This window comes from Pseudomonas sp. URMO17WK12:I9 (genome assembly GCF_900230165.1).
Classification (GTDB): Bacteria; Pseudomonadota; Gammaproteobacteria; order Pseudomonadales; family Pseudomonadaceae; genus Aquipseudomonas; species Aquipseudomonas fulva.
Genome location: NZ_OCMQ01000006.1, coordinates 171,923 through 229,593, shown reverse-complemented (window position 1 = coordinate 229,593; position 57,671 = coordinate 171,923). Strand labels below are relative to the sequence as shown.

Genomic DNA, 57,671 nt, shown 5'->3' with positions numbered 1-57,671 from the left:
TCCTCGAACAGGCGCCCGAGCCCGTCGTACTGATTGCGTTGCAGGCTGATGGCGTCAGCTGGCTCCAGCTTGCCAGGCGCAAAGCGTTCTATACGCGTGGGTTTATCGAACAGGTTGAGCCACGTAACGGTGATACCGCTGGAGACGAGGTTCCCCTGCTCGTCGAGTACCTCACGCCATTGGGTGATAACAGGGCCTTTGGAAGCAGGGGTACCGACGGGGTCAGTGCGCGTGTACTCGCGCACGCCGTCTGGCCCAACCACGCAGTCCTGCTCGCCCCAGTCGTCGTACTCGAACGTGCTGGTCAGTTCCAGCTGCTGATCGCCGAGCCAGTCGATTTCGGTTTGCGTCTGCATCTGACCCAGTGCGTCGTACCCGGCGCGGTAGGTCTGGCGCAGCGTTTCGCCGAGCAGAGGGTGATCGACGTCCATGCGCTGTTCCTCGACCACCCGGTTCAGGCCGTCCAGATAGGTGATGGTCTTTACGCCCTTGACGTCAAACTGCCACTGTTCGGGCACACCGTTAGCGGAATCTCGCAAGAAATACGTATAGCGTCGAGTGGCTTCGTGGGGTTTGCCCGGCGCTACCGTCTCTTGGGTCACCCGTTGCAACGGGTCGTACTCGTAACGGATTTCGACGTCATTGTCATCGCGGTTGAGCAGCGGCTGGCCGGTGTGCAGCGAATGCTCCAGGGTGGTCTGCTTGACCTCACCGTCGTACCCGGTCAGCGTCTCAAGCGTGTGCAAGACGCTCTGCCGGGTGTAGGTGCTCAGTGGCGTAGAGTAGTCATAATGGGTGACGGTATCGAGGGTCGCTTCGGGTGGATCCTCCGGTCCTGCGGGGTACTGCACGGTTTTTTCCCTCACCCGCCCCATACAGCTGGCTGCCTGATGTTCGTACTCATAACGCGTGCACTCCAGCCAGCGCTCGCCATCGTCCACATCGACCAGCGTTTCGCTTTCGACTTCGAACCACGGCACCGTCAACCTTGGACCGGGCTGCTCGGCGTCGTCAAGCGGCGCATAGGCCACATAGCTGAAACGTTGGCTGAGCACCGGTGCCAAGCCCTGCCCGTCGCTGGCCGGATAGGTGGTCGTGCTTTTGAGGTGCCGCACAAAGCCACTGGGGTCGTGCGGATGCCCTTCTTGCTCCGCCGCCTGGAACCATTCGTTGCGCACCTCGATGCCGTTGGCTTCCTTGCGGGTCAAGACGTTGCCATGGTTATCGTAGGTACTGATAACCGATTCCGAACGCGCGGGTACTTCGCTGCCGACCACCACCCACCGGCGCGTTTCCTCGGTGGGCAACTGGAACGTGGGCGGCTGGCGGTGGAAGCCACCTGCGTTAATGGTGTATCCCGTGGCAGAGGTTTGTTGGCAATTGCCTTGCAGGGTCTTTACTTCAGTCAGCAGATGGTAACGGTTGAAGGTGCGGGTGATGCTACGAATCTCCTGGCCTTCCTGTTTCCAGACCTCCACGCTCTGATACTCGTAGGTATCGCTGTCGGCGAGTTTGTAGAGGTTATCCAAGCCATCGTCGCGCCATGGCAGCGATGTGCCGCCACCTATGAAGTTGTGCGCGCCAGGGTAGCGGTAGTCCACATCCACCAAAGGCTGCCCTGCCCCGGGTTCGATTTGATGCCGGGTGACCCGAGGAAGCGGCGAAGGCCGGCCGCTGCCAGCAGGGAATTGGTGACCGGCATCAGCGTATGAGAGCATTTCCACTGCTCCCGTTGGCGTAGTCACACGGCTCAGACAGAGGTGCCCGTGTGTACGTACGTACATCATATCCCACCGCGCCTGTTCGACCTGCTTGCCCTGCGCTTCGCCCAATACACTGATGCGCTCGACCCGTTGATCATCCTCCTTGAGCTGCATGTCGTAGGTGACCAGGGGCGCTCCGTCTGCACCGACGAACGGGTGCAGCTTCAACACGACGGCATTGGCCGTGCGAGCGGTCTGGAACAGGATACGGCGCTTGCCATCGTTCTGCTGAGTGTCGTCACTGATGGAGTCGAGTACCGGATGCTGGCTGTTGAACAGCCGATACGTGAAAGCCAGGCTCTGGCCCTGGGCCGAGAACAGCCGAGCCGGCAAGAATACCGGAGCCTGGTTACTGCCTTGGCGAGTCAGTATCTCTACCAAGCCCGAGCGGTGCTCAATCCTGAAGGCATCATCACTGTCACGATAGACCTTGAAATTGACCAGTTTCTGCTCTGCCAGCACCATCGGCTGCGCATTCCGGTCGGTGATGCGGTACGTTTCGCCTGTGCCCAAGGCCAGCACCTGGTTATCCGGTGTGTACTGGGATAACTGGAGCGTCCAGCCAGCGCCGTAGCCGGAGTCGATGATATTGAGGGGCGAGAATGACAACGTCGGTGTGAATTCCGGGCCCAGCAACGTATTGGCACCGAGGTCGGGCAGTTCGATCTTCATCGTGTATTGCCCGGTGCGCGGATCGACACCACCCTGGATGAAGCTCATGAAGTTGAAGGCGTTGGAATGGAGTGAGTGCTTGACGGACATGGTGCCCCCCGGCCTTGGCGGTAACAGTGGGTTGGATGCTATGGGAGATTACGAATCTTTACGCAGCTGAGTTGATGCTCCCATGGAGGAACGAAGGAAGAAATCACTTCTATATTAAGTAATTGGACACCCGCTACCACAATACCGCGGACCGGCGTGTCTCGCACTTCAGTCATTTTTACCCACCGGGTGGTCGTCGGATGTTTTATCGTTTCGACGTGGGCAGTCCAATTGTTTTCAAAGGGCGGAAACACAGGCTTCACAGGCACCTCTTTACAATCAACTTGATCATAGAACCGTATCTCCACCGCCGAGGCGACGTTGCTCATGGAAAAATAATCCGAGTTCCTCTTACAACCGTGATCTTCTAATGTATAGGTGTGCATCGAATAACTTGGCGCCGGTATCGGGATGGAACAGGAATTGACAGGTGCCTGGTTTTCATAACGCTCAGCAATCAGCAACCTGCCGTAGTCTTGTGCAGCTACCGCATCGGTCCCATGACTACACGCCTGGAGCAGCGATAGCACTGGCACCATCAAGTACTGGATTTTCATCGTCGACCCCTTTCATTCAAGCGTTATTATGCAAGGTCAATACGGCGCGCTGGGGCGCGTTCAGAACGTGCGGCGAAACGCTGACGTGATCAAAGTAATTACGGTGCTCAGGCTTACTGGTTGACAAGTAACTGAAGCGACGGTAGTGGCTGTTGCCATTTTCGTCACGCAGCAACACGACCAGCGATGGTGTCAACCACCGCTTTACCCAATCCAGGAGAGTGAGCCTGTAAACATCTTCCCGGCGCAAGTTCACCAGCACCAATGACCCAGAGGCATACCACCGTCGATCAACTGGCAGCGCGTCCAACTCAAGATCTTTGCGAATGGATTCCATGACAGTATCAAACTCTACAGTCTCAGGGTAAGGTTCAAGAGAGTCATGGAAAATCAGCCCTGTGTAGCTGAACATCCGGTCATGCTGGCTGGGCCCTTCCCACGTGATCATCGAAATGTTCGGTGTTGTAAGCGGTGACACCCGATTTCCTTCCATACCCAGCACTTCACAGGATACGAATTTGGCGTGCGTGTAGCGGAACGTCCAGTAATCAATGGTCGTCAGGAAGAAATCGAAATCATCTTGCTCATTATCGCCGCCCCCGCCATCGACCCGTTGGCGCGTGAAACTGTAGTCGTTCTCGAGCACCTGCAACTGCGCCGCCGACACTTCGATCCTCGCGTTATGCACGGTGGTGTCGGTGGAATAATGCATCTGTTTGGAATCGGCCTGGAAACCCGCATAGAATTGCCGGGTCTGCCCAGCGCCCGCTCGGCAGTGCAAGTACAGGTAAACAATGCTTTCGCGGTTAGTGACTGCACGCCGGGGCGCGGCAGCCGCCGCGCGCCCGTTCGCCAGGTGAAAGCGATTGGGTCGGGTACTGACCGCCCAGAGTTCAGGATCGCCCAGTTCGATGCCTTCGCGTTCCAGGGCAAGCGTGCTCACGCGCTCAGGCGTGCGTTCGTGGTAAAGCCCCAGCGTTGCCAATTCGGTCACGCTCAAGGGATAGTCCTTACCATTGACCTGAGCTGTCTCGACATAGACTTCCAGTTCCAGCTGCTGGAAGCCATTGTTGAATTGGCGGCCCTGGCGGTTGCCATCCTGGCCGCTCATGACCCTGACCGTGAACTGATTCAGCTCTTTCCAACTGCCTTCCATTTCCAGGTCGCTATGCTGCACAACGCTATGGCCGCTGGCGAACACCACGCCATTACTCACCACCTCACACGTCACCACGCTGGTGCCACTGTGCTGGCCACGGCTGGAGAAGGCGCCAGTCTGGTCAACTTCGCCCTCCCCTGATAACACACGCCAGCGGCGGTCGGCGCCTGGCATGAACTGCACGGGCTCACTCAGTTGCGCAGTTTGCCCATGTTGTACATTCGCCACATGGGCTGGGTACAGGCTCAAAAGCGGCTGGCTATTGACCATCACCAATGCCGCATCGCGAGCTTGTCCGGCGTGCGCCTGCACCTGTTGTACGACCAGTGGCCGTACGCCAGGCCCGCGGTCGGGTACGAACAGCGCACGGTGCTGGTCCTGGTCGGACAACTCACCGTGAAACGGTTCGAGCAACGACCACTGCACCCCTTGTGCATCCTTCTGCCAGCCAGCCAAAGGAATCACCTTCTGTTGGTCTGGCCAGTAACTCGCAGCGTTGGGAAACGTCGCTAGCGACTCGAAACTCACTTGCAGGCGAGCGGAGGCGACGAAGACCTCGCCCGGCTTTGTGCCATCGAGCTCGGCGGTCACCACCACGGTCAGGCTCTGGTAGCCAATGTCCTGGGGGCTGGGCGCACTGTAGCGCCCCTTTGAGTCGATCTGCCCATGCCCTTGCGGCAAGTGGCTGTGCAGGCTTACTGCATGCCAACGGCTAGCGCTTACGGCCCTGCCCTGGCCGTCATGCAAGGTAAAACTCAGCGCCTCGCCCGCCTTGATAACCGCTTCGGCGGGCTCCACCGAATAGGTGGTAACCAGCGGGTCGATATTGCCCAGCACCAGCATGTCGAAGGGCTCATGGCGCTCGGCCTCCACGAAGGCATAGGTGCCAGGAAACAACAGGCTATTGAGTATTTCCAGTTGTTGACCGTCTGCATACCTGGTCAACGAACGGTCCAACAGCAAACTGGCTGAGTAGTTACCATCGGGGATCAGGTAAGGGTAACTGCTGTCGGGGTAGTAACCGTCGGCACTGTTGGCACTCACACGAATGAACACCAGTACCGCGCCATCGCCCTGATTGACAGCCTGACTCAACTTGGCGCCCGGCGCTGCCTGGGTGCGGATGATGAAACGCCGTGGGCTCAGTGGGTGATAGCCTTGAAGATCAACAATCCCCAGATCGAACTGGGTCATGCGTGCAGGCAGGCCATGAAACCAGGTTTCAAGCGCTGTCACCAGTTGCTGGTTGAGCAAGGGCTGATCTTGCAGCAAGCTGCAGCGCAGGCTGCTGCCATGGGCGAGGTCCAGGCTAACCCGGCCATGGCGATCGACCTCGCCTGTGACCAGCATCAGGTCCAGGTCAATCTCCAGGGTATAGCCCATGGCCTCGGTCACGTTGAACGTGTTGATCAAGGCGCCATCGCTCAGCTGCACGGTGGTGCAGCGCCCTGCGATCAGGTTCATGATCAAACGCGCCCGCGAATTGGTCAAAGAAGCGTTGATGAACGACAGTCGCGGTGCACCGAACTCCAGTCCCTCCAGCTCGATGACCGCCGCACGCGCGCCGGTGAACGCCAACTCATCGTTGAAGGGCGGCAGAAAGCTCAGTGTATCCAAGCGCTGCTGATACTGTTGCATCAGCAAGCGGTTAAGCCTGGACCGGCTATAGGCCGCCACTGCACCCCAGCCCAAGGTCGCGGAACCTTTACCCAGCCGCTCAAGCATTTGTCTTTTTGAATAGGCCATGATCTATCCTCGTGGATCTATGTCTGAGTGCGTTGTGGTTTCGGACCCGACCCATACCGCGTCCGGCCAACGCTCATCGAGCACCACGATCAGGTGCCCTTCCAAAAGACCGAAGGGGGAGTCCAGGTCGGCGAACACCAGCAGGAAACGCTCACCATCGTTCGAGCCTGGCTCATAACGGCCACGCTGCACGAAATGGCCCGGTCCGAGGGCCACGCGCCAATTCACGTCGGCCATGGGCTGCCCATTGAACATCGCAGTGAACTGCCGACGCCCGGCAGCCAGTGGCGTACACGTCAGGGTGAGGCTCGATGGTTTTTGCCGGACCAGCACATGCAGTGAGCGCTCCTGCCCGCTGGTCACGTCGCGCACTTGTACCTCGTCCAGCACATAGTGCAGGTCCGCGACCTGGGCACCGGCGATGTAGGTGCGCTTGAACGGCGCCCCTTCCACGACGTCCAAGGTACCGCTGCCTGGACGCGGGTTGATGATTTGCCACTCAAGCTGCTCGCCGGTGGTCCCGGCCGACAACTCCACCTGATCTTCCGACCAACACACCTGGATCAACGGATTGACGGTCAGTGCGTGAGGCAACACGGTGATCAAGCCAACCTGCTGTATTGCGGTGGAGGGTTGAGTGACGGTTATCCTTATCTTCACCCCATTCTCGTCAATCGCATGCCGTGGCGGCGCCGTGTAGACACCGGTGGTCGGGTCGATTCTGCCGGGCTCGCCCCGCTCGCCCGGCAAGACTGCAACGCTCCAACGCACACCGACCTGTGGGGGATAGACGCGAAACACATGGGATGCACCTGCCGCCAAGTGGACATTCTCGTCGATCAAGCGAAAAGCGTCGGCGCCTTGTGCCTTGACGAAGGCCGCCAGTCCATGGGGGTACTCGGCGTGCTCCACGAACAACGACGTGCCCCCGGGCAGCAAGGCGGTTGCCAACAACTGCTCTGGAACATAGGCCGTCAGGTTGCGTGAAAGCCCTTCGAGTATGGCCTGCTTGAGGACCAACCCAGCGGCGTGTTCGATTTGCGCCACCTCAGCTGCCGGCAAGGTAGGCATGCCCGATACTGGGGTGACTTCGCCGATAACACCCAAGGGCCAGTGGAAATAGCCCAGCAATAGCCCACCGGCGTCCTCGGCCGGGGTCGCCAGGCACAGGTCGAAGCGGTGCGACATGGTGAACGCAAAGGTTACTGCCAGCACTTGCGGATACTGCGAGTCATGCCGGGTATAGGAGCACTTCAGCGCGAACTGCGAACGCCACGTCATCTGCACCCCATCGTCGTCGAACAACGCGCCCAAGGGCTCGATTCCGCCCGCCGCCGGCACTTCGAATGCTTCGCAGTTGAACATGAAATCACGTGTGCGCACCTGCCTACGAGCCCCGCGCAGCACACCTGAGGTCGCCCGCATCTCAGTCAATACCTGGCCCGCGTGGGTATAGCTGAACGCGGCAGCATCGAACATCCCAGTCAAGCCATTGGCGTAGGCCGCCCGGTGCAGGACGCGCCTGGACAGCAACACGCAGGCATTGGCTGGCACATCGCCGGGCAGGTCGTCGGGCAGCAGGAACGGAAAATTCGACCGGTCGCTAGGTAAGCTGCCGGTCGGCCCTTGTTCAAGCGATGCGAACAGCACCACTGCCAGCTGGCCATCGGCCTTGCTGTCATGGGTACGCAGAGCAAGCTGGCGCACACCCAGGAAGCGGTTGCCAGGCACACTGGGGAAGTCGAACAGCGTACTGACACGCTTGCTCTCGGGCAGGGCATTGAACAATGCGCGGATGAACGCTGTGCTCTCCTCACTGCCTGCCACCTGATCGCTCAATGCGAAGTGCACCTGCTCGATCTGAGCCAAGTCCACACTCAGGCGTGGGCCGTCGCTGGCAACAGGCAAGCGATACTGCAGGGCCAAGGCATCCAAGGCATCGTGGGCACTGAGCGCAGTCACTTCGCCACGCTCCGTAGCTACCAGCAACCCCCCTTCCATGGCGACTGCCTGGGTCAGGCGCGGCGTCTGCCAGGACGCCTGGCCAGGCACCAGGCTTGCAGGGCCCAGCCAGTACCCGAACAAGTGGTAGGTCAGTTTGGTATTGGCGATCTGCAGAGTCCCAGTCAGGTCATCAATGGCCGTGTGAGTCAACCACCGCTGCACATGGTGGGCCTGCAGCAGACTATTCAGTTGGCCGGCCGAAAAAGCAGTGATGAAGTCCCACCCAGAGAGGTTCGGGTTATCACGCATCCAGGCCAGCAATGCGCCTAATGAATTACCAGACATGAGCGTCTCCTGATTCGGTACGTTAAGTGCAAGCGTTCGCCCAAGCGACCTGTCAACCCGCCACGCCCGTCACCTCGGCGCACAGCGTTCGATAGGCTTGATCGTGATCGAACAAGGGCAAGGCAAGGACGATGACGTTGGTGAAGACCCCAAAGGGTGGAAACTCGAAGCGCCCCTCGACGATCGCGAAACGCTCGGCGCTCGCCGGGTCGGCGTGGTAGAGGTTCTGCTCCATGCGACCTGGGCCGGCCAACACCGTCCAATCCGCCTCGAGATCGCTGGCGTTGAGCTGCAACTGCAACTGGGCCGTACCCTTCGCCAGATCCATGGCTTGCAACACCACCGAAGCGCCACTTCTACTGCGCGTCACGATGCATATCTGACGCGTCTGACCGGTCTCTTTGTCGCACACCTCGATACGTTCAATCAGGTGCTCGGATGTAGAGCTGTCGGGCCTGGCGAAGTAGGTGTTGTGGCTAGCGGTGGTGCTGGCCAAGCGGCCTTCAGGCGTGTCGCCCAGGATCCGCCACTCCAGGTCAGCGCCGCTGGCGCCCGCTGCGCTCAACGGCACTCGGTCCTCGGCGTCACACAACTCAACCAATGGGCTGACGCTCAGCACATTGGTCACCACCGTTATCAAGGCAGAGGCGGCAAACCCTGTCTGCGGATCGGTAGCCGTCACTTTCACGCGGATGAAATCGCCGTCGATTGCGCTGACTGGGGGAGCTTGGAAGAGGCCGTCGATCACCGTACCTGGGCTTGAAGACTGTCCCCAGACAAGTTCTGCGCACCAATTGAGCCCCGGGGTCAATGGCGTAACGGTCAGTGGTTGGGTAGCCCTAGCGGAAATGATCGGCTCCAGGGGCGAGAGCTCGAAGGTAGTTAGGCGGGGTGCGATGCTGCCGAAGCAGGCTATGTCTTTAGGCATTACTACATCGTCCGCTATGATCGCACCGCCGAATTTCGTGCGTAGCGTCTCGCGGGCCGTCTGCTCGACCAGCATATCAGCTTGTAAATTGCGCTGGATTGGGCGTATGACTAACTGGACCAGGCTAGTCAGGGGATCTCGAACGGCTAGGTATGTCACAATTAACATTTCAAGAAAGATCAGTTTCAGCACCAGGTCCCGATTTATCGCTGAAGTGGCGAGCGAGGCCGGGATTTCCGTCCCCTCTTCCGGCGGCTGCGGCTCGGCGGGTCTCGTTAGGCTGAAGTCCAGTAATTCCATCACACCGCTTTCATTCATCTGATAAACAGCCGCTAATTCGGAGGGGTAAGTTACCGGCATATCACCGAACTGGCGGAAGTCATCTTCGTCAAGAAAACCCAGGTCATCTCGTAAACTCAACACTTCGGTGAAGCCGACCGGGTTCAAGACAAACTTAAACTCCATACGCTCACCGATGAAGGAAATACTGAAGTTGTCCTTTAGCACGATTGGGTCGATGGTCAGGCCCCAGTGCACCTCGTAGTTGATACGCTGACCCTCAATCGCAAAAAACGAGGCCCCGTATCGGCTAAACTCCTTCCGCTCGAACGATATGTGCCCCGAAATGGCCCTGACCGACTCCATTTGACCCTGCTCATCGTGTGTCACGGCAAAGACCGAATCGTCACTCAACAGAGGCCGCAGCGCCTGCAGCAAGGTCGCCACCATCAAGCGCTGCTTGTCGAACAACACCGTTGCCGAGTAATTCCCCTCACTCGGGATCAGGTACTTGAAGTCGGACTCATTACCCGGCAGGTTGCCTTCGTGGGAGCCGTGCATACGAACGAATGCCAGTACTGCACCGTCGCCCTGTTCGCCAACCTCGGCGGTGGGCGCAGACTGAGTGCGCAGGCGAAAAGACGCGGGTTCAAGCAGCGGCTCCGACCCTGGTATAATTTGCCCTAATTGCCAAACACGTTGAGCCGGTTCAAGGGCTTGAAACTTTCGCTTGAAGAAATCCGCACTCAATTGCTGGATCTGATTGTGATCAGGAAACGACAACTGGAAGTCATCGCTGCGCTGCAAATCCAGGAACACTGCGCCATCCTCGGCGACATTGCCAGGCACGTCGTTCAAGTCCAACTCAAGACTAAGTTGCGGCCCCACCAAAGGATCGACCCAGTCGATGCGGTAGATGTACCAGTCGCCCCGCCGCTCCAGATTGACCTGATTGCCACCGATCACCGTCATGCGCAAGCGTGCCTTGGAACTGTTCAAATCGGCATTTTCGAATGACAGCCTGGGTCGGTCGAGGATGAAGTTCTGTAAATACACCTTGTAGTTGCCAACCAATGAGGCATCGCCATTAATGGGCGGCAGCATGCCGTTGCCACCGAAGCGGGAGATGTATTCCTGGCTCAGCAGCTGGTTGAGCTTGGCGCGATCCATGACTGCGATGCTGCCCCAGCCTGACAGTCGGTGCTTGACGCGCATCCATTGGACAATGGCGGCCTTCGAGTTGCTCATGGTTGACGCCTCCGCTAATTACACTGGATCAAGCGATCAGTTGGGGTTCCAAGTGAGGAAAAGACTTGTAACTTTCGCCGTCATCGAAGCTGACCTGCACGCTGACGCGCAGTACCCTGTTCAGCTCAAGGCGCTGCAAAAAGACGTTGGGCAGTTCGGCTGTCACATGGCCTTGGTAATATTCCTCGTCGCTGACTGGCTGCGCGTTACGCATCACATGATCCAGCTCGCCCCCCCCGACCTTGGCTACGCCAGCGGCTCTGATGGTCAAGCGCTGCCCTGGCGCCATGAACGGCCACGCATCAAGGCTGAAATGGGCGTCGTCGCCCTGGAGCGCCGATAGGGACAACTTGCCGTCGATCAGTTCATCGCGGTGACCCTGGATCACAGGAAAACGCCTAGTGGCGTAGTCGGCCACTTTCAGGTCGAACGCTGACGATTCATAAGGTGCCTGGTCCGGCAAGTGCAGGCTGTAATACACGTTCAGGCGTTTGCCCAGGTTGGCGGGAATCGCCGCTGCCGGTATATGAAACAGCCGTGGGTCCGCAGGGTCGGCTTGCTTGACGATGACCTTGCCGGTGCTGGCGTGCCCGTCCCAGTGCATCCAGATATCACCGTCATTGGTTTCGGCAGCCAGTGGGACCCTGACCCTGGCGCCCCAGCGAACCTGCTCTGGCGTCACCGTCCCCTGGTTGGCTTCATCTCCGCTCTCCGGTATGACAGTGTCGATCAGTGGCCAAGGCAGGTAGAGCGGCCTGCGCACCATGACCTCAAGCACCTGCGAGTGCCAGGCCGCACCCAAGCGGGCCACCTGATAACTTACCCGAAGCGGCTTTCCGATCAGCTCGTCACTGTACCAACTGCCCTCAACCCGCACTTGAAGCTGGCGGCTGACAACCGTACTGACGTCGGCCCGAAAGCCCCTCAAGCTCAAGTCTGGCCCCTCCAGGTACACCACCAGCTGGTCACCCAGCTGCAGGTCGGCATAGTCGTCGATAAGCAGGGTGAAGCCGCCAATCAATGCCCTCGGGTCCAGGTCGCTGCTGCCGTCATGACCTTCGATCAACGGCTTGGGTAACAGCGGGCTGAGCGGCGGCCCCGACTCTACGATGTCGACTCGCTGAACTGGCGACTCACTGTCACCCCCCGAGGCGTATCGAATGCGGTAGGACAGCTCGGCATGGTCGCCGCCGAATAAGTGCACGACCTCCTGGAGCGGCAAGGTCATGCCTACGACCATGCCAATATCCCGTTCGGTCACCGAGTGAGACTGGCTGTAGGGGGATTGTGGGTCGCCAGCGAAATACGGCACCCATTCAAAGATCAGCGTATCGCCCACCGTCATCGCTTGGTAGGGCGGCACGGCCACGGTCAGGTCCTGGCTGATCAGTTCCAGGTCGATGACCAAGTCATGGGCTTCACGCAGTTGGGCCACTGCCAGGGTTTGCTCTTCAACCGCCGGACGGTCGATGCTGAAGAACACCCGCAATGATTCATTATCGGGACGGGCGTCAACCCCAGGATGGTAGGAATAAAACACATACCCACCCGAGAGCCGCTGGAGACGATCGTTATCGATGGAGAATCGTACCCCTTGCGGCTCGATGGACACGATCCGGAACGTCTGGATCATGTCCAACACTTCGCCGTCCGCCGCGCATCCGCGCCAGTGAGGGGTGACCCAGTCACCGACTTTGAGCGCCGGATCGGTCAGGAAGGTTTCCAGCAGCTCGCCGCCCAAGCTACTCAGCTCCAGGTTGTCGCCGGTGCCCAGTAACGGCACGCTGGGCCGGTCAGGTCGTAGCGTCATGCATTCCCCCACTAGCGCCCGAAGCGCTGAATTGGTCATGTCCTGGCTGTTTTATACGTCCGGCATTGCGCTGGGCGAAACTGGTAGAAATGACAGGTGACGCCCCTCCCCCCCGGCGCCTAGGCTCTGTCCAAGCGAGTGTCTGAACGCCGGATCAGCCGTCCTGCCAGGGGCAACAGGGAGCGAAAATCGTCATGAGCGTTACATCATCCGTTCACTCTAATGCCCTGAATTTCATGAGCTTCATCCAAGGGGGGGTTGACCCACGTACGGGGCAGTACAGCCTGAAGATCGAGCTGCCCGAGCTGGGCGGCAACAACCTGCTTGGCCCAGAATTCAGGCCAACCTTGCAATATTCGCCGCTCAACGTGACCGACTCCGGGCTGGGCATGGGCTGGACGCTGGAGCTGTCGCAGTACACCCCGCACAACCAGGTGCTTTCGCTAAGCACCGGAGAAAGCCTGAAGATCACCGACCGCACCGCCCGCCCAATGCAGCTCGAAGAGCAGCGGATCGACAACTTTCATGTCTACCCCGAGGGGGACGATGGGTTGCGGGTGGTGCACCGCTCCGGCCTGGTGGAGATCCTCACCGAACAAGGCACCCAGCAGGCCTCCATCTACTTGCCGGTGGCACAGTATTCGCCGCTCGGCCACCGTCTGACGTTCAACTATCAGCGTTTTTCCGGGCAACACCCTTTGTTGGAAAGCATTCAGGATGGCGATGGCCGCATGCTGCTGCGCGTGCTGCGTGATCCGACGGGTTACCAGGTCGAACTGCAATTGCAGCCACTGTCCGGCAGCGACGGCAAGGCGCTTGCCAGTTACGTGATTAACCTGGAAGCCGACGACCGCCGGGTAAAGGAGATTGTCATCCCCAGTGACGATCAGGCCCGCTGGACGTTCGGCTATCAAGAGGTGCTTGCCCACCTGTGCATGACCAGCGTGACTCAGCCTACCGGGGCTACTGAACGCCTGTCCTACCTCGATGGAGGGCATCAATTCCCTACCGGTAGCGGTCGCCAGCCGTTGCCCCGCGTTACCCGTCACGTTATCGAGCCGCACTTCGACCAGCCCGCTGCAGACATTCACTACCGCTATCCGACCCCGCGCAACTTCCTCGGCGGCGGTAGCGATATGAGCTGGAGCGACGATGGCCGTGACAACCTTTATCAACGCCTGGACGATTACGACTACAGCTCGGTTGAAATACTCATGGAAGGCGAGAGAGAAGTTCGCCGTATCGAGCGCACCTATAACCGCTTTCACTTGCTCACCCATGAAACGACGCTTCAGGGCGACTGTCTGCAACGGCTGGTCACTGCCTACGGGATGGTCGAAGGTACGTCATTCAAGAGCCAGCCACCGACGTGCCAGTTGCCCGTCAGTGAAGAGCGATTCTGGCAGATGACCAGCGGCGAGCGCCCATGGCGTAGCGAACAGACCGCCACCCAGTACGACAATCACGGCAATGTGCTCATCCATACCTATGCCGATGGCACGGAGCAGAGCAATGAATGGTACTCAGCGGCAGAGCAGGACGGCCACCCGGCTGATCCTGAAGGGTTCGTGCGTCACCTCAAGGCACAAACCCTGCGCCCTTCACCCAAGGGTCAACCGGGAGCAGCCACCCTTACCCGAACCTATCGTTACACGACGCTGCCCGTGTTGGCTGCGTCTGACACCTCGGCAGTATTGCAGCACCCACACCATGTCGTGAGCAGTGAAACCCTGATCGATCAGGCCAGCGCTCAGACGCCTCTTGCGCACCTGCGTAACCAGTGGGTCAATGCCCCGCGTGATCGGGCACTGCACGGTCGCCAATACCTGAAGATCGAGAACCTGCAAGGGCTGGAAACGGTTACCGAGTACCACTATAGCCTCGAGCGCAGTGCAGGCACCGACGAGCCTGTGCTGAACGTTCAGCAGCTGCGTATCGGTTACGACGGCACGCAGGCCATCACCACCGTGCAATATGGCTTGCGCCATGGGCAGGTGATGCAGCAGCGTGACAGCGATGGTCTCGAAACCCGCTACGTCTACGATCGCCTGCAAAGAGTGGTGAAGGAGACCGTGGCTGCCGGGCTGCCGACAGAGGCCTCACGCCATTACCACTACACACTGACGCCGATCAGTGGCGAATCGGCCAGCCAGACGTTCACCGACGAGCACGGCGTTTGCACCAAGACCCTGCTCGATGGCCTGGGCAGGGTGCGCGGCGAGGAACGTGACCATGTGGATGAGGCCATGGCGCCACGGCTATACCCGACGCTCGCAGTAACCTACGACAACCAAGGCCGGCCAGTGACCGAAACCTACATCGACTGGTTGGAGGGCCTGCGCAGCCTGAACCTGCCCCAGCACTACGCCTACGACGACTGGGGTCAACGTTGCTGTACAACCGGGCCAGATGGCGTGCAGCAGCATGAACACCAGGACCCGCTGGGCAACGCCCAGCACCGCGGTCTGATCGTTTATCGCTGGCGCCAGGCCGGCAGTGGGCCCACGGCAATGATCAGCAGCCGCAGCGAGACCTGGATGAACCGCTTCGAAAAACCGGATGTGATCCTGCGCCAGGATGCCGAAGGCTTGACCTTGGCCACACGCAGTTTCACGTACGACGGGCTAGGACGCCTGGTGAGCGAAACCGATGAGCGTAGGCACACCACCAGGTTTACCTACGACATTTTCAACCGGCCCCTGCACCGCATTTTGCCCGACAGCACCTGCGTGGAAACCCGCTATGCGCAGCACTCCACTGCGCAGTTGCCCATCGGCCTCACCGTCAAGCCTGGCAACATCAGACTGCCGGCCGTCCAAGTTGGCGCACAGTCCTTCGACGGCCTTGACCGACTGCAGGGCAGTACCACCGGCTGGCGCAGCGAGCGCTACCACTATGAGGGCAGTGAATCGCGTGCGCGGCGCAAACGCAACGCTGCCGGGCAGAGCATCGACTACGCCTATGACCTGAGCTTGACCACATACCCAATCACAAGCAGCAGCGCGGAGGAAAACGCAGTCTTCGACTATGACCCCATCGGGGCACGACTGACACGCGCCAGCGGTGCCCACGGCTGTTGCGACTACCAATACAACGCCCATGGCCACTTGCTCGAAGAACACTTGCAAGTCAGTGGCCATGCGCCTTTGAAAACTGAGCACCATCCCTCGTTGCAGGGTCGCCCGCAACGCACCGTCGAAGCCAGCGGCCTGGAAACGCTCTATCACTTTCACGACAACGGCCTGCCTCGGGGAATGCAGCAGCACAAGCTCGACGTGAACCTGCAGTATGACTCACTGGCGCGGCTTGAAAAGATCACCAGCAACGACTCGGACAACGGGACCACGGTGGTCACGGTCGTCGAATTTGACGACCAGGACCGCGAGATCAAACGATCCTGGCAACAGAGCGGCCACCCTGAGCGCATCCAGACACAACTGTGGGATCTCGATGGCCTGCTCAAGGAACGTCACCTCTACCAGGGGGCCATTACCCTGCTGAAGGAAACATTCACCTACACCGCCCTTGGCCAATTACTCAACCACCACTGTGCAGGTATCGAACTGCCCCGCGATAGCCAGGGCCGGGCGATCACGCAGCAAACCTTCAGCTACAACAACTACGAAAGCCTCAGCATGGTCACCAGCCAGTTCGCCGATGGATCTGCCCGTGAGCGTGCGCAGTACGTTTATGCCGACGATGACCCTTGCCAGTTGCGCAGCATTGTTTACACCCCTGCACGCAGCAGCCCCCATCCGACCTTCAAGTACGACCGCAACGGCAACATGGTGCTTGACCAGTACGGTTGTACATTGCGCTATGACAGCCAGAACCGTCTGCAGTCGCTTGTGCGGGCCGCCGGCACTGGCCAATACCGGTACGACGCCCATAACCGCCTGCTTGGCAGCACCGACGGCAGTGGGGCCGACAGCGTGCTGGTGTACCAGAACCACCGTTTGACGCTGGCGGTCCGCGGAGCCTTGCGCACTCAATACCTGGATCTGGATGATCAACCCGTCGGCCAACAAACCCTCGATGACGCTAGCCAGACGCTGCTGCTTCACGCGGCGGATAACGCCAGTGTGGTTGCTGAAGGCCAGCACGGTTCGCTACGCAGCATGCGCTACAGCGCCTATGGCGAACGCTACAGCGACACACCGGTGAGCAGCGCCATGGGCTTTAACGGCGAAGCCCTCGACCCACTGAGTGGCCGTTACCTGCTGGGCAGCGGCTACCGCGCCTACGACCCTGAGTTGCGCTGCTTCCTCAGCCCCGATTCGCTCAGCCCATTCGGGGTTGGCGGCCTCAACTGCTACGCCTACGCCCGAGGCAACCCCATCGCGTTCCGTGACCCGACCGGGCATGAAGCGATTGGCTTCAGTGGTCGCCTGCGGCGCCCCGATGAAGACATCACGCCGCAAAGCCAGCCAGAAGAGATCAAGCAGGGAGACGGGGGCTGGCTGAAATGGTTGTGGGTAGGCATTGCCGTTGTCATGACCGCTGTAGCGATTGTGACGTTCGGTAAAGCAACGTTGGCGGCGGTGGCCGCTTGGAAAGGAGCTGCGACCGCTTTAACGGCCACGGCGGTAACGGCCGCCAAAACGGCGGCGGCGTTGGCCATCGGTAAGGCGGTGGCTGCGGGTGTATCAGCCGCACTGGCTGTGGCCGGCACGGCAGCCCAGGTCCACGGCACGATCACGAATAACCAGACAAGCTTTGATGTGGCTCAGTGGCTCGGTATCGCGAGCGTCGTTGTCGGGCTCGCCAGTGCAGGGGCCTTTTATGCTGCGGGCAGGATGATGAGAAGCGCTACCGGCAGTGTGACAACGGGATCGAGGGCGTCGATCTTGGCCGACGATGCCGCTTCGGTTAATGACTGGAGGAGTAACTGGCTGCTCTCCTCACGTAACGAGCAAGGCCAATTACCGCCTAAACCCAATCCTCCTCCAGTGCCTCCAAGACCTGTCGAATTTGCTCAGAAGATAAAGGCGGGTGAACCCAGGATGTTTGCAAAACTAACGCGCACCTTCGGTTGGGTTAAGGCACGCAGGGGAAAACTCGAAATTCGAGCTGGATTAGGAGAATAAAACATGAACGAACAAACACCCCCCACCTCCAAACGCGTACTTGCCGAACAAACCCGCCAGGCCCAGCGCGAAGCCCGGCGCCGGCGCAACGCATCGCTGCTGGCAGAATTGGCGCCGTCCGTGCTGGGTATCGCCGATCCCAGCGACGGCACCCTGCTCAAGAGTGCCGTGGACAACGATCTTGAAGTGCGCATCCCCGCGTGGGTGAACTTGCCTGAAGATGGCGACACTGAAACCGTGTATCTGCAATTATCGACCACAAGCGATGCTGCCTCTGACTTTGGAGACGTAGGCCAGCCCCTGGAAGTGGTTGGCCCCGTCACCTCAGCCGATTTTCCGCTGGTAATGCATGTGCCCTTGGCCAGACTCGTCGAAGGCAGGCTATGGCTGCGTTACCGTATCGTGACCTTCAACGGCGGTCATGCAGTTTCGGCAGTGGTACCGCTGATCTGTGACCGCACCGCACCCCGCAACAGGGTCGATCCCGACGAGAAACTCGACGGCTTGACCGTCGGGCCAGCGTTTATTGACGACGAGTACCTTAAAAACAATCCGTCCGGCATCGTTGCCCAAGTGCCAGAGTATGACACCTACGCGCCTGGAGACACGTACAAGGTGTATTACTTCGAGAGCCCACCTGAAGAGCATGAGGATTACGAAAATCAGGTCGATGAGGGGCCTCTCGATGCGTCAATGCAAGTGGTTATTCCCAAGGACGTGGTAGAACGTGCCGGCGATGGCAAGTATTACCTTGCCTATTACCTGTATGACAAAGCGGGAAACAAGAGCCGAGGCTCGCTGATCACCAGCATCGACGTCGCCCTTGGCCCATTGCCGGCCAACCTGCAAGACCCTTTGGTGCACGCCGCCGACGACGGCGTTGTCGACCTCAAGGACGCCATTGACGGGGTATCGGTCGATATTCCGTATTACGACGGAGCCAAAGCCCACGACGCTATCGCAGTGACCTGGGGTAGCACGCCATTACCACCGGAAACCGTCGGTGCCAAAGCCTTTCCAATCCCTGTTCACGTGCCCAACCCAACCTTGCGCGCTGAATACGGCACAGCCTCAGATGAACTGGCCACCAACGTCAGCTACCAGATCATGCGCGGTGCCGTACCGTTTGGCCCCAAGGCCATCAGTGTGAACGTCGACTTCAGCGTGGTAGGCCCCGAGCGCCCCGACCCCGACCCCACTTGGCCCAGCCCGATCAACCCTAACCTGTTGGCACCCACGGTGCGAGGCGCACGTTCGGCAACGGATAACGTGATCGATCGCAGTGACGCCAATGAAGACGCCACACTGACCATCCCCTTTTACGACAATGCCGAGGACGGGCACGTGCTCGTTGTCTACTGGCATGGCAGGTGTGCAGGGACTCACACCGTGGACACGGCCCGTGATGCACGCGGCATCACCGTTCCTATCGATTGGGGCATCATCTTAGCGGAGGGTAACGACCCTGCGTTGCCGGTGCACTATACCCTGCGCGAATCGCAAGACGCCCTCAACGAGCAAATGTCGCAGACACAGTGGGTGGACGTGGATGCAGTTACCGTGATCCTGCCGCTTCCGCAGTTCCTGGGGGTTAGGGCCGGTTGGCTGAACTGTGATTCATTGCGCGATGTCGCGGGGGTACCGACCAACAACATGGTCCTGAAGGTGGAGATCCCGGACATGTCGGCCTACCTGAAGGCAGGCGACATAATCGAACTGGAGTGGGCACCGTTGATCGGCTCCAAAGATGAAGATGGCGACGACCCGGTACCCAATGCGGAGAAAACCGAACTCGTGGTGCTGGACGAGACGTCAGTCAAAGGCTTCATCTGGGAAATCAAGCCTTATGCCGACCACCTTCTGCCAACCTATGACGCCAACCTTAACGGGGGCCGTACGCGGGCACGGGTGCGCTACGTCAAAGCCGATGACCCTGATTTAGCCTCGGAATGGGCAGTGCATAAGTTAAGCCTGGCCGAAGGCAGCGACTCTTGCGCAATGCCGTAACCTTGAGCTCCCTACGCGGTAGCGCGGCACGGTGCTGCCGCGAAGGGAGCAATGTAGGATTTTGGTCAGAACAGAAAGGAAAATTCCTACATTAGATAGAGAAACATCACTTTTACAATTCACCCTAACGATGCGAGCTCAGTACAGGAAGTCGTAGCAGCCATCTGCAAACAGCCTCTTCACAGGGTGATCCAATGTCCAGTTTCCATGCTTTCAAACCCACACTTTTTACTGTAATGATCCGGGCCACCACCGCACTTCCATTAGTGATTATCGGTAACTCGGCGGTGGCCCAGACTAATGTAGAAGGTCGTACTGATATCCAGTTTGGTACGCCCTTGGATAATTACCGTGTATTCAGTGGTGCCACCCTGAACGCCACGGGCGCGAATCTGTTGTATGTCGATGCCGAGGCAAGCGCGCACGTGTTGCTCAACGATTCGGACGTCACCCCAGGGTCGTCCGCCGTCGCGCTGGCCCTGACTGGTGCGAACGCAACGCTCGAGCGCTCGACCGTTACCGCCAGCAGCCGTGCGCTCACTGGCAGCCAAGGTGCAAGCATCAGTGCCAACGACAGCGTTATTCGCGGTGGGTCACGTGGTGCCAGCCTCAACCAGAGCCACCTTGAGCTAAGGCGCAGCGAAGTGCATGCCAGCGACAACAATGGCGTTGCCGTGGAGCTGTTCGACGGCAGCGTGTCGGCCAGTGACAGCAGCCTGATCAGTGGCGGTCGCGATGGTATCCTGGTGCGTGATGGCTCAGGCCAGACCGACGCCAAGGCCACCATCGTGCTGGACAACAGCCGTGTCGAGGGCCTGGATGGGTCGGCCATCGCGGTCGGCCGTGGCGCCGGTCGCGCTGCTTCTGCGCAAATCGATGTGCTCAACGGCAGCACCCTCAGCGCCAGCAACGGCGTGTTGGTGAATGTGGCCGATGCTGCAACGGCGAGCCTGCGCGTGAGTGACAGCCAGCTGCTTGGCGATATCGTGGTTGCCGAAGGCGGCACTGCCAACGTGATGCTGGAGAACGCCGCAACCCTGACCGGCCGCCTGGAAAACGTAGCGCAGGTGGCCATCGACAGCGGCGCCGAGTGGGCCATGGTCGGCAATGCCGCCGTCGAGCAGCTGACCATGAACGGCGGCCGCGTAAGCTTCGGCAACATCGGTGAATTCCACACGCTGACCCTAGGCTCACTGTCGGGCAACGGCACATTCGTGATGGACGCCGACTTCGCCAGCGGCCAGCATGATTTCCTCGACATCACTGGCAATGCCACGGGCGATCATTCGCTGCTGGTTCGCAGCAGCGGGACCGATCTGCAAGCCGATGCCAGCCTGCACATGGTGCATGCAGACAGCGGCGATGCGCGCTTCTCACTGGAAGGCGGCCCGGTCGATGTCGGTACCTATTCCTATGATTTGGTCCCTAAAGGCAGCGGCAACGACTGGTACCTGGACAAGAGCACCCGCACCATCAGCCCCGGCACCCAGTCAGTGCTGGCCTTGTTCAACACAGCACCGACCATTTGGTATGGCGAAATGAGTACCTTGCGTGGCCGCATGGGCGAAGTGCGCCGCGATGCCGGGCAGGCTGGGGGCTGGGTGCGCACCTTCGGCAACAAGTACAACGTCGCCGGTGCCGAAGGCCTGGCTTACCAGCAAACCCAGCAAGGTCTGTCCTTCGGTGCCGACGCTCCTTTGCCGGTCGGCGACGGTAACTGGCTGGCCGGGATCACGGCCGGTTACAGCCAATCGGACCTGAGCCTGGCGCGCGGTACCCAAGCCAAGGTCGACAGCTACCATCTCGGTGTCTACAGCACTTGGCTGGAACCTGAGAGCGGGTACTACATCGATGCCGTAGCGCGACTCAATCAATTCAAGAACCAGTCCGATGTGCGCTTGAGCGATGGCACCAAGACCAAGGGCAGCTACGACAACCTCGGTGTCGGCGCAGCGTTGGAGATAGGCCGCCACATCAGCCTCGATGAAGGCTGGTTCGTTGAGCCCCATGCCCAATTGGCCGGCTTGATCGTGCAGGGCAAGGACTACACCCTGGACAATGGCATGCGCGCCGAAGGTGGGCGCACGCATTCCCTGCAAACCAAGCTCGGTGCCACCGTCGGGCGCAAACTGGAAGTGGGGGACGGGCGAATGATCCAGCCCTATGTAAGGGTTGCCGCCGTGCATGAGTTCGCCAATGACAACCACGTCAAGGTCAATGGTAACGGCTTCAACAACGACCTCTCTGGCTCTCGCGGGGAAGTGGGCACCGGCATCGCGGTAGCCTGGGCCGATAAATGGCGTGCTCATGCCGACTTCGAATACGCCCATGGCAGCAAGCTTGAACAGCCCTGGGGCGTGAACCTGGGGGTACGCTACAACTGGTGAGTTTACGAAGGGAGAGCCGTTGAGGTTCTCCTTTTTTTGCTTTGGCGCATCACGCGATCATGGAGAACAGGCTATGCCAACCTCAAAGCATTCGACCCAAAACACCTCGGCCGCGCTTGCAAACCGCTTCGAGCAGGTAGCGTTCTATGTACCGCCTGTCGTCCCCGACCTGCTGCCCAATGAGCCAGATTCCCTGCTCAATCTGTTGCCGTTCAAAGCCGTGTTCTTGCCATTGCGGGTCGAGTTCGCCCAGTGGGGCAATTCGGACCCTACCGAAGAAGACCCGGAAACACTAACCCTGTACTGGAACGGCCGTGAAGTCCGCACCCTGATCTGGACGGCACCGGTACAGCCCGATGAACTGTTCATCGAGGTGCCGGTGGGGTTTCTGAGCGAAGGCCAGCACCGGCTGCACTACCAGGTCAAGCTGTTCAACGGCATGCGCAGCGACTCAGAAGCCCTTGAGATCAACATCGACAAGACGCCCCCGTTGCTCGCCGATGACGATGAGCTGATTTTTCCGCCGGACGTGATAAGCAATGGCGTCACCGACCGCTACCTCAAAGAACACGGCGAACTGACGGCGCAAGTACCGCCCTATTTAGGCGCCGATGTGGGCGATACCGTGAGCTGGTACTGGAGTGACAGCCCCGTCGGCAAGCAACTGGTCGACCGCCTCACCCTGACCAAGGCCGAAGTGGGCATGCCCTTGCACGTCAAGATACCGGCCGACTTCATCTTACAGCTCAGCGACGGCCTGCGTTTTGCCCGTTATGAGGTCCAGGACCGCGCAGGCACCGCCCTTCAACGCTCGTTGGCCGTGGCGTTGCACGCGGCGGTCACGCCACCGCCCCGGCAGCTACCCCCACCGTTCGTGCGCCAGGCCAGTGGCTCCGATTATTTCAGCGATTTGCTGCCAGCTGATGCCGTGGCAGGAGCGACGTTGACGATACCGGCCAGCGCCTCACTCGAACCGGATGATCAAGTGACCGTATTCTGGGGCGAGCCAGGCGCCCCGGGTGCTTATCAGACCGACACACCGATAAGCCCAGGCTCAAGGGAGTACACCGTACCTGCCAAGTACATTGCCATGAACCTGAACAGCCGCATTCCCCTGCACTATCAGGTCAAGGCGTACGATGGCCAGCTTCACGACTCAGCGCCGCACCAGGTCAGCATTGGCCGCCTGCACGGGCTACCCCTGATACACAGCGACGCGATTCGGGACAACCAACTGAACCTGGCGAAACTGGGTGCCCAAGCGGCGTTTTCGCTACCTGGGTGGCAGTTCATGGACGCGGGGCAATTCATCACGGTATACATCGAAGGGGTCAAGCGCGGAGCGATCGACCAGAAAATCACGCTGCCGGTGGTCACCGACATGGCAGTGCCTGGTGCAGTGACGGAACTCGCGGTGGGGTCGGTTACCAAGAGCGCGCTGCAGGCGTTGGAAGTGGACTATCAGTTCTACGTACGGGTCAAGGTCAGCTTTGACGATAAACGCACGTGGGTTGAGTTTCCGATGATCACGCCAACGTTGATCGATCAACCCTGAGCTGGCGGGTGGCGCGAGCGCTGGTATTGTTATCCAGAAGCGATCAATCGCCTTCAGGGTGAGGTGAGCGTACCGCGGGATCTATCTCGCTCGATTGCCGTGGGCCACAAACGAAAAAAGACGCCGAAGCGTCTTTTTTGGTGATCTACACAAGCCCAAAGGACGCTGTAGATCTTTATGTGGAGCGGGAAACGAGACTCGAACTCGCGACCCCGACCTTGGCAAGGTCGTGCTCTACCAACTGAGCTATTCCCGCAAAGTGAAGCTTTACAACCCTTGGCGTGAAGCGCCGATACGACCTTCACCACCACTGCACCGCATAGACGCCACAGTATTCAAACTGGAGCGGGAAACGAGACTCGAACTCGCGACCCCGACCTTGGCAAGGTCGTGCTCTACCAACTGAGCTATTCCCGCAATGGCGTCCCCTAGGGGACTCGAACCCCTGTTACCGCCGTGAAAGGGCGGTGTCCTAGGCCACTAGACGAAGGGGACACACAACACTTTTCAGTGCACCAGTACATGAACCTCACGATCCAGACTGGATTTTCTTTTCCTGCCGCGCCGCGAGGCACTGCCGGAGAAACTGGAGCGGGAAACGAGACTCGAACTCGCGACCCCGACCTTGGCAAGGTCGTGCTCTACCAACTGAGCTATTCCCGCAATATGGCGTCCCCTAGGGGACTCGAACCCCTGTTACCGCCGTGAAAGGGCGGTGTCCTAGGCCACTAGACGAAGGGGACACGCTGCTGGCATTGCTGCCTGCTTTCACTCCCTGCTGCGTTCTGCTGTGTGCTTTACGCTGCAAGTGGCGCGCATTCTATGGAGGGATGGATAGGCCGTCAACCCTTTTGTAGAAATTTATTTAAATCAATGACTTCCCGCCCTGCCGCCCCAGCTTGCGCAGGCGCTAAACGAAGCCCGAGCTGAATTTCTGACGTCAGCGCAGCGTAAATGTGCCAGCATTCAGCCACTGGGCATGCGGCCGATAATGAACACAGGCTGTCAGGGTTTACGCAACCTCGCCCCTACACTCAATGATGCAATCCATTTCATGAGGCATTCACGGTGACACCACTTCTGATCACCCTGCTCGTCGTGGCGGGTATCGCACTGCTGATTCTGATTGGCTACCTCAATAACGTGGTCGAGAACGGCAAGCTCGAGCGCGCTCGATTGAAGATAGAACTGGCCGATCGCCTGCGTCGCTGTGGCGAAATCAGTGAAACCTTCCCCGGCCAGTACATGACCCCTGGGCTGAAATTGCTGCTGACCCGGCTGGAGCTGAACGTCAACCAGCGTCAGCTTGCCCTGGACAAGCACAATGCCGACATCAAGGCGCGCATCGCCGAAGTTGAAGCGCTGATCGCCAAAGGCGAGCAGATACCGGTCAACAACCCACCCAACCCGATCCTGACCGAAGCCAAGGCCAAGGACGTGCGGTTTCTGCTCGAAGCCTTGCACAACCAGATCACCCGCGCCGCGCAAGAAGGCTTTCTACCTGCTCTGGAAGCCAAGCACTGGCTCAAGGAAATCCGCCACATCCTGGTATTGCTGCACATCGAGTTCTTCAACAACCTCGGCCAACAGGCCTTGCAGAACGAGCAGCCCGGCCAGGCTCGCCTGGCGTTCGAACGGGGCGTGCAGTACCTGCGCAAGCAACCGGAGCCCAAGGTCTACGAAGAGCAGCTGACGTATCTTGAAAAACTGCTGGCGCGGGTGAATGCCCAAGTGCTGGATCAGCTGGCGCCGACCGAGGACGAAGATAACGAGCTGACCGAAGGCTTGAAAACCGACGACGAAGAGACCTGGAAGAAGAAGGCGATGTACGACTAAACCGGGTGCTCGTACCGGCGGCGCAGGCGCGCCGTCGATACGTGCTCAAGGGCGATCAGCAGTCAGTCAGTTCCAGAAAAATCGCCACCAGCTGCTCAAGCCCTGCCTGATCGGCTTCACTGAAACGCCCGATCGTGGGGCTGTCCAGATCCAGCACGCCCACCAGCCTGCCCGCCTTGATCAGTGGAATCACCAGCTCGCTGTTGGACGCGCTGTCGCAGGCAATGTGCCCGGCAAAGGCGTGCACGTCTTCTACCCGCTGGGTTTGGCGCGTGGCTGCTGCGGTGCCGCACACCCCTTTGCCAAAGGGAATGCGCACGCAGGCCACCTGGCCCTGGAACGGGCCGAGCACCAGCTGTTCATCGCGATTGATGTAAAACCCCGCCCAGTTCAGGTCTTCGATCTGGTGATAGACAAAAGCCGAGAATTGCGCGGCGTTGGCGGTGAAGTCACGCTCGTCGGCGAACAGCGCCTGTACTTGCGCCGCCAGCAAGGCGTAGCCGTCCAGGCCAGCACCACTGGCATTGAGATCGATCATCGGGTTTGCTCCAGCAATTGCAGCCCGACCCAATAGCGGGCGAACTGATAGGCACATCGGCCATTACGATTGCCGCGGCCGGTAGCCCAGCGCACGGCGAGTATGTCCAGGGCTTCGTCACGCTGCCAGCGCAGCCCGGCCGGGCGCGCGAGCTGGGCGATCCAGTGCTCGACCACATCGAGGAAGTGCTCCTGGCTGAACGGGTAGAAGGACAGCCACAACCCAAAGCGGTCGGACAAGGCGATCTTGTCTTCCACGGCCTCATTGGGGTGCAACTCGCCATCGACCATCTGCCAGTTTTCGTTGTCGCTCTGTTTTTCTGGTACCAGGTGGCGGCGGTTGGATGTGGCGTACAACAGGACGTTATCCGGGGCCTGCTCAAGCGAGCCATCGAGCACGCTCTTGAGTACCCGGTAGTCGCCCTCCCCCGCCTCGAACGACAGGTCGTCGCAGAACAGGATGAAGCGCTGCGGCAATTTCTGCAGTTGCTCCACCACCCGCGGCAGGTCGGCCAAATGGTCGCGCTCGATCTCGATCAAGCGCAGCCCCGCTGCGGCGTGCTCGGCCAGCAGCGCACGCACCAGCGAGGACTTGCCTGTGCCCCGCGAGCCCCACAGCAACGCGTGGTTGGCAGGCAGGCCACTGATGAACTGATGGGTGTTGCGGCCAAGCTGGTCACGCTGCTGGTCGACACCGATCAGGTCGCTCAGGCGGATATCCAGGCTGACCTCAAGCGGCATCAGGTAGCCACTGCGGCCATCGCGCTGCCACCGGGCAGCCAGGGTCGCGGACCAGTCTATCTCGGGACGCGCTGCCGGCAGCAGCGGCTCGAGACGGGCCAGCACCGTTTCGGCGCGGTCCAGAAAAGTAATCAAGCGGGCGTCCATGACGACTCCTACACAGTCGAATTCGGGTTGGCGGGTGGCCCGTTATCCTAGAACCGCCTCGTACAGTCACGACGGCACGTAGCACCGTACCATGGCGTACAAGGCGATTGAGCAATCAAACGGCCAGCCCAGGCGCTCAGCCTGATCAGGGCTGAAAATGTGCCAGACCCGCCAGCAGCCGCGATCGATCGGCTATGCTTGCGCAGCGCAAGGAATGTGGAACCGGCTCGGGACTCATGGATATCAAGTTCACCAATCGCCTGTCATACAAGCAAGCCCGGTTGACAGTCCTGGTTGGCTTCATCCTGGGAACATTGCTCAGTCTTGTCCAGATCGGCATCGATTATGCCAGCGAAGACGCCTCGATCAACCGCGAAGTGCGTGCGCTGCTGCAAATCAGCCACAACCCGGCCTCGCGCATCGCCTACAACATCGACTCGGAGCTGGCACTGGAACTGACCCGGGGGCTGCTGGAGTCGCCTGCCATCGTGCGCGCGCGGTTGATCGACAACAACGAGACGGTGCTGGCAGACGTGGAACGGCCGCGACTCGAAGACCGTTACAGGCCGATCAGCGACTTTCTGTTCGGCGATCACCGTCAACTGCGCGACCCCTTGTTTCTCACCCACATGCCCGACGAGTACCTGGGCACGCTGTACCTGGACGTGGACACCTACCCCTTCGGCCGGCGCTTTCTCGACCGCGCCGGCCTCACCCTGCTCAACGGCTTTGCCCGCAGCCTGGTGCTGACAGGCCTGTTGCTGGCCCTGTTCTACATGATGCTGACCAAGCCGTTGGTCACGGTGATCGGTGCGCTGAGCGGCGGCGATGCGCGCAAGCCCCTGCAGGGACGACTGCAATGCCCGCCCGGTCATGAGCACGATGAAATCGGCGTGCTGGTGAAAGTGGCCAACCAGCAGTTCGTCAGCATGTCCACCGAGATCGAGCAGCGCCGTACGGCCGAGAATCGGCTCACCCAGTACCTCAACGAGCTGGAAAACATCGTTGCGGCCCGTACCGATGAACTCAAGGCGAGCAACGACAACCTCAGCCTGACCAACCAAGAGCTTGAGCAAGCCCGGCGTCGGGCGCTGGACATGGCCCATGCACGGGCTGCGTTCCTGGCCAACATGAGCCACGAGATCCGTACGCCCCTCAATGGGATGCTCGGCATGATCGCCCTGGCGCTGGACAACCCGCTGCCAGGTGAGCAGCGCCAGCAGCTGACCATTGCACACGACTCCGGGAAAGTCCTGGTCGAACTGCTCAACGATATCCTCGATCTGTCGAAATTCGATGCAGGCCAGCTCGAGCTAGAACGAATCCCCTTCGACATGGCGACCCTGGTCGAGGACACCGCTAGCCTGCTGTCGCAGAACGTGGCCCAGGGGGTCGAACTGACTTGCCTGATTGCCCATGACTTTCCGGCAAGCGTATTGGGCGACCCTACGCGGGTGCGCCAGATCGTCGGCAACCTGTTGTCCAACGCGTTGAAATTCACCCGCTTCGGACGGGTGGACGTCAGGCTTGAGCCGATGATCGGCGGCGTGCGCCTGGAAGTCCGGGATACCGGCATCGGCATCCCGGAAGAAGCGCAAGCGCGTATCTTCCAGCCCTTCACCCAGGCTGGCGCAGGCATCACGCGTCAGTACGGCGGTACCGGCCTGGGACTGGCCCTGACCCGTAACCTGTGCAAGGCCATGCATGGTCATCTGCATATTCGGTCCCAGCCCGGTTTTGGCAGCCGTTTCACTGCAGAACTACCCCTCAACGCCTGCGCCAAGGCCGATACACCCGAGCCTTTGCACGCCAGCGTGGCTGCCCTGACCGCAGCGGGCAGCGGCCTGCATGAGCTGATGCTTGGCCTGTTACCGGCCTTGGGCCTGGCGTATGCACGGCACGACGGCATTGACACCGTAGCAGGCGCAACCGACCTGCTGATACTCGACGATGTGCAGGCGCTGCCCGAGGTGCGCAGGGTTTCGCAGGTACCCATCCTGCTCGTCACTGCCTACGGCAACTTCCTGCCCAGCGAACAGGCCTTGGCCATGGCCCCCCTGCATCAGCTCGCACGCCCGCTGACCCGTGGGGCGCTGTACCAGACGCTGCATCGGGTATTGCAAGGACACGATGCCGAGCACCCACTGGCAACCCCACCCCCCGCTACAGCCAAAGGCCGGGCGCGCATCCTGCTGGTGGAGGACAACCCCGTCAATCAGCTGGTGGCCAAAGGCATGCTGGCCAAGCTGGGGTGCCAGGTGGAATTGGCCACGCAAGGAGTCGAAGCCCTGGCACGGCTAGAAGAGGAAGCCTTCGACCTGGTGCTGATGGACTGCAACATGCCGGTGATGGATGGCTACGAGGCCACCCGGCGCATCCGTGAGCGCGGCCATTGGCCAGGGCTGCCCATTGTCGCGCTCACCGCCAATGCAATGCCCGAGGAGCGCGACCGCTGCCGAGCCGCCGGTATGGACGATTACCTGGCCAAGCCGTTCCGGCGCGAGGACCTGCTGGCCGTGGTCGATCGCTGGGTGCCGGTCAGCGGCTGAGCAGACGCTCGATGTCCGCCTCCAAGGCCTGCGGCTTGGTGGTCGGTGCATAACGCACCACCTGGCCGCTGACCGGGTCGAGCAGGAACTTGGTGAAATTCCACTTGATCTTCTGGCTACCCAGAATGCCAGGCGCCCGCTGCTTGAGTTCGGCAAACAAGGGGTGGGTGCCTGGGCCGTTGACCTCCACCTTGCGAAACAGCGCAAAGCTCACGCCGAAATTGCGCTGGCAGAACTGCGCGATGTCACGCGCCTCGCCAGGCTCCTGCTTGCCGAACTGGTTGCAGGGAAAGCCCAGCACCACCAGCCCGCGATCACGGTACCTCTGCCACAGCTGTTCCAACCCGGCGTATTGCGGCGTGAAGCCGCACTGGCTGGCGGTGTTGACCACCAGCACGGCCTTGCCTGGGAAGTCGCCCAGCTTCTTGTGTTCGCCTGCAAGGGTGACACAGGGAATATCCAGCAGCGATGCGGCCATGTTCGAGCTCCGGTCAGTCACGAGGGCGCAAGTCGATGCACACCGAGTTGATGCAGTAGCGCAGCCCGGTCGGTGGTGGCCCGTCGGGGAACACGTGGCCAAGGTGAGCGTCGCAGCGGGCACAGGTCACCTCGGTGCGGATCATGCCGTGGGAGGTGTCGCGGATCTCGATCATCGCGCTATCCTCGATGGGGGCGTAGAAGCTTGGCCAACCACAGCCCGAATCGAACTTGGTCTGGGCATCGAACAATGCCAGACCGCAGCAGATGCAGTGATAGATGCCGTCGCGGCGCTCGCTATTGTACTTGCCGCTGAACGGCCGCTCGGTGCCTTTCAGACGGCACACCTGGTATTGCTCGGGGTCGAGCATCGACCGCCACTGTTCCAGGGTTTTCTCGATCTTTTGCATGGGGCTCCCTCGGCAGGCTCAATTTCACCCTGCGCCGTCTTTTCCGGGGCGCGGGTGGCACGTATATTAGTTGGCTTCGTGTGCAAGGCGTTCAGTCTCGCACCCGCTTTGTGCCCTTACAAACCTTTCGGCCGGGCATAGCGCGTTTTCTCAATCGGGATTCCATCATGCAGTTCAGCAAATCGAACAAGCTCGCCAATGTTTGCTACGACATTCGCGGCCCTGTGCTCAAGCACGCCAAGCGTCTGGAAGAGGAAGGCCACCGCATCCTCAAGCTGAACATCGGCAACCCAGCGCCGTTCGGTTTCGAGGCGCCCGATGAAATTCTGCAGGACGTGATCCGCAACCTCCCTACCGCGCAGGGCTACAGCGATTCCAAAGGCCTGTTCAGCGCACGCAAGGCGGTGATGCAGTACTGCCAGCAAAAGGGCATCGAAGGCGTCGGCATCGAAGATATCTACCTGGGCAACGGCGTGTCCGAGTTGATCGTCATGTCGATGCAGGCCCTGCTCAACAACGGTGACGAGGTGCTCATCCCCGCCCCCGACTACCCCCTGTGGACGGCAGCCGTAAGCCTGGCCGGTGGCAAACCGGTGCACTACCTGTGCGACGAGCAGGCCGACTGGTTCCCGGACCTGGAGGACATCAAGGCCAAGATCACCCCCAACACCAAGGCACTGGTCATCATCAACCCCAACAACCCAACGGGCGCGGTGTATTCCACAGCGCTGTTGCGGGGCATGCTGGAGCTCGCTCGCCAGCACAACCTGGTGGTGTTCTCCGACGAAATCTACGACAAGATTCTTTATGACGAAGCGGTGCACATCAGCACGGCCTCCCTGGCACCGGACCTGCTGTGCCTGACCTTCAACGGCCTGTCCAAATCCTACCGCGTGGCAGGCTTTCGCTCCGGCTGGTTGATCATTTCCGGGCCCAAGCATCATGCCCTGAGTTACATCGAAGGCATCGACATGCTGGCCAACATGCGCCTGTGCGCCAACGTGCCGGCCCAGCATGCCATTCAGACCGCACTGGGCGGCTACCAGAGCATCAACGACCTGGTGCTGCCACCAGGGCGCTTGCTGGAGCAGCGCAACCGCACCTTCGAGCTGCTCAACGACATCCCCGGGGTGAGCTGCGTCAAGCCCATGGGCGCGCTGTATGCGTTCCCGAGGATCGACCCGAAGGTCTGCCCGATCCTCAACGACGAGAAATTCGCCTTGGACCTGCTGCTGTCCGAGAAACTGCTCATCGTCCAGGGCACTGCGTTCAACTGGCCTTGGCCGGACCATTTCCGCGTAGTGACGCTGCCCCGCGTAGATGACCTGGAAGCGGCCATCGGGCGGATCGGCAATTTCCTCAGGACCTATTCGCAGTAAGCACACGCGCCGCTGGCGCTCACAGAGGGCCGACACTCTGGTTGCAGCTGTGAGCGCTGGCAGGGCCGCCTCAGGAAAAGGACGGCCCTGCGCGCGCCGTAGCATGTTTCTTACATCCTGCAATGCTCTATCCCACAGCCGGCTTCCCCTCCTCTGCCATACTGCGGCTTACACAGTTTGAAATAGTCCGTCGATTGAATCCCGGCGGCAGGCCCCTTATATACCCCGCAGTAAGCGACAATTCATCCGTCAGGAGAACGTAACAACCATGATGCGCATTCTGTTGTTTGTGGCCACCAACCTTGCGGTGGTGCTGGTTGCAAGCATTACCCTGAGCCTGTTCGGTTTCAACGGGTTCATGGCTGCCAACGGGGTCGACCTGGACCTTGGCAGCCTGCTCGTGTTCTGTGCGGTGTTCGGTTTTGCCGGCTCGCTGGTTTCGCTGTTCATCTCCAAGTGGATGGCGAAGATGAGCACCGGTACCCAGATCATCAGCCAGCCGCGTACCCGGCACGAGCAGTGGCTGCTGCAAACGGTCGAGGAGCTGTCCCGCGAGGCTGGCATCAAGATGCCGGAAGTGGGTATTTTCCCGGCCTATGAAGCCAACGCCTTTGCCACCGGCTGGAACCGTAACGATGCACTGGTGGCGGTCTCTCAAGGCCTGCTGGAGCGTTTTTCGCCCGATGAAGTGCGCGCCGTGCTGGCGCACGAGATCGGCCACGTTGCCAACGGCGACATGGTCACCCTGGCGCTGGTCCAGGGCGTGGTGAACACCTTCGTGATGTTCTTCGCCCGGATCATCGGCAACTTCGTCGACAAGGTCATCTTCAAGAACGAGGAAGGCCAAGGTATCGCCTATTACGTCGCGACCATCGTGGCAGAACTGATACTGGGCATCCTGGCCAGCATCATCGTCATGTGGTTCTCGCGCCGCCGCGAGTATCGCGCAGACGAAGCCGGCGCTCGCCTGGCCGGCACCTCGGCCATGATCGGCGCCTTGCAGCGCCTGCGTGTGGAACAGGGTTTGCCGGTTCACATGCCCGACACGCTCAAGGCCTTCGGCATCAATGGGGGCCTCAAGCAGGGCCTGGCCGGCCTGCTGATGAGCCACCCGCCACTGGAAGACCGCATCGACGCCCTGCGCCGCCGCGGTTGATCCACCCCACCCTGCAAAAAGGCGACTTCGGTCGCCTTTTTTTATGAGCGCCTGTTAATCACAAGGCGGGGTGCAGACCTCAACGGCTGACCCGATAGACCCTCTCCCACAAGCTCGACGCCCCCGCCTGCACGAACTTCGGGCTCTGCTCGATCATCTGCACCGCTTCGAGCTCATCCACTTGCCAGCCGGTGAACCCCTGCCGCAACGCGTCGTCGCTCACCGAAAACGGCGGCCCGGGCACCAGCGCCTGGTCATAGTCCAAGGTCACCACCAGCCCCTTGGTACCGGCAGGCAACAAGCCCGACAGCGCTCGGACATACCGCTCCCGCATCGCCGAAGGCAACGCGATCAGGGCCGCTCGGTCGTAGAGCGCAATACAATCACCCACGTCGCCGCTCGTCAGCGCGAAGAAATCGCCGCACCAAAGCTCAATAGGCCCATGACGCCAGATTTCGAATGCGCCTGTGTGCGAGACCTGTGCCTGGAGCCCCTGCTCACGGAAGAAGTCTTCCACTGCCCGACGAGACAACTCGACACCCATCACTCGGTGCCCCTGCCCGGCCAGCCACAGTACGTCCAGGCTCTTGCCGCACAAGGGCACCAGGACCTTGCTGTTGGCTGCCAGATGCAAGCCAGGCCAATAGGCCTGCAGGTAGGGGTTCACCTGGGCTTGATGAAAGCCAATCTGGTTGTCGGCCCACCGCTGCTGCCAGAATGCCGGTTCCATGTTTCCTCCCGATTATTCGATGGTTCCCAGCCATAACTTGATTTGGATTCGATCAAGCCTTGGCCGAAGATGCGAGCATCTTAACCCTCAGGACCCTGCCATGCTGCCTAGCTTGTTCATCTCCCACGGCTCACCCATGTTGGCATTGCAGCCCGGCGCCAGCGGGCCTGCACTGGCGCAGTTGGCTCAACAGCTGCCTACGCCACGTGCGATTGTCGTGGTATCGGCCCATTGGGAAAGCCGCGACCTGGCAGTGACGAGCGGCGCGAGGCCGGCGACCTGGCATGACTTTGCTGGCTTTCCTGCGGCGCTGTATGCGGTGCAGTACCCAGCACCGGGCGATCCGCACCTGGCGCAACGTATCTGTGATCGTTTGCAGGCGGCCGGGCTGCCAGCTGACCCAGACACCGAGCGCCCCTTCGATCATGGCGCCTGGGTGCCCTTATCGCTGATGTATCCGCAGGCACAGGTCCCGCTGGTGCAGGTGTCCTTGCCCAGCCATTTGGGCCCCACGGGGCAGCTACGCATTGGCCAGGCCCTGGCCGGGCTGCGCGAAGAAGGTGTCCTGCTGATTGGCTCTGGCAGTATCACGCACAATCTTGGTGAACTGGACTGGCAGGCTGGGCCGGACAGGATGGCGCCGTGGGCGCTGGCCTTCAGAAACTGGATGGTAGAGACGTTGCAGGCCAACGACTGCCAGGCCTTGCTCGACTACAGGGCGCAGGCGCCGTTTGCCGTGCGCAATCACCCCAGCGATGAGCATCTGCTGCCGCTGTTCTTTGCCCTAGGCGCGGGTGGGGCTTTTGACGTGGTGCACCAGGGCTTCACCTTGGGCGCGCTGGGGATGGATATCTACCGATTCGGTTAGGTCGCGCCTGATGGCTTGCAAAAAAAATCCCCGACCTAGGCCGGGGATGTTTTATTGCTTGAGGATCAATCTTCGCGGTAGCGACGCAGCTTGAGCTGCTTGCCAGCGACGCGAGTGTCCTTGAGCTTGGTCAGCAGCTTCTCGAGGCCGTCTTCCGGCAGCTCGACCAGGCTGAAGCTATCACGCACCTGGATGCGACCAATGGCATCACGCGCCAGGCCACCTTCGTTGAGGATCGCGCCCAGCAGGTTCTTGGCAGCGATACCGTCACGTGCGCCCAGGGCAGTACGGCAGCGTACGCGGCCTTCTGCCAACGGCAGTGGCGCACGACGCTCGCGGTCGCCACGGTCCGGGCGCTCGCCACGTTCGGTGCGCTCGCCACGCGGGGCGAAGCTTGGCACCAGGGGCTGTTCGCGTTCTACCGCTGCCAGGTCCAGGGCTTGGCCATTGGTGGCCTTGCGCAGCAGGGCAGAAGCCAGCGCGCGAGCGCTGCAGCCCAGGTCGGCGGTCAGGCGGTCGAACAGCTCGCCGTGGGTGGCTTCGGCTTCGGCAACCAGCGGCGCCAGGCTATTGGTCAGCTTCTTGATACGGGCATCGAGCACCGCCTGGCCGTTGGGCAGGCGCGCTTCGGCGACTTTCTGACCCGTCACGCGCTCGATCACCTGCAGCATGCGGCGCTCACGCGGCGTCACCAGCAGCAGTGCGCGACCTTCGCGACCCGCACGGCCGGTACGGCCAATACGGTGCACATAGGACTCGGGATCGTACGGCATGTCGACGTTGAACACGTGGGTGATGCGCGGCACGTCCAGGCCACGGGCAGCGACGTCAGTGGCGACGACGATGTCCAGGCGGCCATCCTTGAGCGAGTCGATCACGCGCTCACGCTGGTTCTGGGCGATGTCGCCGTTCAGCGCAGCAGCCTTGTACCCCTTGGCTTCCAACGCGGCAGCCAGGTCCAGGGTAGCCTGCTTGGTGCGCACGAAGGCGATCAGCGCGTCGAACTCTTCGACTTCCAGCAGACGCAGCACGGCCGGGATCTTCTGGTCGGCATGCACCATCAGGTGAGCCTGATCGATCGCGGTGACGGTCTGGGTCTTGCTCTGGATCTTGACGTGCTTGGGCTCACGCAGGTGACGTTCGGCGATCGAGCGGATCGACGACGGCAGGGTCGCGGAGAACAGTACGGTCTGACGCGTGGCCGGGATGGCATCGAAGATCACTTCGAGGTCGTCCATGAAGCCCAGCTTGAGCATCTCGTCGGCTTCGTCCAGTACCAGGTACTGCACGGTCGACAGGACCTTCTCGTCACGACGCAAGTGGTCGCACAGACGGCCTGGGGTGGCGACGACGATTTGCGCGCCGTTGCGAATGGCGCGCAGCTGCGGGCCCATCGGGGCACCACCGTAGACGGCCACGACGTTCACGCCCGGCATCTGCTTGGCGTAGGTTTCGAAAGCGGTTGCAACTTGCAGCGCCAACTCACGGGTTGGTGCCAGGATCAGGGCTTGCGGCTCGCGCTTGCTCACATCGATCTTGTTGAGGATCGGCAGAGCGAAGGCAGCGGTCTTGCCGGTGCCTGTCTGCGCCTGGCCGATCATGTCGTGACCGGCGAGGATGATCGGGATCGATTGCTGCTGAATGGCCGACGGCTCTTCATAGCCGGTGGCCACGACAGCGGCAACAATGTTCGGATTGAGATCGAGAGCGGCGAAGCCGGCGATTTCCTGGGTCATGGGTCTGCCTCTAGAGTGCATCCGCAAAGACCCATGCTCCAAAGCTGCACAAGCCATGAAAGACCGACAGGTCACCCAGGCAGCTTTGGCGGCGGGGATTTGCGAAAACGATTGAAAAAGATACTTGGGAAGGTCCGCCTAGCGGACGTGCAGCCGAAGCTGGACTCGGAGGATTTGCACCGCCTGATTTTTGAGGCCCGCTAAAAGACCGGCGCGTACTATACCTGAAATCGAACGGGGCGGGAGGAATTTTTTCAGGCCGCGGGGTTTGAGGGCGCTGTCGTTGGGCAGCGGCTGAAACGATACATCTTTTACACCTGCAGGGGCGTTGTTTTGGTTATCGCCAAGTGACTGGAACGCTGCGGTCAAACCACGAAGCCCTCTGTATGGCGCGCGGGGCCGCGCAACGGCCCCCTGTAATTTCATCCCATCCCTGCGGCTCAACTGGCCGGCCGAATGTCCTTGATCAACCCGTCCAGGCTATACCCCAGGCGTGGCGCCAGGGCCTCTGCCCGCGCCCGCAGCCCCGCCATGTCGAGGGTCTGCTCCAGGTCGGCTGGCACCAGCACGATCACGTTGCCCTCCTTGACCGGTAATTCCCAGTAATGGCGGTGGTACAACCCGCGCAGCAATGCCGCCCCAAGCGGCTTGCCCTCGTCAGTGGCCCACTGGTTGATCACCAGCCAACCACCGGGGTTGAGGCGTTGCTGGCAGCCCTCCAGAAAATTCCAAGCCAAATGCCCGACGCCAGGCCCATGGTCGGTATAAAGGTCGACGAACAACAAGTCGGTCGTTTCCGCAGTCGGCAGCAATTCGACCGCATCGCCGATGCGCACATATAACCGCGGGTCATCATCCAGGCCAAGGTGCTCCATGGCCAGGCGTGGCACATCCGGGCGCAGCTCGATGGCCTCGATGTCTTCGAGGGGCAGAAACTTCATGCAAGCCTGGGTCAGGGTTCCGGCGCCCAGCCCCAGGAACAGCGCACTTTCCGGCTGTTCATGGCAAAGCGCCCCTACCAGCATGGCGCGGGTGTAATCGTACTCCAGCCAGCTGGGGTCCGCCGTGAACACGCAGCTCTGCTCGATGGCGTCGCCGAATTCGAGGAAACGGTAATCATCCACCTCGTACACGCTGATGACGCCAAAGGCATCCTCCACGCGTGCCAGCAACCGCTCCTGCCGTTGCGCCACCATGTGCAAATCACCCCCGCAAAAGCTGCATTGTCCGTCAACACCCGTGCTGCAACAAGCACGGTGCCAGCTGTTACCATGGCTGCCAGCCTGCAACCTACATGACCGAGCCTGAAATGACCCAAACGTGGAGCCCTGACAGCTGGCGTGCCCTGCCGATCCAGCAACAACCCGTCTACCCTGACGCTGCGCACCTGCACAAGGTCGAGCAAACCCTGGCCAGTTACCCGCCGTTGGTGTTCGCTGGCGAAGCCCGCGAGTTGCGGCGTCAGTTCGCCGAGGTGACCGAAGGCCGGGCGTTTCTCTTGCAAGGTGGCGACTGTGCCGAGAGCTTCGCGGAATTTTCCGCGGCCAAGATTCGCGACACCTTCAAGGTGCTGCTGCAAATGGCCATTGTCATGACCTTTGCCGCCGGCTGTCCTGTGGTCAAGGTAGGGCGCATGGCCGGGCAGTTCGCCAAGCCTCGCTCGGCCGGTGACGAGACCCTGGGCGGCGTTACCTTGCCCGCCTACCGTGGCGACATCGTCAACGGTATCGGCTTCGATGCCAAAAGCCGCATCCCCGACCCCGAGCGCCTGCTGCAGGCCTATCACCAGTCCACGGCCAGCCTGAACCTGCTGCGCGCTTTCGCGCAAGGCGGCTTCGCCGACCTGCACCAGGTGCACAAGTGGAACCTGGACTTCATCGCCAATTCGGCGCTGGCCGACAAATATCACCAGTTGGCCAACCGCATCGACGAGACCCTGGCGTTCATGCGCGCCTGTGGCCTGGACAGCGCACCCCAGCTGCGCGAGACCAGCTTCTTCACGGCCCACGAAGCCCTGCTGCTCAACTACGAACAGGCTTTCGTGCGCCAGGACAGCCTGACTGGCGACTACTACGACTGCTCCGCGCACATGCTCTGGATTGGCGATCGCACACGTCAGCTCGACGGCGCACACGTGGAGTTCTTGCGTGGGGTGCACAATCCGATCGGGGTCAAGGTGGGCCCGAGCATGGACCCGGAGGCGCTCATCCGCCTGATCGACATCCTCAACCCCAGCAACGACCCAGGGCGCCTGAACCTGATCGCGCGCATGGGCGCGGGCAAGGTCGGGGACCATTTGCCGGGGCTGATCCGCACGGTCGAGCGCGAGGGTCGCAAGGTACTGTGGAGTTCGGACCCGATGCATGGCAATACCATCAAGGCCAGCAGCGGCTACAAGACCCGCGACTTCGCCCAGATCCTGGACGAGGTGAAGCAGTTCTTCCAGGTTCACCAGGCCGAAGGCAGCCACGCAGGTGGTATTCATATCGAGATGACCGGGCAGAACGTCACCGAGTGCATCGGTGGGGCCCGCCCGATCACCGAGGACGCCTTGTCGGATCGCTACCATACCCACTGCGACCCGCGGATGAACGCCGACCAGTCGCTGGAACTGGCGTTCCTGATCGCCGAGACACTGAAGCAGGTGCGCCGCTAAGCGGCGCTCCGAAAAAGGCAAGGCAGGGACCTCGCTGCGCTCACTTGCACAGCGGGTCGTCCCAGAAGTGCCGCTCGCTTTCCTGATGCGTATCGGCCCTGCTCAAGCCCAGGTCGTGGAGCATGGCGTCGCTCAGGCTGGCAAGCTGCTGGCGCTGGCGGTGCAGCTCCAACCACCGGATCACGCGCCCCCAGGTCGCTTGCCACAACGCCCTTGACGACACAACTGAAGCCTCTGCGCGGCTGATCGTACCTTTCATCGTGAAGCCCTCCGTTATCGATGGCTTCAGTCTCACGCGCCGATTAAGATCAATCCAACGAATGTTTCTGATGCCATGCATCTCGGAGATTGATGCAATGTCCCAGTACCAGAGTCTCGACGCCGACGTGCTGCGTACCTTTGTTGCCATCGCCGAGCAAGGCGGCTTTACCCGTGCCGGTGAGGTGGTCAACCGCACCCAATCGGCCGTCAGCATGCAGATGAAGCGCCTGGAAGAAGATATCCTTCAACGGCCCTTGTTCGAACGCGAGGGGCGGCAAGTGCGTCTGACCGCCGAAGGACAGGTATTGCTGGGGTATGCCCGGCGCATTCTCAAGCTGCACGGTGAGGTCTTCAACACCCTGCGCATGCCGCACATGGTGGGCCTGGTGCGAATCGGTACACCTGACGACTACGCCATGCGTTTTCTGCCGAGCATTTTGTCCAGTTTTGCCAAGGCCTACCCCTTGGTCCAGGTGGAAGTGCACTGCGACACCTCACGCCAGCTGATGCTGCGCAAGGACCTGGACCTGACCATCGTCACCCGTGAGCCCGGCAACGAAATCGGCCAACTGCTGCGCCAGGAGCGGCTGGTATGGGCTGCGGCCGAGGGCTTCTGCCCACACGAGCAGCGCCCCATGCCATTGGCATTGTTCAACACCGAGTGCTTCTGCCGCGCCTGGACCTGTAACGCACTGGAAACCCAGGGCATCGACTACCGGGTGGCCTACACAAGCCCCAGCCTGTCGGCCATTTTTGCCGTGGTCACCGCAGGGCTGGCGGTGACCGCCCAGTTGCAGAGCCTGATTAGCGGCAATCTGCGGGTACTCGGCGAAGCCGAAGGCTTGCCTGAATTGCCGCTGGCCAACGTCATGCTGGTACGTGGCGGTCAGTCACCCTCCCCCATCACCGATTGCATGGCGCAGTACATCATCGAAGGGTTCAAGTGATACGCATGCGGCTACAGTTCGAAACCAAGCATGACCGCGCAGACCACCAGGAAAACACAGAACATCGCCCGCAGCGCCTTTTCCGGCAGGGCGTGGGCCAACTTGACGCCCCAACTGATGCTCAATAGCCCGCCCACCGCAAGCGGGATACCGACGCTCCAGTCCACACTGTGGTGCACGCCGTAGGTCACCAGGGTGACCAACGTGCTTGGCGCTGCCAGCGCCAGTGACAACCCTTGCGCGACCACTTGGGTTGCGCCGAACACACTGGTCAATATCGGCGTGGCGACGACCGCGCCACCGACGCCGAACAACCCGCCCATGGTCCCGGCGAAGCTGCCGAGTACGCCAAGCCAAGGCCAGGGATGACGCAGCTCTGTACTGGCAGGGCTGACTTTCATGAACATCCTGGCCACGTTCCAGATCGCCAGCGCCACCAGAAAGCCCACAAAACCCAGGCGCATGGCATGCGCGTCCAACCCCACGGCCCAGATCGACCCCAGCCAGGCGAACACGAAGCTGCACAAGGACAGCGGTAGGGCATGCCGTAGCTCGATGCGGTTGCGCTGGTGATAGCGCCATAACGCCAATAGCACATTGGGCACCACCATGACCAACGCCGTGCCCTGCGCCAACTGCTGGTCAAGGCCGAACAACACGCCAAGGGCCGGAATGGCAATCAGGCCGCCACCGATGCCGAAAAGCCCACCCACGGTTCCCAGGGCGACGCCCAATACGCCGTACAGCACCCACTCGATCATCAGATTTCAACTTCTATCGTGCACAGGGACCGTCATGCTAGCGGCTGTGTGCTGGCAGCGAAACGCACAGCCACGCACAATGGCTGTGCGTTTCCTGCAAAAGCGGACTTGGCCATGAACCCTGATACATTGACCGATCAATTGAGCTTGTTTCTCGATGTACTGGAAACCGGGAGCTTTTCCGGCGCGGCCCGGCGTCATCCACTGACGCCGTCAGCGGTTGCCCGGCGCATCGATAACCTGGAGCGCGCCCTCGGCAGCCGCCTGTTCAGCCGCAGCACCCACGCTGTGCGGCCGACGCCTGCGGGCAATGCGTTTGCCGAACGCGCCAGGCACGTCATAGATGAGTTGCGCCTGGCCCGGGCCGAAGCGGTGTCGTTGAGCAATGCCCCGGAAGGCTTGATACGCCTCGATGCACCGGCGGCCTTCGGGCGCCGTCACCTGGCCCCGGCGATCGCCGATTTTCTGGTGGCCTACCCTGGCCTCGATGTGCAGTTGCGCTTGATCGACAGTTTCGTCGACATGCACGGCAGCCATTTAGGCGAAGTCGACCTGGTATTACGGGCAGGTCCGCTGGCCGACACACGCCTGGTGGCGACACCCCTTGCCGACATGGTGCGCATCGCCTGCGCCAGCCCCGCCTACCTGGCGGCACGGGGCGTGCCCAAGTGCCCCAGCGAATTGCCTGGCCATGACGGCCTGGACTGGGACGGCCTGGCACCCCCGTTCGCCTGGCGATTCGAGGTAGACGGCCAGACACGTCTGTACCGGCCCTCGCGCATGCGCATGGTTGCCAACAATGCCGAAACCCTTCTGTTCGGCGCCTTGGCCGGGCTGGGAATCGCCCATTTGCCTACCTGGCTGATCAGCGAATATCTGTTGCGTGGGGAATTGATCGTGCTTTTTTGCGACGCCGGCCTGCCCCAAGCGGAGACGAGCGGCATTTATGCACTTCGCCTTGAACATGAAACGAACTCTCGCAGCCGATTGCTGCTCGAATTTCTCAAGAGCCGCTTTAGCCCGGTCCCGCCGTGGGATTTGGCACTGCGCAGTGAATTACGCTGGTAGTAAGCGTACCCCACCATCAGCGTGCTAGTTTCTTATTCAACGAATTCAAGGACCTGCATGAACGCCGATAACAAAGCCTCTGGCGCCGAACTGCTACTGGAGAACCAGGTCTGCTTCGCGCTGCATTCCACCTCGTTACTGATGACGAAGGTGTACAAGCCCTTGCTTCAGGCCCTCAACCTGACCTACCCGCAATACCTGGCGATGCTGGTGTTGTGGGAGCACGATGGTTTGACCGTGGGCGAAATCAGCCAGCACTTGCTCACTGACCCAGGTTCACTGACGCCGTTGCTCAAGCGCCTGGAAAGCGAAGGCCTGCTCAAGCGCACCCGCAGCCGTGAAGATGAGCGGGTTGTGCTGGTGCAGCTGACGGATAAAGGGCGCAAGTTGCACAAGCAAGCCGAAGAGGTGCCTCAGCTGATTCTCAAGGCCAGTGGGCGCACTCACGAGGGGCTGCAAAAGCTGCAAGCCGATTTGCTGGAACTGCGCGAGAGCTTGCAGAAGACGTTGTGAGGGGGGGCTAACTTGGGCTGGAGCGGCGCTACCGAGGTGCGGTGGCGTAGAAATCCACGCTTGCGTGTGCTCAATAGTTGGGGCCGCTTTGCGGCCCCACAGAAGCACCAGGCAGTGCGGTGCTTCAGGCTATCCAGGAAGCATTACTTCTTGGAACGACCCTTGAAGCTGTTGTCGCGGGTGTCGATGTCGATCCACTCGTCGATCTGGATGAAGTCGGCCACCGAGATCTCGGTACCGTTCTTCAGCTTGGCAGGCTTCATGACCTTGCCCGAGGTATCGCCGCGCGCAGCGTTCTCGGTGTAGACCACTTGACGGCTGATGGTGGTCGGCAGTTCTACCGAGACCAGGCGGCCTTCGAAGAAGACGGCTTCACAGACATCTTCCATGCCTTCTTCGATGTACGGCAGAACGGCTTCGATGTCTTCGGCATTCAGCTCGTACATGGTGTAGTCGCTGGTGTCCATGAAGGTGTATTCATCACCGTTGATGAACGACAGGGTGGCTTCCTTGCGGTCCAGGATCACGTCGTCCAGCTTGTCGTCCGCACCGTATACGGTTTCGGTCTTGTAGCCGGTCAGCAGGTTCTTGAGCTTGGTCTTCATGATCGCGCTGTTACGGCCCGACTTGGTGAATTCCGCTTTCTGAACCAGCCACGGGTCGTTGTCGATCCGCAGGACGGTACCGGGTTTCAGTTCTTTACCAGTTTTCATTACGCAGTATCCGAATCTGGATGGATTTATAAAAATCGAGGCCGCATATCATAGCGAATTTCCACAAAAGTGTACTAGCGCCTTGGCAAGGTCCGGCCCAGCGGCCTGCTGGGCAGCCCAGCAACGGGCATGCTGGTGCAACTGCGCCCAATGCGGGCGGGCTGCGCGCCAGGCCTGCCCCATGTCCTGATCCCTGTTCCAGGCACGCCATAACCCGAGTAGGGCCGCTTGCGCCTCGTCCGACAAGCCGCGTCGATAAAGCGCCAGGAACGCTTCGAGTTTTTCCCAATGCGCGTTTTCTTCCTGCACGTAGATGTGCCAAAGCATGGGCTTGGCCGCCCACTGGGCGCGAACGAAGGAATCCTCGCCTCGTACGGCGTTGAAATCACAGCTCCACAACAGCCGGTCGAAATCGTCCTGACTGACGAAAGGCAACACCTGCACCGTCAATGATCCGCGCACATGCACATCGCCCGCCTCAAGGTGCGTTACCCCCAGCCACTGCCCAAGCCCGGCGATGCTTCGCCCTTGCGGTACCAGCACATGAGACGGCTGCGGGTCGGTGGCCAGCGCTTGCAGCCAGCTGGCAAGCTGCGGGTTCTCATAGGCAAATAGCATGATCAACAGGGCACCCTGCGCGGGCGTTACTTTCAAAGCCTCGAGAAACGTTGTGCGCGCTCGGCTGGACCGCTCGAAGGCATCACGCCTTGGCAACAGGTCATGCTCGCGAAGCAGCCCACCGGTTTTTTCGGTGAAGCCCGGGAAGAAAAATACCTTGCGCAGCCCGTTTGGCTGCGGTGACGGCAGCCCGTGACAGCCCTCCACCCATGGCTCGGCACTCAGGTATTCAAGGTTCAGCCACACAGGCGGGGTGTGGCGCGCTCGCATGGCCTGGACAAATGCATCCGGCAACTGGCAGGCGAACGCACCGATCACCACATCACCCGGCTCCACCGGCACCCAGGTAGACGACCACTGACGCACCTGCACACCTCGTAGCCATTGCTGCGCCGCAGTGGCGTCTGCGCCCGGGCACAAAGGCACGAAGGCATTGAGGTCATCAACCCACAGGCGCACGGCGACCTCGTGCTCGGCCACCAGTTGCCGAGCCAGGCGCCAGGTCACACCGATATCGCCGTAGTTGTCCACGACGCTGCAAAAGATGTCCCACGTGGCTGTCATGCTCGGCTCCCTAACCCGTGCCAAAGCTGCGGATTCTGCGCATAAATTGTCACCAAAGACAGCCGTGCGCGTAAAAATGCCAACGCGCATGCAACAATGCGCCAACGCCCACCTTGCCAGGAAGCAACCATGCCCCGTCGCCGCGAACTGACGATCACGCTCAAACCCTTGCCACTGATACTGAGCATCGCGCTGGGCCTATGGCTGGGCGCTGTGGCGATTGCTGCCAGCCTGTGGCTTGTGGACCAGCTGATGCCCACCCCGGTCGAGGCACCGGAGCCAGCCACCGCGCAGGACGCCCCCCGCGGCGCTACGCCGCCGACCTCGACGCAGCCACCGAACGCCCAGGCCGAAATGTTCGAGCGCTACAAGGACACGCTGCACAAGCAGCAACTGGAGCAAGCCGCCGAAGGCAACCCCCGCAACCTCAACACCCCCAAATGCCAGTTCTGGTTACAGCAGAACCGCACGGCCCCCACAGACAAAAGCCAGGCCAACGTGCTGGAGTTCTGTTACTGATCATGAACAAGACCCACCTGATAGCGCAGATCATCGCGGCCCTCGAACACGACCTGGATGTGGTAACCCGAGCAGCGCAGAGCGCTTATGAAGCTGCCACTGCCGAAGAAAACATCGCCGAGAACAAGTACGACACGTTGGGCCTGGAAGCCTCCTACCTGGCCACGGGCCAGGCCCGGCGCAGCGCCGAGATCCGCCAGGCACTCCAGACCTACCGACAGCTGAAGCTGCGCGACTACGACCCTGAACAAGGGGTGCAGGTAAGCCAGGTGGTCACCTTGGAAGATGAACAGGGCCAATGCCGCAGGCTGATCATCGGGCCCGAGGCGGCTGGGTTGAAGATCGGCCTGGGCGATGAGGTGGTCATGGTGATCACGCCGCGCTCACCTTTGGGGCAACAACTGATGGGCAAGCGCATTGACGAGGAGGTCAGTCTCAATGCCACAGGCTGGACCCTCGTCGAGGTGATCTAGCGCCTGTGCTCAAGCGCCCCCAGGCGCTGCTCCATGAGCGCTAGAAAAGCCCGGGCGGCGGGTGTCGGGTGGGCGGACCAGATCGCGTACAGGTGCCGTACCGGCGCATCGAGCAGTTGTACCCTGGCCACGCCGTCAAAGCCCTGGGCCACTCGCTCCGGCACCAGGCCGATCGCCATGCCGCGCTGCACGAACTTCTCCACCAGCCGCACATGACCGATCTCGAACTGCACCCGACGTTGCAGCCCTGCCGCCTGGAACGCTTCGTCGGTCTGCCGGCGCGCACCGGTGCCTTCCGGGAAATCCACCAGCACCTCCTGGACCAGGTCGGCGAGCGTCAATTGCCCGTGTCCGGCCAGGCGGTGGGTGGGTGGAAGCACGGCGACCAGAGCCTCCCGAGCCAGTAGACGATGCTGTACCCCCTGCACGCCCTCGCCTTCCCACAACCCGATGAAACCCACATCCAGGCGACGCTCGAGCACATCGGCGACCAACCGTTCGCTCTTGGCCGTGAGCCACCGTACATCCACATCCGGATAGTGCACGTGAAACTCGGCAAGCAGGTCGACCAGGTCCAGCGCCGTCAGCGAACTGATTTCACCGATGGTCAGCCGACCGCGAACCTGGCCACAGGCGGCGGCCACATCGTCGGCAATGCGTCGCGCGGCCTCCACCGCTGGCCGGGCGCTTAGTACGAACGCCTCCCCTGCCGGGGTCAACCACACCCGGCGCGAGGTGCGCTCGAACAGGCTCACGCCCAGCTGGCTTTCCAGCCTGGCCACCTGATGACTGAGCGCCGACTGCACCACATGGCAGCGCTCGGCGGCACGGGTGAAGCTGCCTGTCTCGGCCACCGCCAATGCATATTCGAGCTGCTTGAGATTCATGGATCAATCTGCTTTCAAGATGGATGGCGTGAGAACTATACATTGGTGTCATGCGTCGAGGGCGTCGATAATCTTCCCCACTTCACTGCCCGTCACGAGAACCACCATGCACACCCCAACCCTCAGCCGTGCCCTGATTCTGCTGATGGCCACGGCCACTGGCCTGGCCGTGGCCAGCAATTACTACGCTCAACCGCTGCTGCACAGCATCGCCCAGCAGTTCGGCTTGAGCACCGCCAGCGCCGGCAGCATCGTGATTGCCGCGCAACTGAGCTACGGGGCCGGCCTGTTGCTGCTGGCACCGCTGGGCGACCTGTTCGAACAACGCCGGCTGATCACCGTGATGACCGTGATCGCCACGCTTGGCCTGGTCATCAGTGCCTGTGCCCCCAGCCTGCCCTGGTTGATACTCGGCACCACATTGACTGGGCTGTTCTCCGTCGTGGCGCAGATTTTGGTGCCCATGGCCGCCTCGTTGAGCGAGCCCAATCAACGGGGCCGTGCCATCGGCACCCTGATGAGCGGCCTGCTGCTGGGCATTTTGCTGGCGCGCACGGCCGCAGGCTTCATGGCCGAACTGGGCGGCTGGCGCAGCATCTACGTGCTGGCTGCGGTGCTGATGGCGATCACGGCCCTGGCGCTGCATCGTAGCCTGCCGGAGCATCACAGCCATGCAGGCCTGCGCTATCCCGCCCTGATTGGCTCCGTGTTCCGCCTATTCATCGAAGAGCCGGTGCTACGCCTGCGCTCGCTGCTCGGCCTGTTGGCGTTCAGCCTGTTCGCACTGTTCTGGACGCCCCTGGCATTTCTGCTGGCCAACGAGCCGTATCATTACTCCGATGCGGTGATCGGCCTGTTCGGCCTGGCAGGTGCGGCCGGGGCGCTTTCGGTCAACTGGGCCGGGCGGCTGGCTGACCATGGCAAAGGCTCGCTGGGGACCACGGTGGGGCTGGTGGTCTTGCTGCTGTCCTGGGTGCCGCTGGGCTTTGCCGAGCAGTCCTTGCTGGCCCTGCTGCTGGGCGTGCTGATGCTCGACCTGGCCGTGCAGCTGGTGCATGTGAGCAACCAGAACGCGGTCATCGCGCTGCGCCCCGAAGCGCGCACCCGACTCAATGCGGGCTATATCACGTGCTATTTCATCGGTGGCGCCTTGGGGTCACTGTTGGGCACGCAACTGTTCCAGCGCCAGGGCTGGCCAGGGATCGTGGTGGCAGGCCTGGTGATTGGCGCGCTGGCATTGGTAGTGTGGTGGGTGGCAGCGCGTAAAGCCAAACCCGAAGCCTTGGTGCGCCAATAGCCGTGCCTACGGGGGCTGCGTGGTGCGCAGCCCCCAAGTCGGGGCTCCCAGGCTTTTGTCCGCGCCCAATACCTGAAGCGACTGATACTATGCGGCCTTTTTCACGGCCTGTGCCGCGCCTTCAGGAGCCCCACGCATGCCCCCGCGTCACCCTCGCCTGCCCTTTCGCCTGCTAAGCCTGGGCCTGGCCTTGCAATGCCCTGCGGTGTTCGCAGACCACGGGGTGCAACTGGACCCGCTTGAGGTGTCTGATACCTACGGCAACGACGGCTACCAGGCACGTGAGGCTGCCGTAGGCAGCTTTCAGGCTGCACCCCTGCTTGACACCCCGGCATCGATCAGCGTTTTCAGCCAGCCTTTGCTGGAGGATCGGCAGGTGCGCCTGCTCAGCGAAGTGCTGCAAGGCGACGCTTCGGTGGGGGAAAGCTACGCACCGGTCGGCTACTACGAAAACTTCAACGTGCGCGGCTTCGAGCTCAATGCCGCCAGCAGCTATCGCCTCAACGGGCATACCATGGTCGGTGAGCAGAACGTGGCCCTGGAGAACAAGCAGCAGGTGGAACTGCTCAAGGGTTTGTCGGGGCTGCAAAGCGGCGTGTCGGCGCCCGGGGGCCTGGTCAACTATGTGACCAAGCGGGCCGAGCCTGTGCGCCGGATCACGTTGTCCACCAACGCGCAGGGCGAACGTTACCTGGCCACCGACGTCGGCGGCTGGTTCGGCGACCAGCAGCAGCTCGGCCTGCGGGTGAACCTTGCGCATGAGGACATTCGCTCCTATGTCGCGCATGCCGACGGCCAGCGTGATTTCGCGGCGCTGGCCTTCGACTGGCAGATCAGCCCGAACGCCACCTTGCAGTTGGACGCCGACTACCAGCACCGCCAGCAGCGCTCGGTACCGGGTTACCAGTTGCTGGGCGGCACGCGCCTGCCCCACGACGTAGACCCTGAGAACCACCTTGCCTACCAGCAGTGGGCCAAGCCTGTGCAGAACGATTCGCTCAACCTGGGCGGGCGCCTGGAGTACCGATTCGGCGAGGCCTGGACAGGCACGGTCAGCGCCTCACGCAGCCAGGCGGTGATCGACGACTACAGTGCCTTTGCCTGGGGCTCTGGGGAAGGCGCCTTCTTCAGCAGCACCGGCGACTACGACATCTATGATTTTCGCAGCCCCGACGATACCCGGCGTATCGACGAGGCGCAGGCCACGCTCGATGGGCGCTTCGATGCGCTGGGCGTGGGCCACGCGTTAACCCTGGGCACCAGCGTCCAGCGCCGCACCTTGGACCAGCGTCCGTACTACAACGCGTGGCTCGGCACCGGCAACCTGGATGAAGCCGCGCCCGACCTTGCCCCCTCGGACCAACCCGTCGGCGCTCGCGAAAGGCGTCTGGATAGCCGCCAGTATGGGCTCTTCGTCACTGATCGGGTGACGTTCAGTGAACACTGGCAAGCCATCGTCGGCGCCCGGGAAGTGCGCCTGGATGAACGCACCTGGGATGAAACCGGCACCGCCGGGCGGCACACTCGCCAGTATCAACTGCTGCCCAACGCGGCGCTGGTCTTCAAACCTGCACCAGACACGACGCTCTACGCCAGTTACGCCAAAGGCCTTTCGGCGGGCGGCACTGCACCGTGGTTTGCCCGTAACGCTGCGCAGATCCTTGCGCCCACCCTCTCGCACCAGCTGGAAGTGGGCCTCAAGCATGACTGGGAGGCGCTGAGCGTGAGCGCTGCGTTGTTCCAGATTCGTCAGGCGTACCAGTACGCCCGCCCTGACGGCGACGGCGCTTTCACCTATGTGCAGCAAGGCCAGCAGAAAAACACGGGGCTGGAACTCGGGGCCAGCGGTTGGGTGACCTCCAACTTACAGTTGCAGGCCAGCGCGGCCGCCATTCATGCGCGGGTGGTCGGCAGTGGTACGGCTGAGCGTGAGGGGCACCAGGCCATCAACGTGCCAAGGTTCCGGGCAGCCCTGCAGGCGCAGTACACCCTGCCGGTGCCAGGGCTGGCGATACTGGGCGGGGTACGCTACAGCGCCCGCAAGTACGCTGATCATGCCGGCAACGTGGCGGTGGGTGGGTATACCGTGTTCGACCTGGGCGGGCGCTACCAGACGCGCGTCGGGGGGTATGACACGGCGCTGCGGCTGACAGTGGACAACGTCTTCGACAAGCGTTATTGGCGGGATGTGGGGGATTATCTGGGGGATAACTACCTGTTCCAGGGGGCACCGCGTACGGCACGGTTGTCGGCTTCGGTGAGTTTTTGAGTTGTAGTGGCTGAGATTACTCGCTTCGCAGCAGGAATCGCCGGGGCCGCGGCGATTACCGCTGCAAAGCTGCAGCCCGTGCCTCACACACCGTCGGCAGCCCCATCAATAAACACCCCAAAAACAAAAAGCCCCCATGCTTTGCAGCACAGGGGCTCTTCGTAGAATGTGGCGGTGAAGAAGGGATTTGAACCCTTGATACGATTTCTCGTATACACACTTTCCAGGCGTGCTCCTTCGACCACTCGGACACTTCACCGTTTCTCTTCAAGCCGTATGGCCTGTCGAGGTGCGCTAATTTAGTGAAAGACGTTTCCTTTGGCAAGCATTTTTTTCAGTTTTTTCATGCATTTGCATCTCGCCGTCGGCAGCGCCTGACTGGCCAGTCAGCCTTGCTGCTTTACCTGGCCTGCGCTGCTGGGTAACGTCGGCGCCACGCCAACAAAAGGACTCTGCCATGAGCGAGCTGATCACCTACCATGCCGAAGACGGCATCGCCACCCTGACCCTGAACAACGGCAAGGTCAATGCCATCTCGCCGGACGTCATCGACGCGTTCAATGCAGCGCTCGATCGCGCCCTCGAGGCCCGGGCAGTGGTGATCATCACCGGGCAGCCGGGCATTCTGTCGGGCGGCTACGACCTGAAGGTCATGACCCGCGGCCCCAAAGAGGCCATCGCGCTGGTCACCGCAGGCTCCACCCTGGCGCGCCGCCTGCTGTCGCATCCGTTTCCAGTGGTGGTGGCCTGCCCAGGCAACGCCGTAGCCAAAGGGGCGTTCCTGCTGCTGTCGGCCGACTACCGCATTGGCGTCGAAGGCCCGTACAAGGTGTGCCTGAACGAAGTGCAGATCGGCATGACCATGCACCATGCCGGGATCGAACTGGCCCGTGACCGTCTGCGCCGCTCGGCCTTCCACCGCTCGGTGATCAACGCCGAAGTGTTCGACCCCCAGGGGGCGGTGGATGCAGGCTTTCTGGACAAGGTGGTGCCCGCCGAGCAACTGATGGAGACCGCCTTGGCTACAGCGCAAGCGCTCAAGCAGCTGAACATGCTGGCCCACAAGAACACCAAGCTCAAGGTCCGCAAGGGCCTGCTCGAAGCCCTGGACAAGGCTATCGAGCTGGACCAGCAACACATGGGGTGACCTCACCACCTGCACAGATCGACCAGAGCGCCTCCACCAGGGTTTGCCCCGGCCAGTGCACAGTCGTACACTGCCGGGCGACTGTCTGGTGTGAGTCGTACCATGCTTTACGTTCTTCGCATGTTCCTGCTGGCGCTGCATTTTCTCGCCGTCGGCGCCGTGGGGCTGATCATTGGCCTGTGCCGCCCGTTCAACCCCGACAACAGCCGCGTGTTCGCCCGGCTCTACAGCGTGCCGGCTACCTGGCTCATGGGCCTGAAGGTCCAGAAGCAGGTGGGGCCTTTGTGGGACCAGCCACCGGGCTGCGTCATCATCGCCAACCACCAATCCAACTTCGACCTGTTCGTCCTGGGCCAGGTGGTCCCGCAACGCACCGTGGCCATCGGCAAGAAGAGCCTGGGCTGGATTCCGCTGTTCGGGCAGTTGTTCTGGCTGGGCGGCAACGTGCTGGTCGACCGCAAGAACGCCTACCAGGCCCGCAAGGCGTTGCAAAAGACCACCCGCGTCCTGCAGAACGACACCTCCATCTGGATATTCCCTGAAGGCACGCGTAACGCCAGTGAACAGCTATTGGCGTTCAAGAAAGGCGCATTCCACATGGCCATCGAGGCCGGGGTACCCATCGTGCCCGTGTGCGTGAGCCGCTATGCCCACCGGCTGAACCTCAACAGCTGGCGGCGCCGGACGGTAATCGTACGCTCCTTGCCTCCCATCGCCACCACCGGCATGACGCAACAGGACCTGCCTGCGCTGATCGAGCAGTGCCGCACCCACATGCAGCAGTGCATCGACCGGATGGAACACGAACTGCCCTGACCCGTTGCTCTCCCGCCCACTACAGCCCAAGCTGTAGGCCGTGTTCAACCACAAAAAAGCGGGCAATCATGGGGCGAGTCGTGGCAGCGGCGGTGTACAGCGCCGGTAGGAAGGTCACCAACATCAGTATCGATGAAGGCAGCGAATGGGCACGCAAGCCAGGCCACTTCGTCTGGATCGGGCTGGAGGAGCCCGACGCCGAAGCGCTGGCCAACCTACAACGCCAGTTCAACCTTCACGAACTGGCCATCGAAGACGCTCTGGAGAAACACAGCCGGCCGAAGCTGGAAACCTTCGGCGACGCCTTGTTCATCGTCACCTATTCACCGGTACGCCAGCAGGGGCGGCTGGAATTCATCGAAACCCACATCTTCGCCGGCAATGGCTACGTGATCACCTGTCGCAATGGCCATTCCAAATCCTATGCCCTGGTGCGCCAACGCTGCGAAGCGCGGCCGCTGCTGCTCGAACACGGCGAGGACTTCGTGTTGTATGCGCTGCTGGATTTCGTTACCGAAAACTACCAGCCCGTCAGCGAGGCGATTCATGGGGAAATCGAAGCGCTGGAGCAGAGCGTGCTCGGCGGATCCTTGCTCGAAGCCGACATCCGTCGCCTGCACAGCCTGCGACGCGATCTGCTGCGCTTGCGCCGCTACGTGGCGCCCATGGTGGAAGTGAGCGAGGAATTGCAGCGCCTGAGCTTTCCCTTCATCGACAAAAACATGCGCCCCTACTTTCGCGACGTCCAGATCCACGTGACCCGGCAGATGGAAGACCTGGCCGGGATTCGCGACATCGCCAGCCAGACCATCGAGATCGGCATGCTGCTCGAAGCATCTCGCCAGAGTATCGTGCAGCGCAAGTTCGCCGCCTGGGCGGCCATTCTGGCCTTCCCCACTGCCATTGCCGGCATCTACGGCATGAACTTCCAGAACATGCCGGAGCTGAGCTGGCACTACGGCTACTACGTGGTGCTGGGGGTGATTGCGGCCGGATGCGCAGGGCTGTTCGCCAGCTTCAAGAAATCCGGCTGGTTGTAACAAAGCAAGGGGCACCCGGCGCCCCTGCCCTGTCAGGCCGCGTTGTGCTTGCTGGTCGGTTGCTGGATGAAACGCAACATCCACTCGCCTACCACGTCACCCTGATGTTCGGTGGCTAGGCTGGCGACGGCCTTGTGGTAGACCTCATCGCCCAGATGCGCCTGTCGAGCGTCGAGCAGGGCCCGGGAGTAGTCATGCACGAACTCTGGGTGACCTTGGAAACACAGCACCTGATCGCCGATGCAATATGCCGCATTGGGGCAGAAATCACTGGATGCGATGACCGTGGCGCCTTTGGGCAATTCGGTCACCTGGTCCTGGTGACTGATCAGCAAGGTCAGCTCAGACACCTGAGGTTGCATCCAGGGTGCCCGTGCAGACAGTGAATAACGGTGCACGCCGACGCCCCAGCCCTGCTCGGCCCGCTCCGCCTTGCCACCCAGGGTCAGTGCCAGCAACTGGTGACCGAAACACACGCCCAGCAGCTTCTCACCCTGGTCATACAGCTTGAGCAGGTAAGCCTTGAGCGTCTGGATCCAAGGATCGGAACCGAACGAATCGGCTTTGCTGCCCGTCACAAGGTAAGCATCGAACGTGAGATCCTCTGCCGGATATTCACCGTTCATGACGTTATACACGCTGAACTGTGCTGTGATCGGCTGACGGGCGAAGAGCTGCTCGAACATCCTGCCGTAGCCTTCGTACTGCGCCGTCAATTCCGGTCGCAGAACATCGGTTTCAAGGATGCAGATGCGTAACGACATAGGGATAGTCCTGAACGACATGGATGGAAAACAGCTATAGAGCGTGACGCGAAAGGCACGTACAAGCAAGAGGGTCGCGCAGACGAACGGTGCACGCCGGGTAGAGGCAGTACAAAAACAGCGAGCCTGTCTAGCTGAAGCCTATCAGCGCGATGGCTTGATGCTTTAAATCGAAATGCTTTATAGGCGTTGGTAGTTAGAACAAAGGGTTCTCAAGCCTGAATCGTGTACACCCTAATGTTGCAGGTATGTCCACATTCATGAGGCAAGCGGTGCAGGTGCCGGTAGGGGCCATTGCGATCGACCCAACGTGTGACAAGGAAGCCAACGGGTATTGAGGAATAACAACAAGAAGGCGGTCCGCCATGTTCAGACAATCGAAACTTCGCCAAGCTGGGCTCATTCTTTTCGCGACCACGCTGTTGCTGATACTGCCGAACCTGACACGGGTGTTCGGTTAAGGCCAGTGGTGGCGGGAGCTGGCTGCATAGCGGTAACCTGCTGGCCCCTGATGGCCGGAGTATCCCATGCGCCCATGCATTGCCTTGGCAGCCCTGCTGTCATGCCTGCCGCTGTCGGCGGCCCAACTGCACCTTGAACTGGGCACTGGCCAAACACAGTGGAGCAGCGAACAGCTGCTCGCGCATTCCCAGGCCAAAGCGGTAGATATCAGCGAGGACGTTTCCTATAAGCGCCCCATGCGCTATCGCGCAGTGCCCCTGGCGGTGCTGCTGGAGGGTGTGGGGCCAGAAGACCATCTGCAGGCCATTGCAGCCGATGGCTTTGCGGCAGAAATGCCCGCTGGCCCTTTGCTTCAATCCGGCCCGGCGCAGGCCTGGCTAGCCGTCGAAGACCCGGGCGACCCATGGCCGCCCCTAAGCAAGGGCAAACCGAGTGCAGGGCCGTTCTACCTGGTGTGGACCGCGCCGCAAGCAAGCGGCATTCGCCCCGAACAATGGCCCTTTCAGATTTCCACGATCCGTAAGCTGGCGCCTGTCGAGCAGCGGCTTCCGGCGTTGCTGCCGGACCCGAAGCTGCCCAGCGGCAGTCCCGTGCGACAAGGCTTTGCACTGTTCCAGCAAAACTGCCTGGCCTGCCATCGCCTTAACGGTGCAGGGGATGCTCAGGTAGGGCCTGATCTGAACGTGCCGCATAACCCGACCGAATACTTCCAGCCAGGTTACCTGCGCAGGCTGATTCGGGACCCACAAAGCTTGCGGCAATGGCCCCAGGCGAAAATGCCGGGCTTTGCCCCAAGTGTGCTGAGTGATAAGGAACTCGATGCGCTGCTGGCGTATCTGCGGCACATGGCCACGCGCAAATCCTGAGAAAATTGGGCCGCAGGACGGCCCAATGGCCTAGGCCGTGAGGCGCTCGTGCTTGACCCCCCACCCCTCCACTTCGCCGCCATAAGGCGTGACAACCTGCTCGAAGGCCTCCTCGAAATCGCCAATGCCACCGTGGGTGGCGAACATGATTTTACTGAGTTCCAGGTGCCAGGCACCGTCATCGAGCTCGGTCACCTGAGCGTTGAGCGATTCGCCACGAAACTCCCCGGCTGCGCGACGCGCAGCGGCTTCATCCGGGAAAACGGCATAGAACTCGATAGGGTGAATCTGGGTGAAATCGAAACCGCCTGCCTTCATCTGGCGCAGGACGTTGCTGCTGATATCGTCGTGTTGGCTGCTCATGAATCGTCCTCCTGAATAACGCAGTGGATAGACTTTCCGTGCACGGGCACCTGCCCCAAATCGTCGGGCAGTTCGAGCTGATACAAGACGCGGGTGGGAACGGTGCCGCCTGCGCAGCCGGCGGGCACCTTCATGCAGCGTAGTGCCCAGGCGGACGCTACGCAAACCGTGAATCAGGGCGCCTCTTCAATGCTGGTGATGGTGACGCCGCTGTGTTCTTTCAGCCAGCGCGCCGTGGGGGAAACCGCGCGATCCTGAAAATCGTTGAGGTCCAGCTCATCCATGACCGGGAACAACCGCGTGCGGATGGCACGGGCGGCGTCTTCCTCGCTGGGGCGATGTTCTGCCTGCAGCACGATCGAGGTCGGTGCGCCTTTCTGGTCGGCAAAGATGACTTCCCACTCTTTCATCGAACGAGCCCTCTCAATCAAACGACACCTTACGCGATGCCTGAATAACTGACCTTGGCCCTTGGGGAATGTTCAGAAAGTTGAACACCCCCGACCAGGGCCGCCCGGTAGCGGCCCTGGTCGGGGGCGTGGACACGGTTACTTCGGCGTGCCGTGCACTACCCCTGCCGTGTTGTCCAGCAAGCTCTTGGTGGCCGTCTGAATATAGGCTTCGAGCTGCTTGAGCAACTGCGGCTGGTCCGGGCTTTCGATGAGCTCGGCCTTGAACTCGCGACCCAACTGATAGCGGTACAGGCGCGGGGTCATGTCCTTGGACTCGATCAGGATACGGTCGCCCTGCACCAGGCCCACGATCTGCTCGCTGCCCGAAGGCTTGATCATGCCGATGCCTGGGTCGCCCTCAGGCAGGTTGAGCAAGTCGCGCCCCCAGCACTGATGGCGCGTCTGGCCGCCCAGGCGACCCATGATGGTCGGTACGATATCGACCTGGGTGCCCACGGTATGGTTGACCGCACCGAACTTCTCCTGGATGCCTGGGGCGATCAGCAGCAGCGGTACGTTGAACCGTCCCAGGTCCAGTTCGGTGACCTGTTGATGGTTGCCGAAACCATGGTCACCCACAATCACGAACAGGGTGTCCTTGAAGTAAGGCTCCTTGCGCGCCTTCTCGAAGAACTGGCCCAGGGCCCAGTCCGAGTAGCGCATGGCCGTCAGGTGTTCGTCCAGGCGGCCTTGCCCGGTCACCTTCTCCACCGGCAGGTCCTTGGGCAGGGCGTACGGCGTGTGGTTGGACAGGGTCTGGAGCAAGGCATAGATCGGCTTTTTACCATCGTGCTTGGCCAGTTCCTGATTGCCGCGGTCGAACATGTCCTGGTCGGACACGCCCCACGTCGGGTCAGAGAACACCGGGTCGACGAAGTCCTGCCGGCCGATGAAGGTGGTCATGCCCTGGTTGCCGAAGAAGCCGGACTGGTTGTCCCAGGCGAAATCGCCGTTGTAGACGTACACGTCGTCGTAGTCACGGGCGCTGAGCAAGGCTGGCAGCCCGGACAGCTTGTGACCGCCCTCCGGGGTTTGCATCAGGTACTCGAAGCCTGGCAGGTTGGGGAAGCACGCCATGGTGGCGAACATGCCCTGGTGCGTGTGGGTGCCGTTGGAGAAGAAACGGTCGAACAACAGCCCTTCCTTGGCCAGCTTGTCGAAGTAAGGGGTGATGTTGTTGGGGCTGCCCAGCGCGCCGACCGAATGGCCCGCGAAGCTCTCCATTAGGATCACCACCACGTTCTTGATGGGCAGGGTGCCCTCGGCTGGCGGCACGAAATCGCGGCGTACGGCAGCTTCGTCGGCATCGACCAGGGTGTCATGGGGGGTCAGCAGTTGCTGGCGTACGGTCTGGGTCGCCAGGTTCTGCTCAAGCACCGGCTTCCAGATGTTGGCGCGGTCCTCGCCAAAGCGGCTCTTGGCGGCGTCGATCAGGGTCAGGGTGCCGTTGAGGCCCAACTGGTTGACGAAGTTCGAGTCGGTGGTGAACGCGTCACCCCAGCGCATGGGCGGGCCCTGACGCAGGGTGCCACGGGCGGCGATCACGGCCACCAGCAGGATCACCATGAACACTGCCAGGCGGTAATACCAGGCAGCCACCGGCTGGGTCCCAATCCCGCGGGTCAGCCGGTCCACACCCTTGAACAGCAGGCTGAGCAGCCAGGTTCCGAACACCCAGGCCAGCAGGTAGCGCACCACTGGGAAGCCGTACCAGAGCATGCTCATGACGGTTTTGGGGTCTTCCTTGATGTACTGGAACACCAGCCCGTTCAGACGCTGGTGGAACTCGCGATAGAAGTCCAGCTCCATCAGGCCCAGGAACATCACCACGCTGGCGGTGAGCGTCAGCCAGAACCGGAACACACCCCGGCGGGCCATGGCCCAGGGGCTCAGCAGTGCCAGCAGCAGCGGTATGCTGATGTACACCACCACCCGAAGGTCGAAGCGCAGGCCGTTGACGAACCCTTCGGCGACCGTGGCCGCTGGCGTGTCGCCAATCATGTCGCTGTTGTAGACCAGCAGTGCCAGGCGCACGAGGCTGAGCATCAGCATGATGACCAGCGCGCTGAGCA

43 protein-coding genes and 6 tRNA genes (2 of these 49 running past the window's edge) are annotated in these 57,671 nt (G+C 61.1%); 21 read left to right on the top strand and 28 right to left on the bottom strand.

All coding sequences use genetic code 11. The features are described 5' to 3' along the window. The 6 genes in view from CRP40_RS14615 to CRP40_RS14595 are tightly spaced (at most 52 nt apart) and all read right to left on the bottom strand, a layout consistent with a single transcriptional unit that may run on beyond the window. Window positions 1–2,525 carry the 5' portion of an RHS repeat protein gene (locus tag CRP40_RS14615; RefSeq protein WP_027914338.1) on the bottom strand. The gene continues 1,336 nt to the left of window position 1, outside the view, so only the first 2,525 of its 3,861 coding nucleotides appear in the window; it begins with the start codon at window positions 2,523–2,525; its stop codon lies beyond the left edge, outside the window. Between the two features lie 38 nt (window positions 2,526–2,563). Then, window positions 2,564–3,082, bottom strand: a complete 519-nt coding sequence (locus tag CRP40_RS21835; RefSeq protein WP_141400909.1) for a hypothetical protein — start codon at window positions 3,080–3,082, stop codon at window positions 2,564–2,566. A gap of 16 nt (window positions 3,083–3,098) precedes the next feature. Then, entirely contained in the window at window positions 3,099–5,987 is a 2,889-nt protein-coding gene (locus tag CRP40_RS14610) for a hypothetical protein (RefSeq protein ID WP_141400908.1), read from the bottom strand. A gap of 3 nt (window positions 5,988–5,990) precedes the next feature. Beyond that, a complete protein-coding gene (locus tag CRP40_RS14605; protein WP_027914337.1) occupies window positions 5,991–8,276 on the bottom strand; it encodes a hypothetical protein in 2,286 nt (761 codons plus the stop codon). Window positions 8,277–8,328: 52 nt separating this feature from the next. Continuing rightward, complete coding sequence (locus CRP40_RS14600; RefSeq protein ID WP_027914336.1) at window positions 8,329–10,731, bottom strand: hypothetical protein; 2,403 nt, start codon at window positions 10,729–10,731, stop codon at window positions 8,329–8,331. 28 nt (window positions 10,732–10,759) lie between these two features. Next, window positions 10,760–12,541, bottom strand: coding sequence for a hypothetical protein (locus tag CRP40_RS14595; RefSeq protein ID WP_027914335.1), 1,782 nt, complete (start codon window positions 12,539–12,541; stop codon window positions 10,760–10,762). A gap of 194 nt (window positions 12,542–12,735) precedes the next feature. Between CRP40_RS14595 and CRP40_RS14590 the strand changes: the two genes are divergently transcribed. From CRP40_RS14590 to CRP40_RS14575, 4 genes are all read left to right on the top strand, one after another. Next, on the top strand, window positions 12,736–17,628 hold the full coding sequence (locus tag CRP40_RS14590) for an RHS repeat-associated core domain-containing protein (protein WP_081728190.1): 4,893 nt from the start codon (window positions 12,736–12,738) through the stop codon (window positions 17,626–17,628). Between the two features lie 3 nt (window positions 17,629–17,631). Continuing rightward, window positions 17,632–19,635 (top strand): hypothetical protein, encoded by a 2,004-nt coding sequence (locus CRP40_RS14585; RefSeq protein WP_081728189.1) that lies wholly within the window; start codon window positions 17,632–17,634, stop codon window positions 19,633–19,635. Window positions 19,636–19,973: 338 nt separating this feature from the next. Further along, window positions 19,974–22,022, top strand: a complete 2,049-nt coding sequence (locus tag CRP40_RS14580; RefSeq protein WP_239930215.1) for an autotransporter outer membrane beta-barrel domain-containing protein — start codon at window positions 19,974–19,976, stop codon at window positions 22,020–22,022. A gap of 73 nt (window positions 22,023–22,095) precedes the next feature. Beyond that, window positions 22,096–23,577, top strand: a complete 1,482-nt coding sequence (locus CRP40_RS14575) for a hypothetical protein (protein WP_050587307.1) — start codon at window positions 22,096–22,098, stop codon at window positions 23,575–23,577. Between the two features lie 180 nt (window positions 23,578–23,757). On the opposite strand, the gene CRP40_RS14570 is transcribed toward CRP40_RS14575, so the two are convergent. The 5 genes from CRP40_RS14570 to CRP40_RS14550 all read right to left on the bottom strand — a co-directional run bounded on the left by CRP40_RS14570 (window position 23,758) and on the right by CRP40_RS14550 (window position 24,320). After that, window positions 23,758–23,833 (bottom strand) — tRNA-Gly (locus CRP40_RS14570). 85 nt (window positions 23,834–23,918) lie between these two features. Continuing rightward, a tRNA-Gly gene (locus CRP40_RS14565) sits at window positions 23,919–23,994 on the bottom strand. 2 nt (window positions 23,995–23,996) lie between these two features. Continuing rightward, window positions 23,997–24,072, bottom strand: a tRNA-Glu gene (locus CRP40_RS14560). A 92-nt stretch (window positions 24,073–24,164) separates the two neighbouring features. Beyond that, a tRNA-Gly gene (locus tag CRP40_RS14555) sits at window positions 24,165–24,240 on the bottom strand. A 4-nt stretch (window positions 24,241–24,244) separates the two neighbouring features. After that, window positions 24,245–24,320: transfer RNA gene (locus CRP40_RS14550), tRNA-Glu, on the bottom strand. Between the two features lie 325 nt (window positions 24,321–24,645). On the opposite strand from CRP40_RS14550, the gene CRP40_RS14545 reads away from it, so the two are divergent. Further along, window positions 24,646–25,413, top strand: a complete 768-nt coding sequence (locus CRP40_RS14545) for a hypothetical protein (protein ID WP_027914333.1) — start codon at window positions 24,646–24,648, stop codon at window positions 25,411–25,413. A gap of 55 nt (window positions 25,414–25,468) precedes the next feature. Here the strand turns inward: CRP40_RS14545 and CRP40_RS14540 are convergent, their stop codons facing one another. Then, window positions 25,469–25,951 carry a GAF domain-containing protein gene (locus CRP40_RS14540; RefSeq protein ID WP_027914332.1) on the bottom strand — a complete coding sequence of 161 codons (483 nt, stop codon included), beginning with the start codon at window positions 25,949–25,951 and terminating at the stop codon, window positions 25,469–25,471. Continuing rightward, complete coding sequence (locus CRP40_RS14535) at window positions 25,948–26,838, bottom strand: ATP-binding protein (RefSeq protein ID WP_027914331.1); 891 nt, start codon at window positions 26,836–26,838, stop codon at window positions 25,948–25,950. The genes CRP40_RS14540 and CRP40_RS14535 overlap by 4 nt, the downstream gene beginning before the upstream one ends. Before the next feature lie 194 nt (window positions 26,839–27,032). Here CRP40_RS14535 and CRP40_RS14530 point away from each other — a divergent pair, with 194 nt between their 5' ends. Further along, complete coding sequence (locus CRP40_RS14530) at window positions 27,033–29,387, top strand: response regulator (RefSeq protein ID WP_027914330.1); 2,355 nt, start codon at window positions 27,033–27,035, stop codon at window positions 29,385–29,387. On the opposite strand, the gene CRP40_RS14525 is transcribed toward CRP40_RS14530, so the two are convergent. Both CRP40_RS14525 and msrB read right to left on the bottom strand, forming a co-directional pair. Beyond that, window positions 29,377–29,865 carry a glutathione peroxidase gene (locus CRP40_RS14525; RefSeq protein WP_027914329.1) on the bottom strand — a complete coding sequence of 163 codons (489 nt, stop codon included), beginning with the start codon at window positions 29,863–29,865 and terminating at the stop codon, window positions 29,377–29,379. The genes CRP40_RS14530 and CRP40_RS14525 overlap by 11 nt on opposite strands. A 13-nt stretch (window positions 29,866–29,878) precedes the next feature. Beyond that, window positions 29,879–30,274, bottom strand: coding sequence for a peptide-methionine (R)-S-oxide reductase MsrB (msrB, locus tag CRP40_RS14520; protein ID WP_025338187.1), 396 nt, complete (start codon window positions 30,272–30,274; stop codon window positions 29,879–29,881). A 167-nt stretch (window positions 30,275–30,441) separates the two neighbouring features. Between msrB and CRP40_RS14515 the strand changes: the two genes are divergently transcribed. Together CRP40_RS14515 and htpX are read left to right on the top strand one after the other, a co-directional pair. Then, entirely contained in the window at window positions 30,442–31,653 is a 1,212-nt protein-coding gene (locus CRP40_RS14515; protein WP_027914328.1) for a pyridoxal phosphate-dependent aminotransferase, read from the top strand. Between the two features lie 268 nt (window positions 31,654–31,921). Then, window positions 31,922–32,809: a protease HtpX gene (gene htpX, locus CRP40_RS14510; protein WP_023535364.1), complete on the top strand. Its 888-nt coding sequence runs from the start codon at window positions 31,922–31,924 to the stop codon at window positions 32,807–32,809. Window positions 32,810–32,888: 79 nt separating this feature from the next. On the opposite strand, the gene CRP40_RS14505 is transcribed toward htpX, so the two are convergent. After that, window positions 32,889–33,539, bottom strand: coding sequence for a thiopurine S-methyltransferase (locus tag CRP40_RS14505; protein WP_027914327.1), 651 nt, complete (start codon window positions 33,537–33,539; stop codon window positions 32,889–32,891). 100 nt (window positions 33,540–33,639) lie between these two features. On the opposite strand from CRP40_RS14505, the gene CRP40_RS14500 reads away from it, so the two are divergent. Continuing rightward, window positions 33,640–34,407, top strand: coding sequence for a class III extradiol ring-cleavage dioxygenase (locus tag CRP40_RS14500; protein WP_027914326.1), 768 nt, complete (start codon window positions 33,640–33,642; stop codon window positions 34,405–34,407). Between the two features lie 65 nt (window positions 34,408–34,472). Here CRP40_RS14500 and CRP40_RS14495 read toward each other — a convergent pair whose 3' ends face one another. Next, window positions 34,473–36,143, bottom strand: coding sequence for a DEAD/DEAH box helicase (locus CRP40_RS14495; protein WP_027914325.1), 1,671 nt, complete (start codon window positions 36,141–36,143; stop codon window positions 34,473–34,475). Window positions 36,144–36,583: 440 nt separating this feature from the next. Further along, on the bottom strand, window positions 36,584–37,339 hold the full coding sequence (locus CRP40_RS14490) for a spermidine synthase (RefSeq protein WP_027914324.1): 756 nt from the start codon (window positions 37,337–37,339) through the stop codon (window positions 36,584–36,586). A 113-nt stretch (window positions 37,340–37,452) separates the two neighbouring features. Between CRP40_RS14490 and CRP40_RS14485 the strand changes: the two genes are divergently transcribed. Then, window positions 37,453–38,799, top strand: coding sequence for a 3-deoxy-7-phosphoheptulonate synthase class II (locus tag CRP40_RS14485; RefSeq protein WP_027914323.1), 1,347 nt, complete (start codon window positions 37,453–37,455; stop codon window positions 38,797–38,799). 40 nt (window positions 38,800–38,839) lie between these two features. Here CRP40_RS14485 and CRP40_RS22230 read toward each other — a convergent pair whose 3' ends face one another. Continuing rightward, window positions 38,840–39,058, bottom strand: a complete 219-nt coding sequence (locus CRP40_RS22230) for a DUF1127 domain-containing protein (RefSeq protein WP_027914322.1) — start codon at window positions 39,056–39,058, stop codon at window positions 38,840–38,842. A 97-nt stretch (window positions 39,059–39,155) separates the two neighbouring features. On the opposite strand from CRP40_RS22230, the gene CRP40_RS14475 reads away from it, so the two are divergent. Next, window positions 39,156–40,007, top strand: a complete 852-nt coding sequence (locus CRP40_RS14475) for a LysR substrate-binding domain-containing protein (protein ID WP_027914321.1) — start codon at window positions 39,156–39,158, stop codon at window positions 40,005–40,007. A gap of 11 nt (window positions 40,008–40,018) precedes the next feature. On the opposite strand, the gene CRP40_RS14470 is transcribed toward CRP40_RS14475, so the two are convergent. Next, entirely contained in the window at window positions 40,019–40,768 is a 750-nt protein-coding gene (locus tag CRP40_RS14470; protein ID WP_027914320.1) for a sulfite exporter TauE/SafE family protein, read from the bottom strand. 114 nt (window positions 40,769–40,882) lie between these two features. Here CRP40_RS14470 and CRP40_RS14465 point away from each other — a divergent pair, with 114 nt between their 5' ends. After that, entirely contained in the window at window positions 40,883–41,836 is a 954-nt protein-coding gene (locus CRP40_RS14465) for a LysR family transcriptional regulator (protein ID WP_027914319.1), read from the top strand. A gap of 57 nt (window positions 41,837–41,893) precedes the next feature. Next, a complete protein-coding gene (locus CRP40_RS14460; RefSeq protein ID WP_027914318.1) occupies window positions 41,894–42,349 on the top strand; it encodes a MarR family transcriptional regulator in 456 nt (151 codons plus the stop codon). A 143-nt stretch (window positions 42,350–42,492) separates the two neighbouring features. Here CRP40_RS14460 and efp read toward each other — a convergent pair whose 3' ends face one another. Further along, on the bottom strand, window positions 42,493–43,062 hold the full coding sequence (gene efp, locus CRP40_RS14455) for an elongation factor P (protein WP_023535349.1): 570 nt from the start codon (window positions 43,060–43,062) through the stop codon (window positions 42,493–42,495). Window positions 43,063–43,110: 48 nt separating this feature from the next. Continuing rightward, on the bottom strand, window positions 43,111–44,244 hold the full coding sequence (earP, locus tag CRP40_RS14450) for an elongation factor P maturation arginine rhamnosyltransferase EarP (RefSeq protein ID WP_027914317.1): 1,134 nt from the start codon (window positions 44,242–44,244) through the stop codon (window positions 43,111–43,113). 129 nt (window positions 44,245–44,373) lie between these two features. Between earP and CRP40_RS14445 the strand changes: the two genes are divergently transcribed. Together CRP40_RS14445 and CRP40_RS14440 are read left to right on the top strand one after the other, a co-directional pair. Then, window positions 44,374–44,763: a hypothetical protein gene (locus tag CRP40_RS14445; RefSeq protein ID WP_027914316.1), complete on the top strand. Its 390-nt coding sequence runs from the start codon at window positions 44,374–44,376 to the stop codon at window positions 44,761–44,763. 2 nt (window positions 44,764–44,765) lie between these two features. Further along, window positions 44,766–45,236, top strand: coding sequence for a GreA/GreB family elongation factor (locus CRP40_RS14440; protein WP_027914315.1), 471 nt, complete (start codon window positions 44,766–44,768; stop codon window positions 45,234–45,236). Here CRP40_RS14440 and CRP40_RS14435 read toward each other — a convergent pair. Continuing rightward, complete coding sequence (locus CRP40_RS14435; protein WP_027914314.1) at window positions 45,233–46,123, bottom strand: LysR family transcriptional regulator; 891 nt, start codon at window positions 46,121–46,123, stop codon at window positions 45,233–45,235. The genes CRP40_RS14440 and CRP40_RS14435 overlap by 4 nt on opposite strands. A 106-nt stretch (window positions 46,124–46,229) precedes the next feature. Between CRP40_RS14435 and CRP40_RS14430 the strand changes: the two genes are divergently transcribed. Together CRP40_RS14430 and CRP40_RS14425 are read left to right on the top strand one after the other, a co-directional pair. Further along, on the top strand, window positions 46,230–47,420 hold the full coding sequence (locus tag CRP40_RS14430; RefSeq protein ID WP_027914313.1) for an MFS transporter: 1,191 nt from the start codon (window positions 46,230–46,232) through the stop codon (window positions 47,418–47,420). A gap of 136 nt (window positions 47,421–47,556) precedes the next feature. Next, window positions 47,557–49,689, top strand: coding sequence for a TonB-dependent siderophore receptor (locus CRP40_RS14425; protein ID WP_027914312.1), 2,133 nt, complete (start codon window positions 47,557–47,559; stop codon window positions 49,687–49,689). A gap of 169 nt (window positions 49,690–49,858) precedes the next feature. Here the strand turns inward: CRP40_RS14425 and CRP40_RS14420 are convergent. Beyond that, a tRNA-Ser gene (locus CRP40_RS14420) sits at window positions 49,859–49,948 on the bottom strand. A 198-nt stretch (window positions 49,949–50,146) separates the two neighbouring features. Here CRP40_RS14420 and CRP40_RS14415 point away from each other — a divergent pair. From CRP40_RS14415 to CRP40_RS14405, 3 genes are all read left to right on the top strand, one after another. Continuing rightward, window positions 50,147–50,836: a crotonase/enoyl-CoA hydratase family protein gene (locus tag CRP40_RS14415; protein WP_027914311.1), complete on the top strand. Its 690-nt coding sequence runs from the start codon at window positions 50,147–50,149 to the stop codon at window positions 50,834–50,836. Window positions 50,837–50,938: 102 nt separating this feature from the next. After that, window positions 50,939–51,652, top strand: a complete 714-nt coding sequence (locus tag CRP40_RS14410; protein ID WP_027914310.1) for a 1-acylglycerol-3-phosphate O-acyltransferase — start codon at window positions 50,939–50,941, stop codon at window positions 51,650–51,652. Between the two features lie 68 nt (window positions 51,653–51,720). Continuing rightward, a complete protein-coding gene (locus tag CRP40_RS14405) occupies window positions 51,721–52,692 on the top strand; it encodes a magnesium and cobalt transport protein CorA (RefSeq protein ID WP_027914309.1) in 972 nt (323 codons plus the stop codon). 32 nt (window positions 52,693–52,724) lie between these two features. On the opposite strand, the gene CRP40_RS14400 is transcribed toward CRP40_RS14405, so the two are convergent. Beyond that, window positions 52,725–53,456, bottom strand: coding sequence for an amidotransferase (locus CRP40_RS14400; RefSeq protein ID WP_023535311.1), 732 nt, complete (start codon window positions 53,454–53,456; stop codon window positions 52,725–52,727). A 527-nt stretch (window positions 53,457–53,983) separates the two neighbouring features. On the opposite strand from CRP40_RS14400, the gene CRP40_RS14395 reads away from it, so the two are divergent. Continuing rightward, complete coding sequence (locus CRP40_RS14395; protein ID WP_027914308.1) at window positions 53,984–54,784, top strand: cytochrome c; 801 nt, start codon at window positions 53,984–53,986, stop codon at window positions 54,782–54,784. Between the two features lie 30 nt (window positions 54,785–54,814). On the opposite strand, the gene CRP40_RS14390 is transcribed toward CRP40_RS14395, so the two are convergent. From CRP40_RS14390 to CRP40_RS14380, 3 genes are all read right to left on the bottom strand, one after another. Beyond that, the gene (locus tag CRP40_RS14390) at window positions 54,815–55,147 is read right to left on the bottom strand and encodes a ribonuclease E inhibitor RraB (protein ID WP_023535326.1); all 333 of its coding nucleotides are present in this window, start codon (window positions 55,145–55,147) and stop codon (window positions 54,815–54,817) included. 173 nt (window positions 55,148–55,320) lie between these two features. Further along, entirely contained in the window at window positions 55,321–55,557 is a 237-nt protein-coding gene (locus CRP40_RS14385) for a hypothetical protein (RefSeq protein WP_023535304.1), read from the bottom strand. 138 nt (window positions 55,558–55,695) lie between these two features. Next, window positions 55,696–57,671, bottom strand: partial view of an LTA synthase family protein gene (locus CRP40_RS14380; RefSeq protein WP_023535377.1) — the 3' portion only. 82 nt of this gene lie beyond the right edge of the window; the window shows 1,976 of its 2,058 coding nt (coding positions 83–2,058); its start codon lies off the right edge, out of view — the gene reads right to left on this strand; its stop codon occupies window positions 55,696–55,698.

Coding starts and splice junctions, on each gene's coding strand:
- CRP40_RS14515 (WP_027914328.1), top strand. CDS start 30,442: ATGCAGTTCAGCAAATCGAACAAGCTCGCCAATGTTTGCTACGACATT.
- CRP40_RS14610 (WP_141400908.1), bottom strand. CDS start 5,987: ATGGCCTATTCAAAAAGACAAATGCTTGAGCGGCTGGGTAAAGGTTCC.
- CRP40_RS14415 (WP_027914311.1), top strand. CDS start 50,147: ATGAGCGAGCTGATCACCTACCATGCCGAAGACGGCATCGCCACCCTG.
- CRP40_RS14440 (WP_027914315.1), top strand. CDS start 44,766: ATGAACAAGACCCACCTGATAGCGCAGATCATCGCGGCCCTCGAACAC.
- CRP40_RS14395 (WP_027914308.1), top strand. CDS start 53,984: ATGCGCCCATGCATTGCCTTGGCAGCCCTGCTGTCATGCCTGCCGCTG.
- CRP40_RS22230 (WP_027914322.1), bottom strand. CDS start 39,058: ATGAAAGGTACGATCAGCCGCGCAGAGGCTTCAGTTGTGTCGTCAAGG.
- efp (WP_023535349.1), bottom strand. CDS start 43,062: ATGAAAACTGGTAAAGAACTGAAACCCGGTACCGTCCTGCGGATCGAC.
- earP (WP_027914317.1), bottom strand. CDS start 44,244: ATGACAGCCACGTGGGACATCTTTTGCAGCGTCGTGGACAACTACGGC.
- CRP40_RS14585 (WP_081728189.1), top strand. CDS start 17,632: ATGAACGAACAAACACCCCCCACCTCCAAACGCGTACTTGCCGAACAA.
- CRP40_RS14590 (WP_081728190.1), top strand. CDS start 12,736: ATGAGCGTTACATCATCCGTTCACTCTAATGCCCTGAATTTCATGAGC.
- CRP40_RS14595 (WP_027914335.1), bottom strand. CDS start 12,541: ATGACGCTACGACCTGACCGGCCCAGCGTGCCGTTACTGGGCACCGGC.
- CRP40_RS14385 (WP_023535304.1), bottom strand. CDS start 55,557: ATGAAAGAGTGGGAAGTCATCTTTGCCGACCAGAAAGGCGCACCGACC.
- CRP40_RS14400 (WP_023535311.1), bottom strand. CDS start 53,456: ATGTCGTTACGCATCTGCATCCTTGAAACCGATGTTCTGCGACCGGAA.
- CRP40_RS14530 (WP_027914330.1), top strand. CDS start 27,033: ATGCTTGCGCAGCGCAAGGAATGTGGAACCGGCTCGGGACTCATGGAT.
- CRP40_RS14525 (WP_027914329.1), bottom strand. CDS start 29,865: ATGGCCGCATCGCTGCTGGATATTCCCTGTGTCACCCTTGCAGGCGAA.
- msrB (WP_025338187.1), bottom strand. CDS start 30,274: ATGCAAAAGATCGAGAAAACCCTGGAACAGTGGCGGTCGATGCTCGAC.
- CRP40_RS14445 (WP_027914316.1), top strand. CDS start 44,374: ATGCCCCGTCGCCGCGAACTGACGATCACGCTCAAACCCTTGCCACTG.
- CRP40_RS14430 (WP_027914313.1), top strand. CDS start 46,230: ATGCACACCCCAACCCTCAGCCGTGCCCTGATTCTGCTGATGGCCACG.
- CRP40_RS14495 (WP_027914325.1), bottom strand. CDS start 36,143: ATGACCCAGGAAATCGCCGGCTTCGCCGCTCTCGATCTCAATCCGAAC.
- CRP40_RS14485 (WP_027914323.1), top strand. CDS start 37,453: ATGACCCAAACGTGGAGCCCTGACAGCTGGCGTGCCCTGCCGATCCAG.
- CRP40_RS14405 (WP_027914309.1), top strand. CDS start 51,721: ATGGGGCGAGTCGTGGCAGCGGCGGTGTACAGCGCCGGTAGGAAGGTC.
- CRP40_RS14425 (WP_027914312.1), top strand. CDS start 47,557: ATGCCCCCGCGTCACCCTCGCCTGCCCTTTCGCCTGCTAAGCCTGGGC.
- CRP40_RS14600 (WP_027914336.1), bottom strand. CDS start 10,731: ATGAGCAACTCGAAGGCCGCCATTGTCCAATGGATGCGCGTCAAGCAC.
- CRP40_RS14490 (WP_027914324.1), bottom strand. CDS start 37,339: ATGGTGGCGCAACGGCAGGAGCGGTTGCTGGCACGCGTGGAGGATGCC.
- CRP40_RS14575 (WP_050587307.1), top strand. CDS start 22,096: ATGCCAACCTCAAAGCATTCGACCCAAAACACCTCGGCCGCGCTTGCA.
- CRP40_RS14435 (WP_027914314.1), bottom strand. CDS start 46,123: ATGAATCTCAAGCAGCTCGAATATGCATTGGCGGTGGCCGAGACAGGC.
- CRP40_RS14505 (WP_027914327.1), bottom strand. CDS start 33,539: ATGGAACCGGCATTCTGGCAGCAGCGGTGGGCCGACAACCAGATTGGC.
- CRP40_RS14470 (WP_027914320.1), bottom strand. CDS start 40,768: ATGATCGAGTGGGTGCTGTACGGCGTATTGGGCGTCGCCCTGGGAACC.
- htpX (WP_023535364.1), top strand. CDS start 31,922: ATGATGCGCATTCTGTTGTTTGTGGCCACCAACCTTGCGGTGGTGCTG.
- CRP40_RS14535 (WP_027914331.1), bottom strand. CDS start 26,838: ATGGACGCCCGCTTGATTACTTTTCTGGACCGCGCCGAAACGGTGCTG.
- CRP40_RS14390 (WP_023535326.1), bottom strand. CDS start 55,147: ATGAGCAGCCAACACGACGATATCAGCAGCAACGTCCTGCGCCAGATG.
- CRP40_RS14540 (WP_027914332.1), bottom strand. CDS start 25,951: ATGATCGATCTCAATGCCAGTGGTGCTGGCCTGGACGGCTACGCCTTG.
- CRP40_RS21835 (WP_141400909.1), bottom strand. CDS start 3,082: ATGAAAATCCAGTACTTGATGGTGCCAGTGCTATCGCTGCTCCAGGCG.
- CRP40_RS14460 (WP_027914318.1), top strand. CDS start 41,894: ATGAACGCCGATAACAAAGCCTCTGGCGCCGAACTGCTACTGGAGAAC.
- CRP40_RS14410 (WP_027914310.1), top strand. CDS start 50,939: ATGCTTTACGTTCTTCGCATGTTCCTGCTGGCGCTGCATTTTCTCGCC.
- CRP40_RS14500 (WP_027914326.1), top strand. CDS start 33,640: ATGCTGCCTAGCTTGTTCATCTCCCACGGCTCACCCATGTTGGCATTG.
- CRP40_RS14475 (WP_027914321.1), top strand. CDS start 39,156: ATGTCCCAGTACCAGAGTCTCGACGCCGACGTGCTGCGTACCTTTGTT.
- CRP40_RS14465 (WP_027914319.1), top strand. CDS start 40,883: ATGAACCCTGATACATTGACCGATCAATTGAGCTTGTTTCTCGATGTA.
- CRP40_RS14605 (WP_027914337.1), bottom strand. CDS start 8,276: ATGTCTGGTAATTCATTAGGCGCATTGCTGGCCTGGATGCGTGATAAC.